The organism is Colwellia sp. SU-HH01172 (genome assembly GCF_057553355.1).
This window is the reverse complement of the sequence record NZ_BAAJMB010000001.1, coordinates 1,153,431-1,211,101: the sequence shown is the minus strand read 5'-3', so window position 1 is coordinate 1,211,101 and position 57,671 is coordinate 1,153,431. Positions and strand designations below refer to the sequence as shown.

The window sequence follows — 57,671 nt, the reverse complement described above, 5'->3', positions numbered from 1 at the left end:
TCAGGGAACGGTGACTATAGACGGCCAAAAGGAACCAGCAGGGGGTTGCCACCACCAAGAGACTTTTCAGCTACTGAAGATAGACTAAAATCAATACCGCCAAAATACAGTTTGCTGAATCAAGATAAAACGCTGTTGATCGGTTTATATGCAGATGGCTTTGTCGAGCAAGCGATTCTCGTCAATGATAACGTTGTTGGTTACGTTGCTTTACCGCCAGCAGAGCAAATAACTGACAAATTTGATTTGCAATTTGTTGATGAAATTAACCAATATCTACTTTGGGTGTTAGCGGGAATTTTTGCTGTTATTGTTACTGTCACTATTCCCCTGTCTAGTCATTTTGTTAGACCAATAACACGGTTAAAAAAAGCCGTTGTTAAGGTTAACTCCGGCAAGCTGACCACACGGCTGCCAATCACGGGTAATGATGAACTTGCTACGCTAGCGCGAAATTTTAATGATTTAGCCGCAACGCTAGAGCAAAATGAAGTATCGAGAAAACGTTGGTTAGCCGATATTGCGCATGAGTTACGTACACCTTTAGCTATCATTAAAGGTGAAGTTGAGGCGATGGAAGACGGCATTAGGCCATTGAGCCTTGTCAATATTAAGAGTATTGCTGATGAAGTCAGTCATTTACAGCGGCTGATTAATGATTTAAATGAGTTAAACCAAGCTGAAATTGGTGCAATGCGTTATCAAAAGTCTGCTATAGATCTTAATCAACTGGTTCATTTGAATGCTGAAAGGCATCGTGGTTTACTGAAAAGCCAAGGCTTAAGTTTAACGGTAGATTTACCTAAGTATAAAATTAAATGTTGGGCAGATGCCACCAGACTCAATCAGCTTATAGATAATTTATTTTCTAATTGCGCTAAATACACCGATGAACCCGGTCAAGTATCTTTGTTATTACAACAAGAAAAAGGACAAGCCTGTTTATATTTTGAAGACAGCGCACCTGGCGTTACAGCAGACGAATTAGATAAGTTATTTGAACATTTATATCGGGTTGATAGTTCGAGGAATCGCAATACCGGCGGTAGTGGTATTGGTTTAGCGCTGTGCAAAAATATTGTCCGTGCTCATCAAGGTGAAATTACTGCCAGTGCTTCTATGTTAGGTGGTTTAATGATAAAAATTACTATTCCGACTTGTTAGGGGTTAAAAAAGCTCTAACAAACATTAATCGTCAAAGGTTAACGGTCTGGGAAGCATAATAATGTATTTGATAATGGGATGTTTATGACCAATATTTTAGTGGTAGAAGATGAAGTTAAAATTGCTCAACTATTGTCTGATTATTTAATACAGGCGCAATTTAGCGCGGAAATGTTACATGATGGCAGCACAGTGGTAGAAGCAGTTAAAAGTGACAGATATGACATGGTTTTGTTGGATTTAATGTTACCGGTCAAAGATGGTTTAACGCTATGTAAAGAGCTTAGGGCATTTTCAAATATCCCAATTATTATGATCACAGCACGTGTTGAAGAGATCGACCGTTTAATTGGTTTAGAGCTCGGGGCCGATGACTATATCTGTAAACCATTTTCACCGCGAGAGGTTGTTGCCAGAGTTAAAACTATTTTACGTAGAAGCACGCAAAGCTTGCTAACACCTAAGCAAGCACAAGAAGTGATTAGTCTCGATGAAAGTAAATATCACGCGACTGTGTATGGCCAGCCGGTAGAACTAACCGCTATAGAATTTAACTTACTCAAGGTGTTGTCAAAAGAGCCGGGGAGAATATTTTCTCGGGCACAATTAATAGAACTTGTTTATCAAGATCATCGAGTGGTTAGCGAGCGAACCATTGATAGTCATGTTAAAAAGTTACGTAAAAAAATAAATGCGCTGAAAGCTGACAGTGAAATAGTGCAGTCTGTTTATAGTGTTGGTTATAAAGTCGAGTTAGTGTAAATTGGCTTGATGAACAAAAATTGCTGTGTTTACAAGGATGAAAAATGCAACTGGCTCAATTGAACATTGCTCAAGCGAAATACCCGCTTGATGCCCCGGAAATAAAAGAATTTGTCGATAACCTTGAGCGAGTCAATGCTATTGCTGAAGCAAGTGATGGCTTTATTTGGCGCTTAATCGGTGACGGAAATAACGCAACCGATATTCAAGCCTTCAGTGATCCGAATATCATCGTTAATATGTCCGTTTGGTCTTCTATCGAGGCTCTGAAAGCCTTTATGTTTAAAACAGATCATCGCAGCTTTATGAGAAAAAAGCAGCAATGGTTTGAACCAATGAATCAAGCTAATTATGCTCTGTGGTGGCTTGATGATGGAGAGCTGCCTACCGTTGATGATGGCATTGTGCGACTAGAGCACTTGCGCTGTTATGGCGAGTCTCCCTATGCATTTTCATTGAAAGTACCATTTTATGTGTAGCACTTAAAGTTTGGGATATTTTATTTATATATTTGTTAATAAGGTAGTCGCATGTTGAAAGTACTGTGGTTAGTTATATTTTGGTTGGTTTTTATATGGTCGGCTATTGCGCCTAAAGATCATTTCACTTGGTTTTTAGAAGTATTACCGGCGTTAATTGGCTTAGTATTGATGGCAGTGACTATACGGCGCTTCCCGTTAACGACTTTACTTTACAACTTTATTCTATTGCATTGTATCGTGCTTATGGTTGGCGGGCACTATACCTACGCTGAAGTTCCCTTGTTTGATACCATAGCTAATTGGATGGGCTCCGAACGTAATAACTACGATAAAGTTGGCCATTTCTTTCAAGGTTTTGTACCGGCATTGCTAGCCCGTGAAATACTCATTCGTAAAGCCATCGTCAATGGCAAAAGCTGGTTGAATGTTATTATCGTATCAATCTGTTTAGCCTTTAGCGCATTTTATGAATTAATCGAATGGTGGGTTGCCTTAGCTAGTGGTGAAGATGCTGAAGCATTTTTAGGAACACAAGGTTATGTCTGGGATACACAATCAGATATGGCTTTGGCGTTATTAGGGGCGATTTTATCATTAGCGGTTTTAGCCAAACTGCATGATCAAGCCCTGAAAAAATTGAAATCACCAACTCACCTTGTTGCGGAGAACATATGACTGCCATGATGAAAGTATTACTAATATTGGTTGCAGCGGGTATGATGTTTACGCTATCCGCTTGTAGTTCTTTTTCAGTGTCGGGCAAAGCTGGAAAAATTAAGGTTGATACCAAAACCGAACAACCTAAAGTTATTGTAAACAGTGATGGTAAGCACACAGAGAAAACCGCTGAAAATCATAGTTGAAGTAAAGGGGAGGCAGTAAAGCGCAGGGCAACGAATTTACCCTGCCTTGCTAGTTTACGACTTTAGCAGAGCATCAATCGCTGCAGTAAGTTGTTGTTGAAATTCTTCATTTTTAAGTCGATTATTTTCGATATCAAAATTGTCATAGAAGCTCGGCACTGATAGCGAGGCTTTCACTTGACCAGCGAAATAGGGCGCAGAGCCAGTTGCCGCGGCTAAAACCGTACCTGCACCGCCAGGTCCGGGTGAAGTTGAAAGTAAAAGCATTGGCTTTTCTTGAAAAACTTTTTGGTTAATGCGTGAAGCCCAGTCAAATAAGTTCTTATAAGTGGCGGTGTAACTGCCGTTGTGCTCTGCGAAGGAAATGATAATCGCATCACTTTCGCCTAGCTTTTTGAAAAAGCGTTTTGCGGCTTCCGGTTGACCCAATTCTTCTTCTTTATCTTGGCTAAATAATGGTAGTTCGAAGTCATTTAAATCGAGTACTTCAATTTCAGCAGCTACTTGTTGGCTAACTAAGCTGGCAGCATGGGCTGCAAATTGTTTGTTGATTGACTTATGACTTGAGCTTGCGCCAAATGCGATTACTTTCATGATAGTACCTCGTTGTTGTTGTCTGTTTGGTAAATAAATATAGCTTGTCCTTGTGTTAACGCTGTAAAGTTAACTCCTTGCTGACAATGCACTAAGCTGCGGGCTGCAATTTTTTCACCATTAATTTTGGCGCTGCCTTTACTCAAATATACTAATACTTCACCAGAAAATTTAATATTTTGCTCTACTTCAGTATTGCTTACCGCGATAGATATTTTGCTGTTAAAGGTTTTGTCTTGGCTTTTATCCCCACCATACACTTTTTCTAGCTGGCCAACATCAGGTTGATAGACTTTATAGCCAGCTTGTTCACCTAAATCGTCAGGTAACACCCAAAGCTGGATCATTTGATTATGTTGAGCATTTGGGTTCACTTCATTATGATTAAAACCTTCAGCGCCAGCACGTTGCACTTGTACTGAGCCTGCGGTTAAACGTTCACCATGACCTAAACTTCCTTGGTGGGCAATTTCACCCTCAACCATCACAGAGATAACATCAACTTCTTGGTGACTATGCATGCGAGTTTCGCCAAAAGGTAAAAAATTGGCATCAGCGAGATAAACAAAGTTTCCTAAGCCAGCAAAAGCATTGGTTTTAGAGCGGCCAAATAATTGTTGATTAATAACAAAACGTCGTTCAAGTAGCCCGGCAAAACCAGTTTGTGGTAATTGCTCAAAAGTGAGTGTTTTCATATCAATTGCCTCGTCATGATTGGTAATGGGTATAGCCAGTTTATGCTGATATTCAACATTGATAAATATGAGCTTAAGTAAATAATTATTACATTATGTGCAACAATGTTCTTTTAAACGGTGTTTTGTTAATAATTAGTTGTTCTCAGCTTAGCATGCTCTACATGTAGGGAAATTTTAGTTAAAATAGCCGTAATTGATTTAGGCAACGCATCGTTGTCATTGTTTTTAGGAATATACGTGTCAACTAACGGAAAGCGTCTTAACAAATATATTAGTGACTCAGGTTATTGTTCTCGTCGGTTTGCCGACAAATTAATAGAAAATAATCGCGTTACCATCAATGGCAAAGTGCCTGAACTGGGTACAAAAGTTATTTCAGGTGATAAGGTTTGCGTTGACGGCAGGGAAATTAAGGCCAGTGAGAGTAACCATACCGACCGTATTTATATTGCGTACAATAAACCCATAGGCATTACTTGTACTACTGAGCGAAATGTTAAAGGTAATATTATTGATGCTATTGGTCATAGTAAGCGTATATTTCCTATAGGTCGTTTAGATAAGCCGTCTGAAGGACTTATTTTCTTGACCAGTGATGGCGATATTGTTAATAAAATTCTGCGTGCTGAAAATGCTCATGATAAAGAATATATCGTGACGGTAGATAAACCGATCAGCGAACGTTTTATTGAAAGAATGTCAAAAGGCGTCCCTATTCTTGGGACCATCACTAAACCTTGTATTGTCACGCCTGAAAGCAAATTTGTTTTTCGTATTATTTTAACCCAAGGCCTAAATCGACAAATTCGCCGGATGTGTGAATATCTTGGTTATGAAGTAACGAAACTTAATCGCTCTCGTATCATGAATGTGGAATTAGGGCAGTTACGTCCAGGACAATGGCGTGACCTAACCGCGAGTGAAATGGCCGAGATAAATGCCGCTGTGGCTGGTTCTCGTAAAACCGCCGCTGATGATGATTATACTGAGACAAAAATTACTGAAGCAGCTAAAAAGGTTGATATTGCTGATATTAAACATGCCAACAAAACGATAACGTCAAAGGCTGATAAGTATTCAGATAAGAAGTTAACCCGTATTGATGTGAAAAAAACAACAACAAGCGCGACAGGAAAGAAAAAGCTAAGTTTAAAAAAGAAAAGTTGACCTGCCACTTTACGTTGAAAACAACGGAATATGTGCAGGTGTAGATAAGATTTTCGTTCAAAGGCAAATGTTTAACAACTACAAGGAAGTTTTGTGCGATGCATGTTCCAGAAAAGTGGCGAATTGAAGAGCAAGAGCAAATCTATTCGTTTATTGAAAGCTACGGTTTTGCAACTTTGCTATCACCTTCGTTGCAAGCGAGTCATCTCCCGATAATTTTAGACCGTGAAAATCAGCGCTTACTCGGCCATTTTGCACGTAGCAATTCACATTGGCGTGATATGTCTGAGAGTAGTGAACAACATCTAGTGATTTTTCATGGCCCACATGGCTATATTTCGCCAAATTACTATCACAGTAAACCTGCGGTACCAACCTGGAATTATGCCACGGTTCATGTCAAAGGTAGTGCTAAAATAATGGCTACCGAAGAAACCAGCCATGCACTGCAATTGCTATTGGCTAAGTATGAACCTGAATTGCTAAAGCCCAACAGTGTGGTTACGCCTGAATATCAAGAAAAGTTAAGTAACGGTATTGTCGGCTTTAGTATTGCAATAGAAACTGTTGAAGCAAAAGCTAAACTAGGCCAGCACCGAAGTGTTGAGGATCAACAAGGTGTCACCCATGCGCTTAGTCAATCAAAGTCTGCTGACCACCAAGCCTTACTTGCCTTGATGCATGAGTTAAGGCTTGGTATTGGCGATTGAGTTAGTTACTTAGGTTTAGTAAGTTGGCTGGCGAGTATTGGTCGGTCAATAATCGGGTGTCGCTTGGCCAATCTTGAATGGTCGCTGTCGAGGTCATTTGACTGGTAATTTCGGCAATGTTGACATCGAAAACGGCTAACTTTTCCTGTAATACTTTCGCGCGCTCAGCAATAAGTTTGCCATCGGGTAAGGGTTGCATACTGGTTAAAATAATGCGGTTGCTGTTTCTATTGTTGCTAACATTAAAAAAGTCACCAAATACGGCTTTGTAAGTGGCTGATTCAAAATTATATAAGTCACTAACGGAAAAGGTATTGGCAGACAGCACGCCATTGTTGCTCAACAGTTGTTTGGTTTCTTGTAAAAATTCTTTGGTCAGCAAGTGCTCGGGAATGTAGTCGCCGTTAAAAGCATCAAGAATGATCCAGTCGTATTGTTGTTTTTTTAACACTGCACGTTTAACAAAAATTCGCCCGTCTTGCACCACTGAGGTTACTCTTTCATTTTCGAAAAAGCCAAAATAACTTCTCGCTACTTTAATAACCGCAGGATCAATTTCAACATTGGTGATTGTTGCTGACGGAAAAATTTGGTGTAGTGAATTCGACATGGTGCCGCCACCTAAACCAACAATGAGGATACGCTCGGGGTTTGGGTTAACCAACAAGCTAGAAAATAACATTTTGGTATAGTTAAAAACTAAGCGTTGAGGGTCATCAACTAACATACAGCTTTGTTGGGTTTTTGCGCTTCTTACATTAAATTTTAAACAGCGTAGCCCTCGTTTTTCCTCCACTAAAATATTCCGATAAAGTGAACGTTCACTGTGAATGGTTTTCGCCTGCACTAGCGCGCTAAAACAAGTGCTACAGATCACGCTTATGATTAAGCTGATAATCATTTTACTCATGTGCTGCTCCTTGCTGTGTTAGCTTGTTTGCTGCGGTATTTTTTTGGCTAAGGCGGTTAAATAGCATGGCGCTGATACCAAGTAGCACCAAAACGCTGCTAAATACGATAATAATGTCGTTAACTTCAAACAGTAAGACTAAATAGAAGGAAGTGATAATTGTGCCTAAGGCGCTACCAAGTGTCGAAACAAAGTATAAAAAGCCTGCTACTTGACCACTTTTATTTTTGTCAGTCACCAATAAGCGCACCGAATAAGGCGAAATCATACCTAGAATAACGGTGGGAATGAAAAACAATGCCATTGAAGCCACGAGCGAGCCATAACGGGTATCTTCAATTGCTAAGAATATGGCTTCCATAATACCTTGTGATGAAAATGCGACCGGTAATACCGTGATACCCGCAAAAATAAAAATTAAACCATAGCGATTTAATGAAGCGGCCTTGGTAGAAAGTTTTCCTCCAACCAAATAACCAATAGATAAACTCAGCATAAACACTGTGATAATGCTGCCCCAAATATGAACACTACTACCAAAAAATGGCGCAAGAATTCGACCACCAAGTAACTCTATACCCATGATGGAAAAGCCACTACTAAAGGCTAATAGATAGATTAAGGGGTTTTGCCACTGCTGAATATTGTTATTTTTATGAGTCATTTAGCATACTTCTTTTGTTAATAGTGATGGGTTGTTGTGGTTGTAATTTATCTTAAACCTTACGTCTAATAGATGCTAGGCAGAAAAAAGGCTTGTTACAAAATAACAAGCCTTTGAAAAAGCATCAACATTGCCACAGAGGTGAAATATTAATGACTACTTATTGGCGTTCGCTAATAACGGTTTTAAGAATCTCGCCGTATGGGAGTTTTTATGCTTAGCCACTTGTTCTGGCGTGCCGGTGACCAGAATTTCACCACCACCAGAGCCACCTTCTGGCCCTAAGTCAACAATCCAATCTGCGGTTTTAACCACATCTAAATTGTGCTCGATTACCACAATGGTATTGCCGTGATCGCGTAGGCGATGGATAACTTGTAGTAATTGCTTGATATCATGAAAATGTAAACCTGTGGTTGGCTCATCAAGAATATAAAGAGTTTTACCGGTATCTCGCTTAGACAGTTCTTTCGATAATTTAACTCGTTGTGCTTCACCACCTGAGAGTGTCGTTGCCGACTGTCCAAGTTTGATATAGCTTAAACCCACATCCATTAAGGTTTGCAGTTTACGTTTTACCGCGGGAATGGGGGCGAAAAACTCAAAGGCGTCTTCAATAGTCATATCCAACACTTCGTGAATACTCTTACCTTTGTATTTTACTTCTAAGGTTTCACGGTTGTAGCGTTTACTTTTACAAACATCACAAGGTACATAAACATCAGGCAAGAAATGCATTTCAACTTTAATGAGGCCGTCACCCTGACAAGCTTCACATCGGCCACCTTTAACATTGAAGCTAAAACGGCCCGGTTTATAACCTCGTGAACGTGACTCTTGCGTAGCGGCAAATATTTCGCGAACGGCGGTAAAAATACCAGTATAAGTTGCCGGGTTTGAACGTGGTGTTCGGCCAATGGGGCTTTGGTCAATATCGATCACTTTATCAAGTTGTTCTAAGCCTATGATCTCTTTATATGGTGCTGGCTCTTGTGTGGTTGCACCATTTAATTCGGTGTGAGCAAGCTTGTACAAGGTGTCATTAATTAAGGTTGATTTACCTGAGCCTGATACCCCGGTGATGCAGGTCATAAGGCCATTTGGAATAATCAAATCAACATTTTTCAAGTTATTACCTGTCGCGCCTTTGAGTTCAACAACATTTTTTTTATCAAATGGGGTTCTAACTTTTGGTATTTCAATGCACTCTCTTCCTGACAAGTACTGTCCGGTAAGTGAGTCTTCACACGCTAGAATGTCATTTACATCACCCTCGGCAATGATATTACCGCCGTGAACACCAGCTCCTGGGCCAATATCAATAACATGGTCGGCAGCTCGTATCGCATCTTCGTCGTGTTCAACTACGATAACTGTGTTGCCCAAATCACGTAAATGGATCAGCGTTTCCAGTAAGCGTTCGTTGTCGCGCTGGTGCAAACCGATGGAAGGTTCGTCTAATACATACATGACACCGACTAAACCGGCGCCAATTTGGCTCGCCAAACGAATACGTTGAGCTTCACCACCAGATAGGGTGTCGGCACTACGTGATAAATTCAAATAGTTCAAACCAACATTGACTAAGAAGCCTAATCGGTCATTAATTTCTTTAAGAATTTTCTCGGCAATTTGGCCTTTTTGGCCAGTCAAATTTAAACCTTGGAAAAATGCTAAAGCATCGGCAATGGCAAATTCGGCAACTTGTGGTAATGGTGTGTCATCAATAAAAACGTTACGTGCTTCTAAACGCAGGCGGCTACCATTACAATCAGGACAATGTTGGCTGTTAAGATATTTTGCTAACTCTTCACGCACCGCGTTAGATTCCGTTTCTCCGTAACGACGATCCATATTATTTAAAATACCTTCAAATGGGTGCTTGCGAATGACAATATCACCGCGATCATTCATGTATTTAAATTCAATTTCTTGTTTACCACTACCGCGTAGAATTAACTGTTGAGTTTTTTCGTCTAATTCACTAAAAGGCAAATCTAGGGCAAATTGATAATGATCTGCTAGTGCTTGTAGCATTTGAAAATAGTAAAAGTTTCTTTTATCCCAACCACGAATAGCACCACCGGCTAAACTCAGCTCTGGGTTCGCAATAACGCGACTTGGGTCAAAGTATTGCTGATTACCTAAGCCATCACAGGTTTGACAAGCACCTGCGGGGTTATTGAAGGAAAATAACCTCGGCTCTAACTCTTGCATGCTATAGCCACATTTAGGACAAGCAAAATTTGCCGAGAAAACTAATTCTTCTTTATTTGGCTCATCCATAAATGCCACTTTCACGGTACCTGAGGTTAAGGAAAGTGCTGTTTCAAAAGATTCAGAAAGGCGTAATTGAATATCTTCACGTACTTTTAGGCGGTCAACAACCACTTCAATAGTGTGTTTTTTATGTAATTCTAAAGTGGGTGGATCGGATAAATCACACACTTCGCCATCGATACGCGCACGAATATATCCTTGTGCGGCTAGGTTATCTAATAACTTTACATGTTCACCTTTACGGTCTTGCAATACCGGCGCAAGCACCATGACCTTGGTGCCTTCCTCAAGTGCTAAAACGCGATCAACCATTTGTGAAATGGTTTGTGCGGCGAGTGGTAAGTGATGATCTGGACAACGAGGTTCACCGACACGGGCGTATAATAAACGCAGGTAATCATAAATTTCGGTAATAGTACCGACGGTTGAACGAGGGTTATGGGAAGTCGATTTTTGTTCTATTGATATCGCTGGCGATAAACCTTCAATGTGATCGACATCGGGCTTTTCCATTAACGATAAAAACTGGCGAGCATAGGCAGAAAGTGACTCAACGTAGCGTCTTTGTCCCTCAGCATACAGGGTATCAAAAGCTAATGAAGATTTACCTGAACCGGAAAGGCCGGTAATAACAATTAACTTATCGCGAGGAATATCTAAATTAATATTTTTTAAGTTATGAGTGCGCGCACCCCTGACTTCAATTTTCTTCATAATGACAATGTGACCAGTTTTACGCCCAACTATTTCTATACGTAAATTCCCGTATGTGAATTGATGGACTGATTGCAAATTACCTTACGCTATATCAATACTTGAAATAACTATTCGCGATAAAATAGCAACCAATAACGGTTGTTTTTAAAGCAAGTTACGCTAAGTATTATCTTCACCTGAACATAAAGTTAGAACCGAATATTATCGCACAGTTTTTAATCCGAATTCATCTTAAATCTCTGTTTTTGTTCATTCGGTGAGCGTGGTAAGATATGCGCGTTTTGCTACCCTATTGGCAGCTAGGTTTAGAGTTTACTATTCAGTTTAAGTAGAGTTTACATTTTCATGAGCGCATCCGGTTTAAATAGTATAGAGAAGAAGGCAGCATTTTCGTTAGCCTCAGTGTTTGGTCTGCGGATGTTAGGCCTGTTTATGATCTTGCCGGTATTTGCTATTTATGGCGAGCAACTCATAGGTTATAGCCCAATATGGATAGGTTTAGCGATAGGCGCTTATGGCCTTACACAAGCCTTGTTGCAAATCCCAATGGGAATTTTGTCTGATAAGTTTGGACGAAAACCGGTGATATTAGTCGGTCTAGTGATATTTTTATTAGGTAGTGTGGTAGCGGCAATGTCTGACACTATCTACGGCGTGGTTCTTGGCCGAGCACTGCAAGGTATGGGGGCTATCGCCAGTGCGATACTTGCCTTAGCCGCCGATTTAAGCCGTGAAGAACAGCGACCAAAAGTGATGGCGACGATTGGTATGTTTATTGGTATTTCATTTACTGTCGCTATGATTATTGGCCCAATTGTCGCACAAGCGTTTGGCTTAAGTGGCTTATTTTGGTTTATTGCCATTTTAACCGTTTTTGCTATGTTCACTATTCAATTTGTCGTGCCAAATTCCGTCAATACTGCGCCTAAAGGCGACAATGTTGCTCTGCCGTCAAAGCTAGTTAGCTTGATTCTTGATAGCCAATTATCGCGCTTGAACTGGGGCGTATTTATTCTTCATATGGCGCTAACCGCTTGTTTTGTCACCTTGCCAAAACAATTTGTCGCCAGTGGTTTAGCACTTGAACAACATTGGCAACTGTACTTACCAACCTTAATTGGTTCTTTTTTCTTGATGGTGCCATTTATGATCATTGCAATGAAGAAGCAAAAAGAGAATCAAATGTTCAGTGCGGCTGTTGCCTTGCTAACTTTAGCTTTATTATTGCTTTGGTATTTGCCAATGACTATCACCACGCTTTTGATATTAGTGATGATGTTTTTTACCGCTTTTAATTATTTAGAAGCAACAATGCCTTCAATTCTTTCACGCATTGCCCCGGCTGGTGTCAAAGGCAGTGTGATGGGAATTTACTCTAGCAGTCAATTTTTAGGGGCTTTTGCCGGCGGTATTATCGGTGGTTTTATTGCCAGTAACTTTGGAGAACAAAGCATATTTTTAGTGATGGCATTATTTGCACTTGTTTGGTTATTGTTAACTTTAGGTATGAAACCATTGAAAAAATCTAAGGCTTATAGCTTTGCAACTAGCATTAATAGCGACGAACAAGCACAGCAAGTGGCGGAACAATTAAGTGAAATGCCTGGTGTTATTGAGGCAACGATTATGCATGATGAAGCGGTTGCTTACTTAAAAGTTGACGATAAAACCGTAGATTTAGTGAACATTAAAGCATTACTTAACCGTTAAATTACTTTAGTGATGAAATCAGCCTGAATATTGCCGGCGATATTAACATTGATTTCATCATTAAGTTCCAAGCCCATTAATGCCGAACCTATCGGTGATTGAGGGGTAATCATCACCACTTCAACCTGAATTTCCTCAGGCTTTAAATGGTAGCGAAAGCCACCGCCAGCAGGGGCGATAAAAAACCATCGCTGCTTAGTGGCATCTTTTTCCAATTGTACCAATGAGCCGATTTTTATGCTTTGGCTTGGCTGCAAATTCTCAACGCTGATGTTTTCTAAACTTTTGATGGCAGCTTTTAGCTCTTCTACTCGTCTTGATTGACCTTCCGCCAAATAACTTTGTTCAATAGCTAAGGTGTCATATTGAGTTTCTGCAATAGACTGGTCATCTGTCGCGGCTTTATGAGCATTTTCTGCCGCAATCAGAGTTGATGCTAATTCTTGCGCTAGCTGTGCGATGGCGTTACTAATAATTATCTGCTTATCAATGTTAATGTTTACTCTCCTCCTGTCTACAGCATCGCATATTGTCATTTATATAGATGTAAACAACAATTCATTTTGCTTTTTCACCATGAAAAAACCAAACAATCTGACAGGTGTCAAAATAAAGCTTGAGTTTTTTTGCCGATGCAGATACTTTATAGCTAACTGGTACGACCAAAAAAAGCTGCTAGATTTAACACTAGCACAGTATCGCAATTTCAATATCGTAAATATAAGTGACATATTATGAGTGACAATACTGCTTTCCCACATTTACTAGCACCGCTCGACCTCGGCTTTACCACATTGGCCAATAGAACATTGATGGGGTCTATGCATACTGGCTTGGAAGAAGAAAAGGGCGGCTTTGACAAACTTGCTGCCTTCTACCAAGCACGCGCAAAAGGTGGGGTGGGACTCATTGTTACGGGGGGAATTAGTCCGAATACGCGAGGACGATTGGCGCCATTTGGTTGTGAGCTTAGTAAGTTTTGGCAAGTGAGCAAACATAAAAAAGTCACTGAAGCGGTACATAAATATCCCACTAAAATTTGTTTGCAGTTATTACATGCCGGGCGATATTCTTACCATCCATTTAGTGTTTCGGCCAGTAAAGTAAAATCTCCCATCAACCCTTTTACCCCAAAAGCTATGTCTGTTCGTCAAATTAAAGGCACGATTAAAGACTTTGCTCATTCTGCCAAACTAGCAAAAAGAGCGGGTTATGACGGTGTTGAAATCATGGGCTCTGAAGGTTATCTCATTAACCAATTTAGCTGTGTCAAAGTGAATAAAAGGACCGATGAATGGGGTGGCAGTATTGAAAATAGAATGCGCTTAGCCATTGAAACTATTCGTGCTGTACGAGCCAGTGCAGGTAATGATTTTATCATTATTTTCCGTTTATCAATGCTAGATTTAGTTGAAGGTGGCAACAGTTGGCAAGATGTAGTCACTATGGCAAAAGGTGTGGAAGCGGCTGGCGCGACGTTAATTAACACCGGAATTGGCTGGCATGAAGCGCGTGTTCCCACGATAGCGACTTCGGTACCGCGTGGTGCTTTTACTTGGATCACCGAACGGATGAAAAAAGAAGTTAGTGTGCCACTTGTGACGACTAACCGGATTAATACGCCGGAAGTGGCAGAAGAAATATTATCCACCGGTCAGGCTGACATGGTGTCGATGGCACGACCATTTTTAGCGGATGAAAATTTTGTTGCTAAAGCGGCAGCCAATAAAAGTGACGAAATTAATACCTGTATTGGTTGTAATCAGGCCTGTTTAGATCATGTTTTTAAGCAACAGCGAGCTTCTTGTTTGGTCAATCCTACTGCGTGTTATGAAACCGAGCTGACCTTTGAAAAAGCGCAAACGAATAAGAAAATCGCCGTAGTTGGCGCTGGCCCAGCGGGTCTTGCATTTAGTGTGTATGCGGCACAACGTGGTCATCAGGTCGAAATATTTGACCGTGGCTCAGAAATTGGTGGTCAGTTTAATTACGCTAAGCAAATTCCGGGTAAAGAAGAGTTTTATGAAACCCTACGTTATTTTAATAAACAAATTTCGTTGCTTAATATTGGCTTGAATTTAAATCAAGAGCAAAGTGCCGAACAGTTAATTGCGGCAGGATTTGATGAAATTGTCTTGGCAACAGGTATCACACCTCGACAACTTGATATTCCAGGTATTGAACATGAAAAAGTGAAATCATATTTACAAGTGCTTCGTGATAAAGAGCCAGTCGGTAAACGGGTTGCGATTATCGGTGCCGGCGGTATCGGCTTTGATGTCGCTGAATTTTTGGTAGAAGAAGAGTCGTTAACCACTAACCCAGAAAAATGGTTGCAAAATTGGGGAGTAGATAAAGATTACCAAGAAAATGGTGGCTTAGCGAAAGCCTCAGCTCAAGAGCATCCGATCCGGGAAATTTACTTATTACAGCGCAAAATGTCGAAAGTAGGGGCTGGTTTAGGTAAAACCACAGGTTGGATTCATCGAGCAACGCTGCAGAAAAATGGTGTGAAAATGCTTGCCGGTGTTAGCTACCAAGCAGTAAATGACGACGGATTAGTGATCAGTATTGATGGTGAGCAGCAAACTTTAGCGGTTGATAACGTGATTATTTGTGCTGGGCAGCAGTCTGAGCGCAGCTTATACCAGCAATTGGATTCGCAAGGAGTGCAAGCACATTTGATCGGTGGCGCTAATGTGGCGGCAGAATTAGATGCAAAAAGAGCGATTCGACAAGCTGCTGAGCTCGCCGCGAAAATTTAAGCTAACAGTGAAAATCGCGTATCTATTTGGCTGTGCAAGTTACTGGCAGCCAAATAAGCCTTACCAACGAAAGCCCTTAAGTCATTGGCAATTTAAATTAAATTGAAATTATCGTTAACTTATCTTGGTCAAATGATATGCTTATTGAACTAATGTATAAGCATATTGTTGATAATAAAAAAGATAAGAGTGACTATGACGCTGATATTTAACCCCGCAATTGCCATTTCCAATTCACTACGATTTAAAGCTAAATTCTCACTATTAGCGTTAATGTTTTATATCCCTCTGGTGGTTAGTTTTGTCTGGATTGTTAAACAACAAATTCATGACTTGAATCAGTATCAGCAAGAGCTAACAGGCCATAGCCAAATTGTTACTGTCATCAAATTAGAGCAATCGGCCGCAGAAACTCGCTTAAACCCGGCCAACGTCAATAATGTCAGTGAAAAAGTAAACGGGCTTGAGTTAACTCCACAAGATCAGCAAGTTCTGCAAGCTGGCTGGCAGGACGTTCAGTCAAGTGAAATGCAGTTTGCTGACTTCTCTATGTTTTATGATAAAACGCTGGCTTTACGGGAAAGTTTATCGGCAGTGAGTGGTTTATCTCGTGAGCCTGATCCGCAAGCATTTTATTTAGCCGAAGCGGCGATTATTAGAATGCCAGCCTTGGTAGAATATTTAGGGCGAATTAGCGACTTAACTTTATCAATCATTAAAAATGACGGCTTTAGTGCCGAGTCATATACTTTACTCGTGGCACTGGACAATCGACTTGATGAGTTACAACTGCAATATGCGAAAACCAATGAACAACTCAAGCGTGTTGCCCCAAATAGCTTTACGGATTACGTTAATCAATATGATGAACTAACCTCTTCATTGGATGAATTTCAAGTGGCGCTACGAGCTGAAGTGATCAATCCGGACAGTATTCAATGGAGTGCAAATCAAGCGCAACGTTTAGGCGATGCGCAATATCAAAAGCTGCTAGCCTTATTGTCGAGCTCCGAGCAATTATTAGTTGAGCGTATTCAAAAATTAAAAAGTAACAGTATGCAAACCTTATGGTGGTTGTCGATTATATTGGTTGTGATCATGCTAGCCATTAGTTATTTATTAGTCGGTATATATTATTCGCTGAGTGCAAACGTAAATAAAATAAATTTGGCTGCTGAACGCTTAGGTAACGGTGATTTTTCTCAAGCAATTAGTACAGAGTCAAAAGACGAACTTGGTGATATTGCGGCACGCTTTAGTCAAATGCAGAGTAAAATTCATAACTTGTTAGTGAATGTCGACAATGATGTCTCGGTGTTGAAATCGGCGGCAGTTAATATTAATGCCTTAACTGAAGCAATGGAGAAAAACATTGCTCAGCAACAGCAAGATACACATCAAGTGGCCAGTTCAATCAATCAAGTAAATGACTCAGTTCAAGTTATCTCGTCAAACACCACAGGAGCGCAACAGTTAACTGAACAAGCTAGCGTTAATGTTAAGCACGGCGAGCAAGTTATCAGTGATACCGCCAATGTCATCACCGCCATTTCGACACAAGTTAATACCTCAGCACAAGTGATTGACGAGTTAGCGGTACATAGTTCTGAAATTGGCACCTTTGTAAATGTTATTCGAGAAATTGCCGATCAAACTAATTTATTAGCATTGAATGCGGCAATTGAAGCGGCGCGAGCGGGCGAGCAAGGGCGAGGCTTTGCGGTTGTTGCCGATGAAGTACGGACACTTGCCAGTAGAACACAAGATTCAACTAGTGAAATACAACGTATTATTGAACAGTTGCAACAAGGCACAACTCGCTCTGTTGAAGCGATGAAAACGGGTGTTGAACAAGCTGAACAAGGGGTTGAGAAAACGGCGCAAGTCGCGGAAACTTTTCAACAAGTAAGTCATAATGTTAACGAAATTGTCTCGTCGACAACGGAAATATCCAGTGCGGTAGAGCAGCAGCGTGATATGGTCGTCGGCATTACCGGCAATACCCAAGATATTGCAGAAAGTACTGACAATTTATTGCAGTCTGCAGAAGATGCAGCCAGTGCGGGTGCGAATATTTCTCAACTCGCGGAAGAACTTGCGGTACAATTGGCACAATTTACTTTGAAAAAATAGTTAAACGCGTTAATGAAGAATAATAAAATGCTTTACGTAGTCTGTTCTTGCAAGGCGGGTCGTTAATATGGCGACCTTAAAATCCTCAACAGGGCTTGCGGCTCAAGATATCGAAATAGCTAAGTCGGCCGCCGATTTTAAGCAGCAACTATTAGCTGAAATATCACAGGCAAAATCACGTATCTACATTTCTGCCCTCTACATCCAAGATGATGAAGCTGGGCGAGAAGTGCTAGCAGCTTTGTATCAGGCGAAAATAAATCAGCCACAGCTAGATATCCATTTATTTGTTGATTTTCATCGTGCCCAACGGGGGTTAATTGGTGAGAAAGAACATGGTGGTAATCGTGATTATTATCTTGAGTTAGAACAACAATATAATGTCTCCATTGATATTTATGGTGTGCCAGTTAAGCGTAAAGAACTGCTAGGCGTTTTACATTTAAAGGGCATGGTTATCGATAATGTGCTGCTTTATTCTGGTGCCAGTATCAATGACGTTTATTTACAGCAGGCTGAGCGTTATCGCCTTGATCGTTATTATCGTATTCAAAGCCAAGCATTAGCCGATAATTTTTGTGAATATTTCCAGCGATGCTTTATCGACTCAAAACTTGCGCCTAAGTTAAACCAGCCAGGCTTGCCAAATAAACAAACACTTAAGCGGAATATTATCCGTTTAACTAAATTGCTGAAAAAGTCTAAATATCGTGATTTTCCGTTTAGTGAATCCGCCGATATTCAAGCCGCTATGTTTGTTGGTTGTGGCCGCAGAGGCAATCAGCTCAATCGAGTGATTCGGGATTTAGTTAAAAGTAGCCAAAACACTATGGTTATTTTTACGCCTTATTTTAATTTGCCTAAGCCCTTGTTACGCGACTTAGATGCCGCTTTAAAACGTGGTGTTAAAGTGACATTGACGGTCGGTGATAAAAAAGCCAATGACTTTTATAACGCCAATGAAGAAACCTTTTCAACTGTTGAAATAGTGCCTTATATTTATGAGCGTTTGCTGGTAGCCTTTTTATCACGACGCCAAAAGTATTTAGATAACGGACAACTAACCTTAAGGCTTTGGCAAGACGGTTCGAATAGCTTTCATTTAAAAGGACTGGTTATTGACGACCGTTATCATATGCTGACCGGCAGCAACTTAAACCCAAGGGCATGGGCGTTAGATATCGAAAATGGTATTTTATTGGATGATCCTCAAGGCCTGTTACGGGAAAAGTTTGCGGAAGAATTTCAACGTATAACCACGCATACACAAGTGATTAGTAGTTCGTCGCAAATAGAGGGGATTAATAGCTATCCTGATAAGCCGCGAAAGCTACTGAAAAAAATAAAGATGACGCAAATAGATAGAATATTAAAACGCTTTCTTTAATATTCTTTAAAAGAAAAGCACAGCTAATTTGCTGTGCTTTTTTCATATGAGAGAAAAATTATTGGGCAGGCGTATATATTTGATTCGCAGGGTTAAAGCTTACCCATGAAGTTAATACATACTTATTCGATGAAATAGGTATATTGCCGCGATGAGTATGTGTAAAACCACACGGTGCCACTATCATAGTGCCTGCTTTAGGTTTAATGCTTTTATCCTGATAATAAAAGTCAGTTTCGCCACCTTCTTCCACATCATTTAAATAAATCAAAAACAACAACACTCGATGCAGTGCTTTGTTTTCACCTAACTGTGGGAATATTTCAGAGTGCCAATAACCATAATTGCCTTTGCCTTGTTCATAGCGTTGCGCATTAATGGGCGCCAGATTAAATAAGTAGCGCACTAAATTAAATAAGTTAGGTTTGCCAACTTCTTCAAAATTATCTGCGGTAAGCACTACCGGCTCTTGGGTTTTTGGATGTTTTACGGTTAGTGAGATACCACTGATCAGACTGAAGAAATACTTGCCAATATAGTCAGTAATATTGTCACCACAAGCACGAAGAATAGTTTGCAAAGCCGGTTGAAAATCAGCATGTTGATTCAAATAAATATCTTGGCTCAATTTTTTAGTGGTATCAACGCCATTACCTGTTCTGCCAGGCACTTTGTGTTTGCTGTTGTCAAAGTCCAAAATAAACTTTTTACAAAACTCTGGACTTAGGGCGTTGGGGTAAACTTCAATAAAATCTGTCATAGCATTAATCTTATTATTACTCTTATTATTAATCTGGCTCAAGCATACATCAAAGCGCCATGAATTTAATTACCTTAAAGCTAAATCTCTGTAGAATGTTGGGCAAAATTTCCATTTATAAAGAGTTTTTATGTTTAGCGAAGTGATAACCACCCGATTTAGTGATACCGACGCACTTGGGCACATCAATAATACTATGGTGCCTGTTTGGTTTGAAGGGGCACGAGATCCTGTTTTTAAATGGTTTATGCCGGAATTAAATTTAAATGAATGGCGGCTTATCTTAGCTAAAATTGATGTTAACTTTCATGCGCAAATTTACTACGGTAAAGAAATAACCTTACGTACCTATATTGGCAGAATAGGTGGCTCGTCGTTCGATGTTTATCAAGAATTATGGCAAAACAATATAAAGTGCGCATCAGGTACGGCGGTAATGGTGCATTTTTGTTATGAAAATCAGCAGTCTTTAAAAATTCCAGCCGATGTGCAAAATGAAATGCAAAAGCACCTATTTATTGCAGAGTAGATGTCGATTTTTATTTGATAAAATATTTTAGAAAAATGGGGTAAATCTCGCGAAATTTTTTAGCTGTAGTGATAGAATCTCTCTATCGTTATTAAAAATAAATATTCTGAGCAAGTTGTCGCTTGGAATAATGTTAAATCGGTAAAGTGCCCCTTTACTGCAATTATAGGATTTTGTTCATGGCTGGTGTCAATAAAGTAATAATTTTAGGTAACTTAGGGAAAGATCCTGAAGTACGTTTTATGCCTAACGGTGGTGGTGTTGCTAACCTCACTATTGCAACTTCTGAAAGTTGGAAAGACAAGCAAACGGGTGAACAAAAAGAAAAAACAGAATGGCACCGTGTAGTTATGTTCGGCAAGTTAGCTGAAATTGCTGGTGAATACTTAAAGAAAGGTTCTAAAGTTTACATTGAAGGTGCTTTACAAACGCGTAAGTGGCAGAACGCACAAGGCCAAGACCAATACACCACTGAAATTGTGGTACAAGGTTTTAACGGCACAATGCAAATGTTAGATTCACGTGGTGGTAGTGGTGCTCAAGCAGGCGGCGGTTTCCAACAACAGTCTGCTCCACAGCAAGGTGGTGGCTTCCAACAACAAGCGGCACCTCAACAGTCAGGTGGCTTTCAGCAACAAGCTGCACCTCAACAAGCGTACAATAAGCCTGCACAACAATCTGGTGGTTTTCAGTCTGCGCCACAACAAGGTGGTGGCTTTCAACAACAGTCTGCTCCACAACAAGGTGTTGGTTTCCAACAACAGTCTGCTCCACAGCAAGGCGGCGGTTTCCAACAAAATGCTCCTAAGGTAAACCCGCAAGAACCAACGATTGATTTTGATGACGATATTCCGTTCTAGGAAATACCTTGTAGAAATATACGTTAAGAAAAGGTGAGCTACGGCTCACCTTTTTTATTGGTCTTATTTACTGTTGCCTAGACTAATAGTATGCGTCAAGCAAGATAGCAAAATTATATTGCTTACCTTTTCACCAAAATTTGATTTATATCACACAAGTTTCTCATCAAATCTGTATGCTAATCATGCAAAATTAAGGGCTTTACCAATGTAATGACGACTTAGTTTTCAGATAGCAATTTACCCGATGAAAATATCATTTCAGCCTGTAATTGTTAGATTATTAACGGCTAGTTGAAACACTATCTTGGGTGACTAGAGATTGGTAAAGCGTCTTTAGTAACCTATATTTCAAGATAGTATTGAATTTGGCGCCAATTGAATAAGGTTGATATGAATAACCAATATCCAAGCAATTCATTAGGGATTTTTCCACGCTCTTGGAGTGAGGAGCATGCCGGAAGGATCCCTGGCAATATTCCGATTTGGGTTGGCATTTTATCTGAGCTAACTGAGTTTGCGATTTTTTTTGTCGCTTACTTCATCGCGAAATACCACTATCCTGAGGTTTTTGCCACAGGGCCACAAGGACTAAGCACCAGTTTAGGTGTTGCCAACACGATAATACTATTATCAAGTAGCTATTTTATGGCAAAAGCCATGATGAATATTCGACTTGATAACCGCATTAAGTGTGAACGCTATTTATGGTTAGCGGTTAGTTGTGGCGCTTTTTATCTGATTATTAAAACCTGGGAATTCTATTGGAATAATCTACAAGGTTTAAGTACCAGTACCAATGAATTCTATACCGTTTATTATTACATGACTTTTAACCACTTTTTGCATGTAGGTTGGGCGTCTTGCGCTATTTTGTGGGTAATTTTTCGTTTGCGTGCGGGACAATATTCAGCCAAAGAGCACAGTGGTTTAGAAGCCCTCGCAGTTTATTGGCACATGATAGATTTAATGTGGATTCTAATCTTTCCATTACTTTACGTGTTACGTTAGAGGCTACTATGAAAGAATTTACTAAATTAGAATGGTTCTGGGCAGCACTGATATTTATCACCCTATTTAATACTTTTTTAGGTGAGCAATTCGAGTCAACCGCCCTAGTTAGTATTATTGTCGCTTTAACGGTAATGTATAAAGGTCTTACCGTTATTGATCATTTCATGGAGTTGAAACATGCCAATAAGAACTTACGCTTATTGATGCGGATGTATTTTATTTTGTTTCCTTCATTGATTATCGCCACGGTATTTTTCTAATATCAGTTGGCGTTTCATTCGAATTTTAAATTTGTGAACTAATTAGAATAATCTAAGCAATCAAAATAAGGTGGCTAAAAGTGAATTTACAATCAAAGATTCAAAGTAAAGAACAAATAAAGCAAGCCTCTAATATTGCCCTATGGTCAATACTAAACGTAACCTTCTTACCAGGAATTGCCTTTATTATACTGCTGATGAAGTTGAATAAATGTGAAAAAAATAGCTTGTCGGGCTATCACTTATCGTTTGCAATTAAGCTGAATTTAATCGCAGCGGCGGCGTTAATATTAGTTAGCATTTTGATGATTTTACTTGGTGGCTTTAATTCTGGCTGGACTTGGGTATTTGTAATTACCTATTTTGTCCTTGTGCATACCATTTTTATTGTACTTGCTGTGTGGGCGCTAATTCGCTCATGGTCAGGCAATAAGGTGTTCAATTCATAAATTTTTTCTCATCACTTAGTGTCTATGCAAATTTGGTAGCTAATTTAACAAATAATTACACTTCGTTTATTTAAGTGCCTGTAATATCTATAGTAACTAGAAATACTTCTAGCTAACACTAGCTAACTAGAGAATAGATTATTTATGAAACATATTGCAGCGAAGTTAAGCAAAAACGGATTTTTATTATTGCTGCTGCTTGTGGCAACGGGTTGCGCACAAGTGAGTAAAGACGTTGATAGAGCCGCTATTGCAAGCAATGTTTCCGATTTAGTTTTAGATACTAGCCATAAACCAACGCTTATTTATAAACGAGCCAATGCACCAACATTAGCGCAGTATAGTCGCTTTATTATTGACCCGATTCTCGTTGATTATAAAGACCCTGGTATGAAAGATATTCCAGTAGAAGATATTGCTGAGATGCAAGATTACTTTCACAAAGTGATGTCTGAAGAATTAACCACTGCAGGGTATAAAGTTGTCACCCGCTCAGCCGAGAATACCTTACGCATCTCATTTATTATTTCTGATTTAAAAGTACCGACAGCGGCAACGAATGTTTCGGTGTTTTTGGTGCCTGGCTTACAAACCAGTGTTGGTGAAGTTACGGTTGAGGCGGTGTTTAAAGACTCGTTAAGCAATACCGTTAATGCCGTTGTTGTCGAAAGTAGCCGTGGCAGCTATATGTTCAATAAAAAGCCTTGGAGTACTTGGGCTGATGTTGAATCGGCATTTGATAATTGGGCGGTAGGCTTTCGTGAAGCGGTTGATAGTGCCCATGGTAAAAATAATTAACGATTGAATATGCTGCACAGCCATGAACACCTTTCATGGCTGTAATTTACTACTCTGTTACTCTTAATATCTCAACTTCTTAAAAACCACCTTTTAGCAATTCACTAATATTGCAATAAAAAGCTAATGACAAATGCGTTAGTCACATCGACAAAAAATGCGGCGACTAGTGGTAAAATAATAAAGGCCATAGGCGCAGGCCCGTGGGCTTTAGTTACCGCAGTCATGTTTGCGATAGCTGTTGGTGTCGCCCCAAGAGCAAAACCTCCGAAACCAGCGCTTAATACCGAGGCTTGATAATTTCTGCCCATTAATGGAAATAAAATCAGTAAAATAAATGCCACAGCGGCTAAGGTTTGTAAGGTTAAAATTATCAACAGGGGGCCAGCAAGGTTAGCGATTGTCCATAGTTGCATACTCATAAGCGACATAGTTAAAAATAAGCTCAGTGAAAAATCTGAAACAATAGCTAAAGAGCGAGTACGGGCAGGCCAAGCTAACTTTGGAAAGCATAACGGAATCGTATTCGACAGGATAATTCCGGTAAGTAAACAAGTGACAAATAGTGGTAATTTAAAACCGAGTTCGGTAATAAAATTATTTGCTAGGTAACCAATAATAATACAAATATGCAGCACCAAAATGACCGACATAAAATTAAGGTGATTAAAGGTTTCTGTATTGACTTTATCGTAAGCGATACCTACTGACGGATCGGATTTTTTATGATTTGACAGTTGGTTTTTAGCTAATAAAAACTTAGCAATAGGGCCGCCAATTAAGCTAGCGACCACTAAGCCTAATGTTGCACTAGCAACGCCAATTTCCAGTGCATTTGCAATGCCTAGGTTTTTAATTTCCGGCGCCCACGCGATTGCGGTGCCGTGGCCGCCAATTAAAGAGGCTGAGCCGGTTAATATCCCGATACCGATAGGTAAACCTAATAATGTCGCGGTACTCATACCGACCAAATTTTGTACGACAATAAAGCTTAGCGTAAGAAAAAGTAAGATTAATAACGGCTTGCCACCTTTAACTAAGTCAGAAAAGCGCGCATTTAAACCGATTGCGGTAAAGAAATAAACTAGGAGTCGGTCACGGGTCGATAAATCAAAACTGATTTCGATGCCGCTAGCTAGGTAAAAGCCATAAATAATGATGGCGGCTAATAAGCCGCCGATAACTGGCTCTGGAATATTGTAATCTTGAAATTTTTTGACGCGTTTTGTTAGTGTTACACCAATGAAAAATACGATAATACCTACGGTGTATGACAAAAAGCTATCAATGGCGATGTTAGACATTTGAAATACCATGTTGAGCGGCTCTAATACGGGCGATTGCTTCTACGAGTACCGCAGTATTTAATCCTACAATAATTAAACCATTAACTGCGGTTAAACTGCCAAGAATTCGCCATTGAGGATCTAATACAATGTCGCCGTAACCTAAAGTAGAAAAGGTAACAATAGAAAAGTACAGCGCCGGTTCAAGGCTATCAAAAATACCAATAAAAATATAAACGCCAGCCCATAGTGCCGCGCTAACGCTAAGACCAGCGACTAACCAAAGTACCATGGCACTGAGCACAAAAATGGTTTTAAATTGAATGGGGGGCTTAGAAAGCCAAGCGGTCATAAGGTGTAAACAGTGCGTTAAAGTGCTAATGAAAGCCACTTGAATAAAGACAGTGCCAATAATGAGTAAAGCGCCGTAAATTAATTGCGTAAAAATCACGATATTGTCCAAGAATTGCAATGTGAAATCGGGAGTTTTAATCATCAAGGCAAATGCCGTTTATGTCAATCATTGCCCTGATTTTTAATGGTTTATTGCTTTTATTGAATAATGCGAACGTAAAAACTCGGTTTATTGTGTTACTTAACTTAGAGCATAGCGGGCATCATAAAGTGCTTGAGAAAGTGAGCTAGTTTAACTGAGTTCTCAACCATGCTTTTGCTTCTGCTGTTGAATTAAAGCTTTGATTAGTCAAGCCTGCTTTGTCATAGACTTTTTTAAAAATACTTTGGGTAATGGCAGTGGCATTGCTTAAAGAAGAGTTGAGTGCCAGCGCCTTAGTTGGTCCTTGTCTGACAAGGTTTAGGTGATAATCTAAGCCATCTTGTGCGGCAAATGAGTCGCCTTTTAAGATCAGCAATATGGCAAAGTTGTGGAAGTCGACATCACGTAAAATTATTTCCGATAATTCGCGGTGCATTTGTTTGAAAAATTCTAAATTCCACGGGCCCGTTGCGTCGATAGTAATGATGTTATCTTCAACGGTATAACTGCATTTTCCGTGTGCGATAAATTCTGCTTTCAAGTGACGACCCAGATAAACTTTTTATTTATTTTATATCTTAATTAATAGTTGTTTTAACGCGATCTGTAAAGAAGGATATTGAAATTTAAAGTGATTATTGAGTAATTTTCTTGGCAGCACATTTTGCCCATATAATAGCAAGTCGGCAGACTCCCCCATAATTAATCTAAGCATAAAAGCTGGGACGCGAAATAAGCAAGGCCGATTAAGTGTTGTGCTTAAGGTTTCTGAAAACTCTTGGTTTGTTACCGGCATAGGTGCCGTAGCATTTATAGCCCCTGATAGTTCTGGTTGATAAATTGCGGCCAAAATTATTGCCACCATATCATCAAGGTGGATCCACGACATATATTGCTGACCATTAGCAATTGGTCCACCCAAACCAAATTTAAAAGCTGGTAACATTTTTTTTAATGCCCCACCTTGCTTGGCTAAAACTATTCCAGTGCGTAACAGACAAACTCGGGTTTTTTCTGAACTTGCTTGTTGTGCAATTTGCTCCCATTGTTGACAGATTTCATGGCTAAATTCTGGGTGAATATTTTGGTAGTTCTCGTCTATAGTCTGGCCATTTTGGCGGCCATAAAAACCAATCGCACTACCGGAAACAAAACACTGTGGTGGCGATGTTGCCGCTTGTATTTTTTCAACTAAATGTTGTGTTGTTTGCCAGCGACTCTGACAAATACGTGCTTTTTGCGCTGGTGTCCATCGCTTGTCTACAATGGCTTCACCGGCCAGGTTCACAACCACATCAAGGCTGTTAAAATCAACGTTGTTAAGTGAGGTGATGAGTTTTATGTTGCTGGGTAATTTTTTTGCTGATTTTTCAGGTTGGCGTGTTAGAACAATAATATTATCGGCTTTTAGTGCCATAATTAGTGATCGTCCGATAAGGCCACTGCCACCAGTAATCAGAATATTCACATAGCCTCCGTTAGCATACTTAAGTATGGCAAGTAGCACGATGAGTCACGAAAAATAAAATGCGCTCAGTTACAATACTGAGCTTTAGCATTTTTGGTTCACTTTTAAGTATAAGTTATGCAGATGAATAGGTGAAAAATTAAATGCTAAACAATAAAAAAGCTCCCGTAGGAGCTCTTCTATATTATATGTTTCGGTAGGATGAAACTTAGTAATATGTGTCTTCTTTGTTGTGCGCTTGAGGATCAACAATGATCTCTTCAAATCCAACTTCAAAACTATTATTGTTATCAGTATTTGCCATGTAAATCGTGCGGGTTGAGCCATCTATCCAAGTAACGGTGCCGCTACCTTTTTTACTACCGCATTTCATACCAATATGAATATCGTTAAATTCCATTATTTCCTCCTCAATTGTCGTCGATGATCGAATGCGTTATTCGATTAAGCAAACCGCATATACTTTGAAAATTAATACTGCAAATAGTTCAAATATTCCGCAAAAAATGTGCTTTTTTTCAACGTGGACGACTTATTATAAAGAGAAAATTATTCAAATCTAGTCCTTTTTAAGGATTAACACTGATACCTAAAACAGCTTGCTTGCTAGCCCCCGTTACTGCTGGAATGTTGCTAAAAATATTTTTATCAAAAGCGAATGCTAACCAAGCGAATGCCATTGCTTCCAATGAATCACTATTTATATTTTTTGTATGAGTATTCACTAATGAATGTGTATTAAGTTTTTGATTTAGCAGTGAAACTAAGTAATTATTTTCAACGCCACCGCCACAAATGTATACGTCAGATTTCGTACTTAATTGGCAAATTTCATTGGCGATTGTTTCTGCCGTTAATGCTGTTAATGTTGCTTGAATATCGGCCGGAGAAAGCGACGATTGAGCGATAAATTGTGCAAGCCAATGGCGATTGAAATACTCTCGTCCGGTACTTTTTGGTGGCGGTTGAGTAAAGTAATTATCGGCTAACATTTGTTGCAATAAAGAGGTCGAAATTTGGCCTGATTTTGCCCAAACACCGTTTTCATCATAGCGAGCATTGTGATGCTGTGAAAACCAATAATCCATGAGTGCATTGCCAGGGCCAGTGTCAAAGCCAGTGGTTTTGTTAGCTGCGTTCTTAGGCAAAAATGTAATGTTTGCGATACCGCCAATGTTAACCACAAAAACATCTTTTTCGGTGGAGGAAAAAATAGCTTGATGAAAGGCAGGCACTAAGGGGGCTCCTTGGCCGCCTAAGGCAATATCTTTGCTGCGAAAGTCACCGACAACCCGAATGCCTGTTAACACGGCGAGTGTCTGTAAACAGCCTATTTGTAAGGTAAAAGGCTCGTTAATTTCGTTATTTTTCACCGGACGATGGCGAATGGTTTGTCCATGGCAACCGATTGCGGTGATATCATTGGCAGTCAATTGTTGTTGTTGCAAGAATTGATTAATTGCTGTTGCAAACTGTTTGGCTAACTCAATACCTAAGCTGCCGGCACGGTCAATTTCGTGATTGCTCGGATTATAAAGGCTAGTGATTTTGTTATGAGTAATATTGTCATAGGCTTGATAATAACTAGCGATTAAATTCGCTTTGTTGGCTTGCTCTGAGTTATCTACATCAAACTCAACAAGTGCAAGGTCAATACCGTCAGCGCTGGTACCCGACATAAGGCCAATATAACGCGCTTTATCGCTCATACTAATCCGCACTCTCAGTTTTATCTTGCATTGAGACTAATGCTTGTCGTGAGCCTGATAACTCAGCAATACGCTGTGATGCCAGTGCCTCGAATTCACCGCGATATTTTTTACTGATCGGTTTAGCATCAGGTAATTTTACCGTTCTAGGGTTACGATGAACGCCATTAAGTAAAAATTCATAGTGTAAATGTGGCGCTTGTGACATTCCTGTTGAGCCCACATAACCAATCACTTGTCCTTGCTTTACTCGTTGACCTTTTTTAACGGCACGCTTCGAAAAGTGTAAGTACTTGGTGACTATGCCATTGCCGTGCTGAATAAAAACATAATGGCCATTGTATTTGTTATAAGTGGCATGTGTGACTTTACCATTGCCGGCCGCGACAACAGGAGTGCCTTTTTTGGCTCGGTAATCGGTGCCGTTATGCGATTTCCAACGCTTTTGTATCGGGTGAAATCGTTTACGTTTAAAGTTTGAGCTAATGTATCTAAAATTTACTGGCGCACGTAAAAATGCCTTACGCATACTTTTGCCATCAGGAGAGTAATATTCATCATCGGTAAAGCGAATGGCTTGAAAAGTATCGCCTTGATTAACGAATTCTGCCGCCAGTATTTTACCTGTGCCGATAAAGTCGCCTTCGATATATTGCTTCTCAAAAATCACATTAAAGCTGTCACCTTCGCGAATATCTAAGGCGAAATCTATATCCCAGCCAAAGACATTGGCCAAACTAATGATTTGTCCATCATTTAGTCCGGCAGAAGAGGCGGCATTCCAAAAGTTAGATTTAATGATACCTTGGGCAAAGGCTTCACGAATTTCAACACTTTTGCTTTCTTTATGGGCATGATATTGCTGCTGTTGCAGATTCACGAATAAGGTGTCTGTTTTTGACAGTGGGTACTCTAACGAGACAAGTTTACCGTCGTTATCTTTACCAATACGCAGCGTATCGCCGACGTTCAATTTTTTTAATAATTTGCTTTCTTGGCCTTTGGCCGTAATCACTTTATGTGTTGTTGTTGCGTTTAAACCATTACGTTTAAATATTTTTGCCAGCGAATCACCGCTTCTTACTTTTACTGTTTGCCAATTTAATTGTGCTGCACCGTCTTCAACATCTTCCATTCGGCTTTTGCTAGCGGAATTTTCATTATCTTGAGTGATGGTCAGTGGTGCCAGCTGTTTGGCCGGTATTTGAATGTTTGCATCCGCAGCTGATTTAGTACCTTGAGCTGGCATCGCGACTTGGTAACGTTGCCCGGCGATAAATTCGCCGTTGATATTTGAATTAAGATGATTAGTACCTTTTAACGGCACCATTAATAAAAACAATACCAATGCAGCACAGGAGACGATAATTACTTGGTGCTGTTTGGGTAAGGCAAAATATAAATTTTTTATATTTTTCAAAAAACTAAGACCTATAGATGAGAATTTAATACGACAACTGTCGTTTACTATAACAAAATAATATCAACTGAAACAATGATAGGGTTTTCACCCTAGTGAAAATTGCAGTAGAATTCGGCAATTAATTATTAATCCCTCTGTTTGGAGCCTAGTAAATGTCAGATGTAAGCCAAGCGTTTGCAGAAATAAAACGTGGTGCGGAAGAAATTCTGCTAGAAGATGAATTGTTAGAGAAACTAAAACAAGGGAAGCCGTTAAAAATTAAAGCGGGTTTTGATCCAACCGCACCAGATTTACATCTTGGCCACACGGTACTGATCAATAAATTACGTCAGTTTCAGCAACAAGGTCATGAAGTTATCTTCTTAATCGGTGATTTCACGGGCATGATCGGCGATCCAACTGGTAAAAATGTTACCCGTAAACCGTTAACTAAAGAAGATGTTTTGTCTAACGCCGAAACGTATAAAGAACAAGTATTCAAAATATTAGATCCGGCAAAAACCACCGTGGCATTTAATTCAACCTGGATGGAAAAATTAGGTGCTGCCGGCATGTTAAAACTTGCCTCTCGTCAAACCGTTGCCCGTATGATGGAGCGTGATGACTTTAAAAAGCGTTATGCTGGCGGGCAAGCGATTGCCATTCATGAGTTTATGTATCCGTTAGTGCAAGGTTGGGATTCTGTTGCTTTAGAAGCCGATGTTGAACTAGGCGGTACCGATCAAAAGTTTAATTTATTGATGGGCCGTGAGCTGCAAAAATCTGAAGGACAACGCCCTCAAACGGTATTAATGATGCCATTGTTAGAAGGTTTAGATGGCGTGCAGAAAATGTCTAAATCATTGAATAACTATATTGGTATTACCGATGCGCCAAATGAAATGTTTGGCAAAATCATGTCGATTTCTGATGATTTAATGTGGCGTTATTACGAGTTATTAAGCTTTAAGCCAATGGCTGTTATTCAAGGCTACAAAGATAAAATTGCTGCAGGTGCTAACCCTCGCGATGTAAAGATTGACTTAGCTAAAGAGTTAATTGAACGTTTTCATGATAATGCAGCAGCTGAAGCAGCGCACCAAGAATTTATCAACCGTTTTCAAAAAGGTGCATTGCCAGACGATATGCCTGAAATGGGTATTGAGACTGAAAATGGTGAAATCGCTATTGCTAACTTGCTAAAAGAAGCTGGTTTAGTGGCAAGTACTTCTGAAGCCATGCGTATGATAAAGCAGGGCGCGGCAAAAATTGATGGCGAGAAAGTTGCCGATAACAAGTTAGTGATTAACGCGGGTTCTAGTGCAGTTTATCAAGTGGGTAAACGTAAATTTGCCAAAATAATCGTTCAATAGTTAACTGAGTTAATTGGTTGCGAGATATCGTAAAACCAATTGACGAGCCAGTACCTTTCCAACAAACAGCCAGTACTTTGTACTGGCTTTTTTTATGAAATTCCAATCCAAATCTTCACTACTCAGGTGAAATTATCCTTATATTAAAGCTAGCCATAGTCAGGTGATTTCTATATTGAAATTAAATATTGGCATGATATTTATTTGGCTTACCTCGACAATATGTTGTTTAAATATCTATTCCTAGTTAGGTAAAAATACAGTGCAGATAGTGTTGTTTTACAAATGATTACGATTGTCATGCAGAGTTAAATTTATGTTCTAGAATTAAATTAGCTTTATTGATCTAAGTCAGTATGGTGAATTTCAAAGGGCGTAATATGTGCGACATATTGTCGCAGTTGTATTATTTGTGAGTAGCCCATTTTTCTCAGCTTATAACGACTAACTTATGCACTAAGGTATTACACAACAATGCTACATTTTTTGTTGCACAGTAAAAAACAGTTAATGCTGTTTACGTTGTTACTTCTTTCACTTGCTCAGTTTTCTGCGCATGCCTTGTTTGTGAGTGAAGCACGAGATCCCTTGCCTCTTATCCATGAAATTTTCCCACAAGCTACGAAAGTAGCAGACAAAGCTGGCGACCCGCTGACATGGACTATCTATAACCAAGATGAAATTATTGGTTATGCATTTGAAACCAATGATATTGCCAGAATTCCAGCCTACTCCGGCGAACCCGTGAACATGCTAGTGGCAATTGATCCTAACGGTGTTTATCTTGGCGCAAAAGTTTTAGAGCACCATGAACCTATTATTCTTGCCGGTATTCCTGAGAGTAAATTATGGGCGTTCTCTGATCAGTACCCGGGCCTGAATGTTAGGGACCGTTTGAAAGTTGGTGGTAATGCTAAAGGTGACATGATCCACTTAGATGGCCTGTCAGGCGCTACTGTTACTGTCATGGTGATGAATGTTGCGATTACTAAAGCGGCGACTAAAGTTGCCCGTTCATTAGGCATTATCGAAGCAGCCGACGAAATCAAACAACCGTTGGCAACCGTGTTCCCTGATGTTTATCAAAAAGCGGATTGGCAAACGTTAGTGGGTGACGGTTCTATTCGCAAGCTGTATTTAGACCGCAATACCGTAGATGAAGCCTTTGTCGGAACTGAGGCGGAAAATATTGAACAAGCTTCGCCTGAGCAAAAATCAGATATGTTTGCTGAGGTTTACTTTGCTCAAGCTGATATCCCAACCATAGGTCGTAATATTTTGGGTGACAGTGAATACGAATGGCTAATGAAAACATTGCAACCGGGCGAGCATGCCATGGTGGTACTGGGTAATGGTTATTCGTTTAAAGGCTCAGGTTATGTGCGTGGCGCTATTTTTGACCGTATTCAGATTTTACAAAATGATGCCGCTTTTGCTTTTCGCGATTTAGATCATAACCGTGTTACTGATTTATTTATTGAAGGTGCGCCGCATTTTCAAGAAATGTCATTGTTTATTGTGCGTGAGCATCAAGAGTTTAATCCTGGTGTTGATTGGCAGTTTGAGTTACTGGTTCGTCGTCAAATAGGCGCGATTGATAGTGTATTTACCAGCTTTAAAGGCAGTTACCATGGTTTAGACAAGTACATGAACCGCCCGCCAATTATTTTGCCTGAGCCGGAATTAACCCTGACTCAGCAAGTATGGCAAGAGAAAAACACCGAAGTGGTTATTTTAGCGATATTGATGGTGCTGTTGCTTGCAACATTATTTTTCCAAGATATTTTAGTTAGACACCCCACCTTTATGCATAACTTCCGTCACGGTTTCTTAGTGATAACTGTGGTCTTTATTGGCTGGGTTTGGGGCGGACAATTATCAGTGGTGAATGTTTTTACTTTCCTACAAGCCTTTATGTCTGACTTTTCTTGGGATTTATTCTTACTCGACCCAGTAATATTCATGTTATGGGGGGCTGCCGCTGTCACTATGTTGCTTTGGGGCCGTGCGGTTTATTGTGGTTGGTTATGTCCATTTGGTGCCTTGCAAGAACTGATTAATGTTTTTGCACGCTACATAAAAATACCTCAATATGAATTACCTTGGGCCGTACATGAGCGCCTATGGGCAATTAAATATTTAGTGCTGTTAGGGTTATTTGCTTTATCACTTGATTCATTAGCATTAGCTGAGCAATTTGCAGAGATCGAACCTTTTAAAACCACGTTCTTATTGAAATTTGACCGTGAATGGCCGTTTATACTTTATGCACTAATATTATTAACTATTAACATTTTTAATCGTAAGTTTTTCTGTCGTTACTTATGCCCGCTAGGTGCCGCACTTTCAACCAGTAATAGTGTGCGTTTATTCAGCTGGTTACGTCGCCGTCCTGAGTGTGGCCAGCCTTGCAAAACCTGTGCAAAAGAGTGTGAAATTCAAGCGATTAATCCTGATGGTGAAATCAACATGCGTGAGTGTCACTACTGTTTAGATTGTCAGGTAACCTATTTTAATGATGACAAATGTCCACCATTGAAAAAGCAAAAATATAAAAAAAATAAGTACAAAGAACAAGAAATAGCGGCAGTAAATGTCGGATAAAAATTTTCTATTAACACCAAAACGAACAAATCAACGGAGAACGTTAATGAGTAACAACGAAGATAATGCAAAACAAAATGAGTTGGAGAATGCCGACAGACGTAAGTTTTTCGGTAAAACAGCCTTAGTTGGTGCAGGCGCTGTTGCTGCTCCTATGACCGCAGCTATGTTTGCATCTATGGCGAAAGCTAATGCAGCTGAAGCGGCTAATAGTCCTTTCGTCCACCCAGGCGATCTAGATGAATACTATGGTTTCTGGTCAGGTGGTCACTCAGGTGAAGTACGTATTCTAGGTATTCCGTCAATGCGTGAATTGATGCGTATTCCAGTATTCAACATTGACTCAGCAACAGGCTGGGGTTTAACTGACGAAAGTAAGCGTATCAAAGGTGATAGTGCGCATTTATTAGCTGGTGACTCGCATCACCCGCATATGAGTATGCAAGACGGTAGTTATGACGGTAAGTACGTTTTTATCAATGATAAAGCTAATTCACGTGTCGCACGTATTCGCTGTGACGTAATGAAGTGTGACAAAATGCTTACCGTACCAAATATCCAAGCTGTTCATGGTTTACGTGTACAAAAAGCACCTTATACTAAGTACGTTGTTTGTAATGGTGAATTTGAAATTCCAATGAACAACGATGGTAAAGCGGGCATGGAAGATGTTAGCACTTACCGTTCACTTTATAATGTTATTAATGCTGAAACCATGGAAATGGCTTTCCAAGTTATGGTTGACGGTAACTTAGATAATACTGATGCGGATTACGACGGTAAATACTTCGCTTCAACCTGTTACAACTCAGAAATGGGTATGAACTTAGGTGAAATGATCACCGCAGAACGTGACCATGTTGTAATTTTCAGCTTAGCAGCTTGTGAAGCAGCATTAAAAGCCGGTAAATTCAAAACTTACAATGGTAATAATGTGCCAGTATTAGACGGTCGTAAAGGCTCTGACTTAACACGTTATATTCCAGTACCAAAATCACCACATGGCTTGAACACATCACCAAATGGTGAATACTTTGTTGCTAACGGTAAGTTATCACCAACTGTTTCAATCATCTCTATCAAGAAATTAGATGATTTATTTGCCGATAAAATTAAGCCGCGTGATGCTATTGTTGCAGAACCAGAGCTAGGTTTAGGTCCACTACATACTGCTTTTGATAACAAAGGTAATGCATTTACTACCTTGTTCTTAGATAGCCAAATTGCTAAGTGGAACGTACAAGATGCGATCGATGCGCATAACGGTAAAAAAGTTAACTACATTCGTCAAAAACTTGATGTACATTACCAACCAGGTCATAACCACACCTCACAAGGTGAAACACGTGACGCCGATGGTAAATGGTTAATTTCACTTTGTAAGTTCTCGAAAGACCGTTTCTTACCTGTGGGTCCATTACGCCCTGAAAATGATCAATTAATTGATATTTCTGGTGACGAAATGAAACTTGTTCATGATGGCCCAACATACGCTGAACCGCATGATTGTATGATGGTTCACCGCAGTAAAATGAAGCCATTAAAATTGTGGCCTCGCACTGATCCAATGTTTGCTGAAACGATTGCTCAAGCAAAACGTGATGGTGTTGATGTTTACATGGACAACAAAGTGATCCGTGACGGTAAGAAAGTACGTGTTTACATGACGTCTATTGCACCAAACTACGGCATGAATGAGTTTAAAGTTAAGTTAGGTGATGAAGTTACTGTTATCGTAACTAACCTTGACCAAGTTGAAGATGTAACACATGGTTTCTGTATTACTAACCATGGTGTACAAATGGAAATTGGTCCACAAGCGACAGCGTCTATTACTTTCACTGCCAACCAACCAGGCGTACAATGGTATTACTGTAATTGGTTCTGTCATGCGTTACACATGGAAATGCGCGGCCGTATGTTGGTTGAAGCCTAATAATAGGTGAGCTGCTGTTGATAGAACCTAAAATGGTTCTGTCACGCAGCGTGGTCAAATAAGCATGGAAATGCGTGGCCGTATGTTGGTTGAAGCCTAATAGTAGGTGAACTGCTGTTGATAGAACCTAAAATGGTTCTGTCACGCAGCGTGGTCAAATAAGCATGGAAATGCGCGGCCGTATGTTGGTTGAAGCCTAATAATAGGTGAACTGCTGTTGATAGAACCTAAAATGGTTCTGTCACGCAGCGTGGTCAAATAAGCATGAAAATGCGTGGCCGTATGTTAGTAGAAGCTTAGGCATTTGTATTTGCATAAGTGATTTGATTTATCTTGCTAACTATATGTTAGTGTTAGAATAATCAAACTAACCAGCGTAAAATAAGCGGCAATAGCAATTTTTGTTATTGCCGCATTTTTAATTCTAAAAGGTTGAGTTTTTGAAATTTCCTTTACTTAAAATATTGTCGATACTTGTTTTGGTTTTCAGTATTGAAGGCCGTGCCTTAGCTGCAACTATTCAAGTTTCTCCTGATGATAATTTGCAACAAATGCTAGATGCGAGTGTTGATGGCGACATCGTTAAGCTTGCGCCAGGGCGTTATTTAGGTAATTTTGTCGTCAATCACCAGATTAGTTTGGGCAGTAGTGAAGTTGATAATGCTGCGATTATAGATGCTCAGGGTCAAGGTAATGCCTTGGTTTTAAAAGAAAGTGATATTACGATTGAGAACTTAACAATTGTAAATTGGGGAGATGATTTAACTGCGCAAGATACCGGTATTTATGCCGATACCAATGCCAGCAATATCACCATTAAAAACAATCGCCTAAAAGGTGACGGTTTTGGAATCTGGTTGCAAAAAGGTAAAAATATAAAAGTTTTGGGTAATGTTATTGAAGGCAACACGGCACTGCGTTCAGCTGACCGTGGCAACGGTATTCAATTATCCATTGTTCAACAAGTGGAAGTTAGAAATAACGAAGTATTTAATACCCGCGATGGTCTGTATATTATCTCAAGCCAAAATAATGTTTTAGAAAATAATACCATGCACGATTTACGCTATGGCGTGCATTATATGTACTCTCATAGCAACAAGGTGCTAAATAACTACGCTTATAACACACGTGCCGGATATGCTTTGATGAGTTCACGTAATTTAGTGGTTGATGGCAACCGCAGTCTTGATAGTGAAGATTATGGTTTTTTAATGAACTTTATTACCTCGTCAACCATTAGTAATAATCAAATTAAAAACGTTTGGACTAAGACTGAAAATAAGGTGTTAGGTCGAGACGGTAAAGGCTTGTTTGTCTATAACTCTGCCTATAACACGATTAAGAATAATCACATTGATACCGCTGAAATTGGCATTCATTTAACCGCAGGTTCGGAAAATACTAAGGTCTATGGCAATAGTTTTATTAACAACCCAATACAAGTGAAATATGTTTCCAATAAAAAACAAGAATGGAGCCATGAAGGCAAAGGCAATTATTGGAGCAATTATTTAGGCTGGGACATGAATGGCGATAATATTGGTGATGTTATTTTTGAACCCAATGACGGTATTGATCAATTGATTTGGCAATACCCAGAAATGAAAATGATCATGGACAGTCCCGTGGTACTGATTTTGCGTTGGATTCAAAAAGAGTTTCCCGTGTTGAAACCACCAGGCGTTAAAGACAGTTTTCCACTGATGCAATCGTCAGTGCAACCGAGAACTGCAAGTCATATCGCTTCATCACTGAAAAACAGTGATGATCAGTTAGCCGTAAATGCGAATAAGGCCAATTAATTACAATGAAAACACCAGTCGTTTCTCTTGAAAATGTCAGCAAAAATTATAACCGTTTACAGGCACTTTCAGCTATAAACCTGCAATTAGCAAAGGGCGAAGTATTGGGCTTGTTTGGCCATAATGGCGCCGGCAAAACCACCATGATGAAGCTTATTTTAGGCGTTATTTCTGCTGATGCTGGCGATGTTACTGTCATGGGCATGAAACCTGACAACAAAGCCGCTTGGCATATGCGCGCGAAAATGGGCTATTTGCCAGAAAATGTCATGTTTTATGAGCAGTTAACTGGCTTGGAAGTGCTCACCTATTTTGCCCGTTTAAAGGGGCAATCAAAGACTCATGCTAAAGCTTTATTAGAGCAAGTGGGTATTGCTCACGCCATGGGCCGACAAGTTAAAACTTATTCAAAAGGTATGCGTCAGCGCTTAGGTCTAGCGCAAGCATTTATTGGCGAGCCAAAACTTTTGTTATTAGATGAACCTACCGTCGGCTTAGATCCAAGTGCCACGGCTGAGTTTTATCAAAGTGTTGACCAATTAAAAACTCAAGGAACCAGTGTTGTACTGTGTTCTCACGTATTACCGGGTGTTGAACAGCATATTGACCGAGCGATGATTATTTCCGGTGGTAACACGTTAGCGCTTGGCACAATAGCTGAATTAAGAGCACAGGCGAGTTTACCAACACAGATCAAACCAAAAGGCTTAAATGGCACATTGCAACAAGACCCGTTATTAACGTCTTATGTCAATTCTACCGGTGACTTGACCGTTCCCGAGCAAGATAAGCTTAAGGTGTTACGTCATTTAGTGGCAGATGAAAGCCTTAGCGACATTACTGTTGAGTCAGCCAATTTAGAGCAAGTTTATCAATACTATTTAGCACAAGCAGAGCAAATGCAGACAAATAACAATAAGGCAGGTGCGTAATGAGAGAAATAATTACCGTCGCCAATAAAGAATTTCAAGATGGTTTACGTAATCGTTGGTTATTGTCGATTACGCTTATTTTCGCCGTGCTTTCCGTTGGTTTAACCTACTTTGGTGCCGCAGCGTCTGGCACGGTTGGTATAACGTCGTTATCAACTACCATTGCCAGCTTGGCAAGTTTAGCGGTGTTTTTGATCCCACTTATTGCCTTATTATTAAGTTACGATAGTTTTGTCGGTGAGCAAGAAGGTGGAACATTATTGTTGTTATTGACTTACCCACTAAGTAAAAATCAGTTATTGCTAGGAAAATTTCTCGGTCAAGGCGGCATTATTACCTTGGCAACAGTATTAGGCTTTGGTAGTTCAGCGTTACTGCTTTTTATTCAAAATAACGATGTGGCAATTTTACAAACCTTCGCTTATTTCATTTTAAGCGCAACTTTATTGGGCTTAAGTTTCACGGCGATAGCTTATATGATCAGCCTAGTTGCTAGTGAAAAGTCTAAAGCGGCGGGCGTGGCTTTGATCACTTGGTTCTTTTTTGCATTGGTGTTTGACCTTGCGCTATTAGCACTATTGGTTGGCGCTGAAACGGGTCTAAGTCAATCGGCGTTAACCCAATTAATGATGTTAAATCCGGCAGATATTTTTCGCCTAGTTAACTTGGCAGGATTAGACAGTTCTGACGTTAACGGTGCTCTGGCTGTTGCAATTAAAGCGAACTTAACCCAAGGGCAATTATTCACAATACTGCTTTGCTGGGTTGCTGCGCCACTGGCACTAGCATCCATTATTTTCAAAAACAAAAAACTGTAAAGGTAACCGCAATGTTTCGTAAATTTATTCTATCTCTTGTTTTGATTGCTGTGGCAAGTTGCTCTGATCAGTCTCAACAACAGCAAATTATTCATCAGGCGGTTGCCATTGAAAGTGCTGATGAATGTCATTTATGTGGCATGTTAATCACTAACTTTTCTGGCCCTAAAGGGCAGTTATTTCGCAAGGGGATTACTGAAGCCGATGGTAATGCGGTGAAAAAATTCTGTTCGACTCGAGACATGTTTAGCTTCTACTTAGATCCTGAAAATAAACGTAACGTTACCACGATTCTTGTTCATGATATGAGCAAAGCGCCTTGGGATGCGCCGAAAGATGAGTTTTTTATTGATGCTCGCCAAGCTTGGTTTGTTGTCGGCTCCAGTAAAACCGGAGCTATGGGGAAAACCTTAGCAAGCTTTTCTGCTAAAGGTGACGCTGATGCCTTTGCCACTGAATTTGGTGGTCGTGTTATCGACTTTGAACATGTCAGTTATGACGTTCTATAACCCACATTTACCCCGTCAGTTAATTGCAACAGAGTATGAGACAATGTTGTAATTTTTAGGCAGATAGGTAATCTAGTCTTATTATTCTTTGTTTGAAAGCTACATGATAAATACTCGATTACTTAGCTGCCTAGCGTTAATAGCCATCCTTAGTGCTTGTTCATCATCGAAGGTAGCAACAACCTCCTTTCGTGGCGGCTTTGATTTTTCTATGGTAGAAAGCTACAGCACTTATGGCCGTAACTCTGCTTTTAGTGATTTACAAAACCTTAGTGATAGCACGCGAAATACCATCGAACTGGCAATTGAGCAAGGTTTTGATGACAATGGCTTTAACTATAAAACCTTAAAGAAAGCCGATATTCTGATTGCGTACCATGTTATTAATCGGAACTTCAATGAATTGAAACTTTATAATCGTGAAGTGAAATATTGTGGTTATTGTTTAAAGGCAGGGCAAGCTTCCCGTAGCGACTTAGAAGCCAAAATGGCGCCTGGTAGTTTGATACTTGATATTATTGACCCCGCTAGTCAGCGCTCAGTCTGGCGCAGTGTTTATCCCTTAGGCTTTAAAGAAAAAGATAATAGTCGAGAGATGCAGGAGAAAATCAATAATGCCATAGCGCAAATGTTGCAAGATTATCCTAAAGGCAACAATCTGACTCGAGTGAATAAACTAACCGAACGTTTGTCTGATGCTTAAATGGCTGACGATTACCCTAATTGTGCTAGCCGGTTTTATGGTGATACTGTTGGGCCTAGGTTATTTGTTAAACGAAAACGAGAAAACGACTACAGCATTAAAAGCACAGCTCGAACAAGCAAGCCTAGCTGAAAAAGCAAAACAGCAAAGAAGGCGACAACGGGCGATGTTAGCTGAATATCCTCAAGCTGAGTCACAAGCCCAAAAACAGCAAAAAGTCATAACCGATGCCGAAAATAAATATGTGATTGAGCAATTTGAAAACATTGTTATAAGTAATCTCACTTGTATTTCTGTGCAACAATGCCAAGTAGCAAAGGTAAACTTTAAAAATACTAAGTGCACTGTCGCAATTAATAATATTGGCGCTTCATTACTGAAAAAGCTCAATACCCAGAATAGCGATATTTTTTCCTGTCCGCCTGTTAGCCCACAATTGAAATTAAGCTGCCAACAAAATATTTGTAGTGTTGAGAATTGACTTACTTGTAAGTGAAATAATTTGCTAGAAATATTCTCTTTGAGATAAACATATTGTTTAAGTTTAAGGGTATAATAGCGACAACATTCTTATAAATACTATTTACCTATGACATTTCCAAATGACGAAACTGGTCAAGTTCTTGCTGAAATGCAAGCAGCGGGTGTTGATTTAACTGTGATACACAAGGTGGTATTTTTTCAGTTATTTGAACAAGAGCAACAGGCTAAAGACATGGTTGCTCATTTGGCAACACAAGCACCAGAAATGGTTGTAGAGATAGTGCCAGATGAAATGCCAAATGTGTGGGATGTTAATTGCACGGTTAATATGACACCAAGTTATGAGGCCATAGTTGCTCAAGAAGCTGAGTTTGAACAATTAGCGGCTAAATTTAAGGGCTATAATGATGGCTGGGGAATAGAGGCTTAATTCACACTATTCAGCCAATAACATTATCCGTAGTAGTGCTTTATCCTCAAGCACTACCTTGCAATAAATAGCATTTATCTCTCACTTTCTTACACAATTCTACATCTTCAAAACACTTGTAAAACAGATCTCTCTGAACTTCTCTTTCACAATAGCATCATCTTAAACATAAGGACTTAGCAGATGAAACTATTAACCATTTTTACACCACTATTACTCGTCGCTGCGGTGAGCTTTTCAGCAAGTGCAGAGGTAGAAAGCCCTCATAGCGTCGGCTTGGCATTTTCAGGTGGTGGTATCGACTATAAAGGAAAAGATACCGATGGTACTGGTGTTGGCCAATCATATCTTTACTATAACTACCAATTTTCGCCGCATTATTACCTAGAAGTAGGTTTAGCTCGTGCTGAAGATGTTGATGATTGGAAATGTGATAACGACGGGGAAAACAGCTGGGATTGTCGAGCGGATGGTAATAACCACTTCTCACTTGACGTTGATAATTATAGTCAAGATAGTCTTATTGTCGCCTTTAAAACCGATTTAAGTCTATCAAAACGCAATAGTTTATATGCAAAGCTAGGCGCAGAGTTTTACGAGTATGAATTAAGTGTCGACCACATCAAAATAGCAGATGAGTCAGGTGTTGGTTTATATCTTGAAGCAGGCTGGCAATATCGTTGGGACAACGGTATGGGCATGAATGTAGGTGTACAACATCATGACCTTGGTGACCTAGAAAGAACTAATGCGAGTGTTGGTGTTAGTTATTCATTTTAGGCCTGTTAGCGGTTTGTAGTGACGGTTCAGGGAGGCAAAGACCGATAATGGTTGTATTAACGATTATTGGTCTTTTTTTATAGTTTCAGACTCTAATATTTGAAAGGCGGGTAAAGTGACTCGCCAATAAATCGCGGCTAAGCGTAGGGCTAGTGCCCCTATGATGGCAACGATAATGGCAATATATTCAGGAAACGCCAGATATCGCATTAAGGTATATAAGGCGCCACCTAAAATTGCTGCCGTGGCATAAATTTCTTGCCGTAATATCATCGGAATTACATTACACAGGACATCTCGTATCATGCCACCAGCAACACCAGTCATAGTGCCCATAACAATGGCGACAGGAATTGCCGCCCCTAAGCTTAAGGCCTTTTCTGTGCCTAAAACCGCAAACAAGGCCAAACCAAAAGCATCAGAGATAAGGAGAAAGCGTTTTGGGATGCGTTTTGGGCAACGAATGAAGATGATAGTTAATACTGCGGTGGCCAAAATCACATACAGGTAAATAGGGTTTTGTACCCAAAAAACCGGTGTTTGTAAAATCACATCACGAATGGTGCCGCCACCAATTGCGGTAACGGCTGACAATACCACAACTCCAAAGGGATCAAGCTTATAACGTCCCGCCATCAAAGCCCCGGAAAAGGCAAAAACAACGACACCAAATAGATCAAGCCAATAGAGTAGTTCAGACACTTATTTTATCGCTACTTTACCAGTGGTAAATCGGCAGCTTGCCAACCTTTCATGTCGCCATCAAGATGGCGAAGGTCGCTGAAACCAGCGGCACGCAAGGCATTTTCTGCACTCACCGCGCGGCGCCCTGAACGGCAATGCACAACTACCGTTTGATCTTTATAGGCAAGAATTTTATTAAGATTTTTCTCTATTTGATCATGGCTGATATTAATCGCGCCTTTGATATGACCTTGAGCAAATTCTTCTGCCGTACGTACGTCTAATACCACAGTTTCACTTGCCGGCTTTGCCATTAAGGCGAGTAAATCTTGTTGTGAAATTGTTGCTGTTTGCTCGGCAAAACTAATAAAAGCGCAAAGGCTCAGTACCAGCAGTAACGTCGATTTAATAAATTTCATTACAGATCCTTATGATTGGCTATATTGCCAGTTGATTATGCGACTAAAAATAATTGTCTACTGTTTTCATTGCAATATCAAAGCTTTTGACTGCTTAACTTCGCCCTGAGCTCGCATATGAAACAATGGCTATCATCATTACTAACAGAATGCAGATATACAGCGCGTAATGAATACGTTTGCTAGCATGTATGATGTCAGTGACTTGCGGTTGTCTTGCTTGGTCATTAAAGCTAGCTTTACGTAGTTTACTACCTTGATACATAGCCACACCACCCAGTCGAATCTCCAAACTTAAAGCGAGAATATGCAAGAGTAAACTGTTGCCTATTTGTAAGAACTTACCTTTAGTGAGTCGCCAACACAGTAAGGTATTTTGCCCAACCGTGCCTAAAAGTAAAATTATCGCAAATAGTCGCGACGGTAACCATTGTAATAATTTTACAATATGATTAACCGCGGCGCCAAAATGTAGAAAGCGAAATGATTTAATATTCCATGCATAGTGCATTTCTAACAGTAAGCGAAATGAAAGGGCGACAAGCGGCCCAAACATTAGATAATAAAAGCCAACACCAACCAACAACTGTGAGCTTCGTAATAGCTGCATTTCAATGCAAGCCTTACTGATCCCTAGTGCTGATAATTGCTTGGTTTCTCTTAATAAATAAGGCTCAGCCAGCTGTTTTGCTTGATAGTTATTATTGGCAACGAGCTCGCGAGCAATATTTTTATTTACTCGGTTCAAGCCGATATTTCCTAAAGCAAAATACAATAGTAAACCGTGCCATAGCCATTCCACTTCGATAAAAATCTCAAACAGCCATAAAATAACCAGTAAAGGCGTTAACGTTACTAATATGGCAATTAAACCTGAGATATTTTGCTGTCGAGCACTGTTGTTGGCGTTATTAACTTTGTCGGCTAAGCGCTGACAATAAAAGCTAAAAAATGATAACGGCTGATGAGTAATAAATAGGCCAAGTATTGCTTTTAGCGCGATCATTAATAACAACATGACCGCAGCAGAATACAAATGAGGACTGGCTATAATATGACTCAAACTCTCCATTAGCTTAATGATTTTCCTTTTAAGGCGTCCAACATACTCGTAACTAACTGAGAAGAATTTACCGATGCGGTTTCTAAGTATGCTTCAAAAGAACTTGGCGATTCTTTACCAGCAATATCAGACATAGAGCGAATGACGACAAAAGGAGTATTAAACTGATGACAAGTGTGGGCAATAGCGGCACCTTCCATTTCTACCGCAGCCATCGTTGGAAAGTTTGCTCTGGCTTTAGCAATGTCGTCATCTTTAGTCATAAAGGTGTCACCTGTGGTGATCAAGCCAACTAAAGTTTGAATATTTTCAAGTGAGCTAATACCTATTTTCGCCGCTGAAACTAGTTCTGGGTGTGGAATATAGGCCGGTGGATTGGCCGGCAATTGGCCAATTTCGTAACCAAAAGCGGTAACATCGACATCGTGATAACGAACTTCTGAACTAATGACGATATCACCAACTTTTAATGATTGCTCGAAACCGCCGGCAGAGCCGGTATTTACCACGTAGTCGGGCTGAAACTTATCAATAAGAATTGCAGTGGCTAATGCCGCAGGAACTTTACCTATGCCCGATTGCACAATAACAACCTCGGTTCCGTTTAATTGCCCCTGATAAAAGGTGTAGCCAGCGTGCGTAGAGGTTGTGCAATTAAGTAATTTACCTTTTAAAATTGCAACTTCTGGTTCCATTGCACCAATAATACCTGCTTTCATTAACTTTAATCCTGTCAAATTTATTGCGAAAACGCTTCGCCCTTGTTTATGCGCGGATTATAGCGCGACTTACGAGGAAAATCTTTTATCAGTGTCAACAAAAAAGCAGACATTAAGGTCTGCTTTTTTTATTTGTTAGTTGCTAAGCAATGAAAGTATGCCTAGTGCGGTAACGCAGCTACTTGCGGAGACGATAACTGCCTCGCCATCGCAGGGCTGTCTTTTTGTAATTGAAGCTGGGCAGCTGCAGGAGATAAAGCGCCAACATTTTTCGGACGAGCCTTAACCAAAGGAGCAGGAATAATTCGGCCTTTCACCTGAGGTGTCGGGGCACTATTCCCTAATATGCGACTGTTAATGCAAGCGCGGATCTCATCTATGGTATAATTTGCTTTTACCTTAATACGAATATGTGGAATTGCCGCCGCTTCTAAAGCGCCACTTACAAACCAATCTTTTTTTACTTTATAGCCTTTGCCTTTGGTATCAACTAAATCAATAACACCTAGAAGTTTCATGGTATCTCGATCGCAGATAACAAAATCTAAATATTTACTATTGGCATTATTGGCTGCAGTTTGGCCAGCACGATTAGAAACGCCATTGCGAATAGTAACAATATCAGCAAGTTTGACACGATTTATAATACGATATCGACCACCCATTGCCTGTTCGACCAAGTTCTGAAAGTTTTTTTCAGCTGGGGTGAAAATGGCAGTTTTACGATCAAAAGGAAATGGAAAGCTATTGTCGTTCAAGCGACTCGCTAGCATAGCAACAATAACAATAAGGCTGATCATGGCAAATAAAATAAGTTCCATATACATCTCCGGCTGTTCAAATTCTTGACGTTTATCTTAAGTACTTAGATAAAGCAAAAACTGCGCCAGAGATGTGATTATGGCTTATGTATAAATCAACCAGTAAAAAACCGTCGAGGATACAGACTTAACTGATTGATTTATATAGACACTATCGTTTTGATATTATGCTTATCTTGGGTACTTCGCTTCAAGTGCCGCGTAAAGTTGTTGTTGGAAGTCTGACGCGCTGGCGTCTAACGTGTTGACCAAGTTTGCTAACACTTCATTGTCTTCTTCGCCGTGCCACATTTTTATGTAGCTACCTTCTTTATAGCCGTGATCTTGGCGGAAAAAGTTTAAGGTGTTTTTACCAACGTATTGGCGGAATAATTCATTCAAATCCATCGACATTAAACGCATACAATCCGCAAGTGCTACAGCGTCAAATGCTTTGTTGCTAACAGCAGCAGAAGCAAGGTTTTCTAAGGCAATTTTAAAGTCTTCTTCGCCGCTATTTTGTGTCAGTTCTGTTGATAACGTTGCGGTAATTTCTTCAATTGTGCCACCCGCCATTAAACGCAAGCTGAGGCCAAAATGAAAAATATCTACTAACTCTAATTGTACTTGTGCAACGTCAATTTCTTGATGTTTCCACCACTTCCAACCGTGATGATCTAGCATTTCAGCACACTCAACCCAAATGGCACGATACCACTCATAGTTGTTATCACGCCAAGTTTCACTCACGCGTGAATTCATCGCGTCTTGCATCGATAACATTTGTATTATTTGGTTTTTGGCTGTGCTCAGTGAATCGCTCATTTTTCTCTCTATTTTATTGGAAGTAACTATCAATAAGGTGACTTATGATTAGTTTGCCGCAGCCTGTGTAAACTAACAAGCTTTGTACTTAAAATTATGTATTAATAATGGCATTATACCCATATATTCGATTGAGAGAAGAGTATTACTTTTGACAACTAAAGTTTCAACTGAAGTACAAAATGAAGCATTAAAAATCGCTAAAGGCACCCAAAAAAAAGCACAAACCAAAGAGCAAACTAAACTGATCGCTCAAGGTATTGAAAAGGGCATTAGTGAGTACAAAAAACAACAAAAAGCGAAAGCCCGCGAACGGGACAAGCAACGAAAGAAAAGTTTACAAGCCAAAGCTGCGACAACCCCAAGTGCTAACGAGCAGGCAGCAATTAGTAAAGCTAACCCTACGTGGAGGAAAGCACTACTAGTACTACCTTGGTTATTGTTATTAGCTAGCTGGTGTTATTTTCTTATAGTAAGTTAGATAGGTTTAACCGAAGCAGATATTAAGTGTGCTTTCGGGCATTAATACTCACTTAAACTCGACACTTACTCGGCTCCATAGATACATCTAACGCCTAAATAAGAGGCGTTAGATGTATTTATGATGCGAAACTAATTGGAACCCAGCCAACTGTTACGTGTTCGGTTTGAATGCCTTATTAGTTTTTTCATGTAACCCCAACTCTTTGCAAGAGTTAAGTACAAATATAAAGAAAACTGCTACCAAATCTACACCAACTGTAAATTGCCCTAGAGCTTCTCCAACATACAATCTAAAGTCAGCATTTAAAATGCTGAAATTAAAAAACACTGTGCTACTTTCAATACCCACTAAAAAGCTACCCAATCCAGTATATGTAAAAAATAAAGTGCCGGTATTAAACGTTACAATTTGAAGTATCTGATTAATATAAGATAACTCAAAACCATAGCTTGCTCGTTTTAAAAGTCGATAGCCTGCCACACCATTAAAAGAAGCAATAATACTGTAGATAATGAGATCAGTAGACTCCATGGAACCCAACAAAACATTGATAAAAGCAATCAAAAAACCAATAGAGGTCGCTATTTGTAACCAGCTTAATAACCTAATTTTATTTTCAGTAGAAAAGGAGAATTCTTCATGCTGCTTATTTTTGAAAGCTTCAATATCTGGTTTTCTTTTATCTATTTCAGTAATTAACTTTTTGTAGTTTTCAGGATTTGTATCTTTATCGATATTATTAACACAATCGATTAGTTCATTGATGGTATATTTTGAGTAATCCATATTTCTCCGAAAAGCTAATACCCCACTAATGGGCTTAATATTGTTGGCTATAATGGATGAACAAAGTGAACAAAAAGCCAACTATATTTTGTCCCTGTTTAATGGCTTATTAGCTTTACATTTGCTTCAATGTTGACAAATTGGTAGTGAAAATATGTCGCTCTAAAAGCATAGGATAATTATCTTTTAAATCATTCATTATCTGTTCTGATTCATTGGTAACTCTAGACGTTCCCGACATACTAAACAAATTAAGATCTAAGTGAGAATATATATCTCCAATATACGTTACTTGACCTGGTTCTATTGTAAACCCGCCTTCTAAATCCATATAATAATTACCAAATCGAATGCGGAGCCACTGGTAGTTGCCAGCTGCTAAAGCTACAACTTTTAAATCATTTTCCTTTGAAAGCACAAATTTTGAACTTTTCTTGTTACTTTCTTCATGAGTAAATAAAAACTCTAAATCAGTTGCTAAAGGATTATTATAGCCAGTCCAGTTTGAATTGATTTTAGTTACTACTATTCCTTGATTCGATTCTAGTTTTTGGTTCTTTTTGATATTTTTTGTGGAACTAGCACAAGCAGTTAAAATTAAAAGTATAAAACTTAAAATTAATTTTTTATTGAACGCCATTTTTAGTTACGACTCCTGTAAAGCTAATGCCCTGCTAAGGGGGAAATTGTAGTTGGGCTAAAATGTGTAGCGAAGCGGAAATAGCTAACTACAATTTATCCCGCTTGAAAGCCTTGTGTGGCCTTCAAATCCGTACTTAATTGTTCCTTCTTTTAGACATAGCAATCTTTGCAGAAAAGGCTAAAACCACACCGGCAACAAGAGCAAGCATAGCAACTCCAAACATTGCATTATCTTGAGCTTCAAAAGCTAAAAGGTACACACTTACCAACATAAAAAACAGACCAATTAAAAGAAAAGCTTTAGGGTGTGAAGATATAAGCCCTGGTGGTTTCACTGGTTTAGATATAGAGTGAGCTGAAGCTTTTCGTTTGTGCTTTTTGGTCGGCATCGATAATTCCTCTGGTTTTATAACGCCCGTTACAGGGTAAATTGTAGTTGGCTAAAATTAGCTACGCAGGAGTAAAAGCCAACCGCTTTTGTTCTTTTTGAGTGCTTTGTTACAAATGCTTATTCATTGATTTTATTTAGCTTTGATTTAAATTTGTCTAAATATTGTTTATGCTTATTTTGATGCCAGACAATCATTGCTTTGGATTTTTCAACCGCTTGAGTTTGGTATATAACCGCCTTATTAATTTCTCCAATATCCGAATGCGCCTTCGCGAGTGATGATAGTGCGTATGCAGACTCAGGATAAAGCTCGACTGTTTTTTGGTATATAGACAATGCTTTCTGAGGATCGCTTGTCATTAATGATTTAGCAAGTGCCTTTAAAGATCCTTCAGCTGATACTTCAAAGCCATATTTCTTATCAGAAATTCTTTCGTAATAATTGATTATAGCCTGAACTCCATTCTTGGAAACTTCAGAATCAACTTCAAGGTCTGTATGAATGTCACTAAAAAGAGCTTCAATGCCATTTACAATGGAAACGACTGGTTGTGACATATAATTATTGTTATTGTTACGATGAACTTGCCAATCAAGAGTTTTTGGTGCTGAGGCTTGCAAAGCTTTTTCTAATAATTCGAAAGACGGTAAATTTCCTTGTTCATAGCGATGATTACCTGTGGCAAGGTACAAAAATCGCATTTGTTCGTCATTTGAGCTTAGCTTTTTCTTTGCTTCTGACGTTATTAAACCAAAATCATCAGCCAATGAAGGGCTAGAAATAATATAAGCGTTAAATAATTTAGGGCGATTGAGTAGAGAAAACAACCCTAATGCCCCATTTCCCATAAAGCCACTGTAAATTTTAAACCCATTAGTTCTATATTTTTCATCTATGCTGCTTAGTAGATCATATTCAAAATAATCAAGCATTGTTTGATTTGTTGGTTCACTAACTATTTGCTCGAACAACTTAGCAAATTCTGGGTTGTAACTGGCGGGAGTAACGACTATTGATTCAAGCCAAGGCCAATCACCGTTATGGCTTAGCCAATCATGTAAGCCACTAAGGTAAGGTTGACTGCGAGGATGTAAATCAAAAATAACAAAGTATTTTTTATCTTTTCCTTTAGCCTCATTATAACTTTTAGGCAACGTAACATTATACTCTATTGCTTCTTTAAAATGCTTAGATTTTACTTTAAGTGACTGTATTGGATTAAGGTTTGCAATATCGGTTGCTTTCGCAAACGAAGAATGTAACTCGATGATAAAAACTAAACTAGCAACAAGTATTTTGAACATTATAAATCCTTTTGTAATACACCTAGTTTGTGGTGCTCTTCTAACACCCGCATTAAGCGGACTAAAATTAGCGACACAGGAGCAAAAGCCAACTGTTTTTTGTCTTTTTAAACGACTTGTTATGTAAATTTACAAACAAGCCCATAAACAGGACCGATACACGTTACAATGAATAATAAGACACAAATCCAACTTACCCATGTAAAAAGTTGCTGATCTATAACTCTTCTTGTATGTCCAATTCCTTTACCTATTAATGTATCAATGTCGTTCTCGGTAAGGTTTCCACTTGACTGTAAAAACAACTGTTCTAGATGAAGGAAGTCATGTCTCCTGGCCTGTTGATGCACTTTAAATTTGGTAAAAAACCTTTCGTCGGATGGGCTACTATGCTCAACTTTTAACAGTTCTTTATGCCACCAGTTTATGTCATTACCACGAGCTTTCACGACGCCAGAGAATTTGGATGTACTAAACCTTTGCAATATTAAAATAGCTAAGTGAATAACAACACAGACACATGATACTATCGTTAAAGATGGGAAATCATTCAAATTTAGAGCGGTAACGGCTAGGGCAACACTAATCGCAAGTAAAATGGATTGTATAGTTATATGCAATGAACGATAGGATTGAAGCAAGGTATCTTGCCAAGCGACAGCATCCATAATGTAGCTTTTATTTTCTTGATAACTCATCCAAAAACCTCGTATTTACATAATGGCCCAATAAGGGGCTGATAATTATTGGCTACAATATGTAGTGAAACGAAACTGAGCCAACTGTTAGCAATCCCGACTTTAGTGGCTTGTTATATATTCCTTTGACTCAGTAAGCTTATAAAAAAGCAGATAAATTATACTGCCGACAATAATATATAAAAGAGCGTTGGATAAAACAGCCATTGATCAAATATGTTACACCTGATATTTGGTTTTCTCTAGCGCCCAACGACATAAGAAAAATTGAGCTAGGCCAAAAGAATAATATTATCTTTTGAAGTGACATACCAATACCAAGAGTAGTAGCGATTATTGTTACGATAGGCATAACAAATGAAGCTAATATCCATTTCCCTATGAATTTACACCCAAACTCCTCGCAAAATATAATGTCCCGTTTGAACAGTTTGTTAAGTATTAGGTGTGAAATCTAACCTAGTTATTTTGGTTTTAGTATTCCCCCAAACGTCATAGCAACCATTTACCCAACCATTTACTTTAGCGCCTGAATGCATTGAAGCCAATAAACCCGAATACATTTCTTTAAAAAACACATTATCTTTAGGTAATACGTATGTCGATTTTGAATCACAGTTTTCACTATGGATTGTGTCTCCAGAAAAATATACATATATATTACCTGAATCATGGACGATGATTTTTACAACATTTTTGTTTCCAAAACTTGAGTTAGCACTAGCTCCTATCGATATAAAAAATAGTAGCAAAAATACTTTAATTAATTTGTTCTTTTTCATGAGTACACTCCATTGTTTATTTAATACATAACGCCTCACTAAGAGGCAAATAATAGTTGGTTAAAATAAGCGACGAAGGAGTAAAAACCAACTGTTATTTGTCCTTTTGAGTGATTTGTTATACGTATATTTAATATGATGGGTTTTTTAGCATTATGTAAGTTGGTTTAGGAGACTGATTATATGTTGGTAGAGTAGCGCAGGTTTCTCCATTGGATACATTATAGTTAACAATTACATCTAAATTGCTTTTGACAGCGGTCGCAACGTATGAAGTCCATAATGAACAATTTACAGGCTCTGATGTATTACATATTTTTGTCCAGCTATTGCGCCAAGTGCCTTTGATAACCACGTCACCATTATCTTGAATATAAGTGTTCTCTATTTTTCCACTACAATAAATACTTATCGCATTAACGTGTGAAGACAATAAACATAAAAGTAAAGCAATTGTTCTTTCCATTAGTTTTCCATAAAGTTGAGGTAAGTGCGTATATAGATACGTATAACAGCTTACTATATAGACGTCTCAGTAATAACGTCTACTTCAATATTCAATAAGTTATCAGAAATCATAATAAATTCAATCTGTTAAATTAACATTGAAATAATTTCATGGGAAAAAGCCGGTAATTAGTGAGAATTTTCACTAGTTACGCGTCACCCTGTTGAAACTTATTTCTTTATTTTTAGTGACTTACCGTATCTCTAACCTATAGGTTTGCGAATTACTGATACTTCTTAGTAATAACTGAATGCAATTCGTTGAAGCTGTCTTTCACTTGCGTCATCATAGTGTACGTAGCGGTTATTTATGACAATTTAATACTGGTAACGAAGTCTTAACCAAGCATTACTATTGTCTTGATGTTGACCAAAAAACGAATAATCATCTTTGCCGAAAAATACGTTAGCGCCGGCGCTAAACTGCCATTGATCGTTGTAACGGTAGTCGATGCTCGGCTTCAAGTAGGCATCGTTATCAGTTGGCGAATAAAAACTAAATAATGAGTAAGTTAGTGTTTGTTGCTTAGTGCTATAGGTTAAACGTAGGGTGAGTAATTGGCGATTTTCATCAACAAGTTGCTCAGGATAATTGCTATTTGCTACTAGCGCTTGGTAATGCTTAGTTCGTTCAAGGTAATATTGCACACTGGCAGTGAGGTTTTTTATGACCTCCCGTTCGTAACCGACTAACAAGCGATGTTGGCCATTGGCAATGGCATTGTTACTGCCTTGTGAGTTTTCAATGCTATTGTAACTACTATATTCCATATTAACTATTCCCCCTAAATATGCCGTTAAGGCGCTGAAGCCCCACGAATTCAATTTGGGAAAATAGCCATGTCTTTGGTCTTCAAGGTTATTGATGAATGCTTTTTCTGCAGGTAATTTACTGCCCACAGGTGTCGGCCAAAAACCTTGATAACCATAAAGTGATAGCTCAATGTCATTAACGCGAGTATTCAGCCGAGCTGCCCATTGGGATTTGTTGGTTTTGATGACCGGAAAGGCTTGGCTTGGCGCGATAATTTGTTGCATTTGCGGTGAGTAGAATGAGAAACGCTCGCCAGTGATATAGTGATCTGGGGTAAAATCAGGCGTCCAAACTAAAGTGAAGTTTACATGGTCGAAATACCAATTAGTTCTTACACTATCCGATGGCGCTTTTAAATATTCATCAGCACGACCTGAAAAAAACGATTGCCAGTCTTTAGCAAATAAATCATTAAGAAACAGGTAATCGCCTGTACCCCAAGTAAGCACTTGTCGGCCAATTTTAACATCAACAAAGTTGAGCGGGCTCACGGCGAAGTTTAATTCGCGGGTGTGCCATATTGCCTTATTTAAAACCGCGTCATAAGTGTTATCAACTTTGCCATTAAATTCAAAAAAGCGATGGCTATAATCAATATTTACTCGCGCTCTAAATTCATTTAACGCCGCCGAGTTCTCGACAACATTACTTTGTAAGAACTGGCCATATGCAGCTTCAACAAAGCCAGTTACTTGCCACGGTGAACTCTCTTCTTCCTCGGCCCATTCATCTGCCCAGTCGTCATCTTCGGTTTGCTGTATCGATTTACTATTTGATAATACGTCAGCATCTTGCATGTTTGCCGAGGTAGAATTGAAACTCACCAACAGCAAGCTCACAATAACGAAGCTTGCTAATTTTCCTTGCAACAATGAATAAACCATATTTAATTTTTACTTCAACCAAGCTTTCGGAGGCGTGCGCATGCTGCGTTCACTGAAAATACTTTTGGGTAGTCCAATATCATACTTTACCTTGCGAAATTGCATTTCGGTATAACTGTTATTGCTCAGGTCTGTGATGCGCGACTTGATAACCGTCGAGTTACCGGCAATGTTTTTGACATCAAGTACGGTCATTTTACGAACCGCTTGTTTATTTTGATTAAAATAAATGCTTTCTACCGGCAAGAAATTGTTTTTACTAATGGAAACGGTATAAGAACTAAACTCGACAGATTGTTTGTTTTTGGGTACCGCATTAAGAACATAATTGTCTTTATTTTCACTTATTAATGTAAAAGTGTCCTCATTGGGGTTACGGCCTGAAACATCTTCATAAAAGAAATGTGAACCGACAAATGAGGTGCGTTTATCGCCAGCAGAAATGCGCTTAACTAAATCGAGTGCGGGCAAATATAGCCAACGATTGTCGTCTTGTTGGATATGTTTTTCAACACGAAAAACCGTGCCTTTTACATTGCTGGGGCGAGAGAAAAACACCAACATATTTTGATCACCTAAGTCTTTTTCATCTTGACGTAATATGGTGAATTGTCGCATTTGCTTTTGGCCGTTTTCATCAACAATGATCATCCGTGCTTGGGCACTACCATCATCGCCTGCGTAGTAGGCAGCTAAGTTAGCCTTATCAATGATTTGCTTAACATTCAATTGCCTTGAAGGTTGCTCTGCTTGTGCCGAAACTTGAAACGCTAAAGTCGTTAACAGAGTTAACGCGACAAATTTGCTGTTTTGAACAAAACTTGAAAATTGACTTTTGGTAAAGATATTCATCGTTTTTTCCTAATCAAATAGCGGCATATTAAGCCGTTGTTGTTTTGTGCGTTGTTTCACTTTTAGTCTTTAATAGTGTTAAAAGTGCGGGTAATAAAACCAAAGTGACTAAGGCCGATAGCAGCATAATACTTGCTAAGAAAAAGCCAACTGTGATGTAAGGCATTAACGGCGACAGTAACAAGGGCGTAAACCCGATGGCAATAACGATTGCGTTGCGCGTGATGGCACGGCTTGGCTCTTCAAACATCGCCAAAAGTGCCTGACTTAGGCTGTTATATTCATTTTCAAGTTCGCGAACTCTTTGGATAAAATGAATGGCGAAATCAATCGACAGCCCTAAAGTTAGTGCCGACAAAACTGCGATAGGCATATCGTAAGCCTTGCCAAACCAGCCAATGAGGCCATAAATCATGGTGATGGTGAATGTTAGCGGTAGCATAGCTAGCACACCGTATTTTATCGATCTGAAAAGTATCATCATCATTAAAAACACCACGATAAATGATGATAATAAGCTATCAATCATGCCACTGACCATGGCATCTTGCCACACGACATTAAGATACGACTTACCTGCCCATTGATACTGAACATTTGTCGGAGGCGGGTTGCTGCTAATGTAGTCTTCAACCCAACTCACCACGTTAGTCATATGCTGGTTATCACCACTGGTCATTTGCAACCAAAGTAAGGTTTTTTGATAGTCAGGGCTAACAAAATGCCACAAATCTTGTGGTCGATGTGAAGATTGAAATTGTAGTAATGTTTGTGCCACCCCGTTAGTGCTGTTTGGAACGGCAAAGTCTATATCGTCACCAGATTTAAGTTCGCGGTTCACGGTGCGAACAATATCAACTAAGCTGTTAACTTTACCGACATCACCCTGTTCAACTAATGCCTGTTGTAAATTCGCTAACCAATTCAACATTGCCGGCTCAGTAAATACTTGTTTTGCTGTTAATGCTTGCTCGCTGATATCGTATAACTGCTCAAGCCAAGCTTGCTCATCGTCGGATGCTTGAAAGCGCAGATCATCCAGTGCAATTAATAAATTTTCAGTGAAGAAGGGCTGTGCTTGTGCAGAATTTTTTGTATCAGCAGCGGCTTTATTTATGGTTTGCTGCCAATCTTTTAATAAGCTTGTGACTGCTGACTTTGTTGCACTGGCATTTACTGTTGATAACTGCTGTTTAAAGTTATTTACTGCCTCGGCTTCGCTGTTGGCATTATTGTTAAATACTAACCACGCGTCGTAAGTGCCGGCAAAATGTTGATTAAGCGCTTTGTCGGCAATGCGAATTTCATGATCCGCTTTAAACCAGTTAACCGGGTTATCGTTAATTTCAATGCGGCTAATGCCTTCGACGCTTAAGACAAATAGTGCAATAAACATCAGTAAGATGAGTTTGACTCGCTTAACCGAAAAAGCTCCAAGTTGCTGTAAGCTGTTTGCTAATCGCCCTTTTTGCTCCATTTTCGCTATGGCCCGCTGCAAGTTTGCTAACGTTTCAGGTTTCATGCGTGCGATATAAGCTGGAATATAGGTAATGGTGAGAACGAAGGCCAATAGTATGCCTGTGCCGATAAAAGCGCCAAATACTTTCACTGGTGGAATTGGCGTCAACATTAGTGAATAAAACCCGATGGCGGAGGTAATTGAGGTAAACAGCATAGGCTTATACAAATGCCCCATGACTTGTTTTACTGTCGCAGACGCTTTGTCTCCAGCTTTGTAGCGATCAGCAAATTCAGACAGAATATGCACCGAGTCAACAACAGCAATTGGCATTAAAAAGATTGCGATCATTGAAGACATGATATGTACGGTAAAGCCTAAGCCAATTAAACTGCCCATAATGATCAAGACTGTCGCCATAGCAACCACCATAGGGGCTATGATGAGAGGAATATTACGAAAGAAATACCACAACAAAAGAAATATGGCCAAGCCCGCTAAGGGAGCGGCAACGCCCATTTGAACAAACATTTCAAAACCAAATTGGTCTTCTGCAACCGGTAAACCTGTGATGTGAAATGCTAAATTGTTTGCGTTAGCGCTAATGTAGTTAAGGCTTAATGCTCTGATTTGTTCAGCGATAATGTAACTTTGATCTTTATTAACGATAGGCACATAAATGGCAATGGCTTTGTTGTCACCTGAAACTAAGGTGTTGTTGAGCATAGGTAAGCGCTTTACTGCTTTTTGGATAGCGTCACTACCTTGTGAACCTGTCGGCGCATTTTTCATTAAGTATTCAAAAACAATGCCTTGGCTTGCACCGTTTTCGTCAGTGAGCTGGCGAATGTTATCGACAACATTTAATGATAATAAGTCTTGCTTGATCACGCCATCAAGCTGAAGAATATCATTAGTTAAGTGCTCAACAGTGGCCAAGGTGTCGGGAGTGAAAATGTTCTTTTCACTGACTAAGCCAACGACAATCATATCGCGCATTAAAAAGTCAGTTTTTATTTGATTGTGAAATACTCTTGCGGGGGCATCTTGGCTGAGCATGTTTTCGGGATCAGTATCGATTTCTATCAAGGGCAACATCGCTAAACTTAACAAGGTCACTAACAGCACTATCGTGTAAATGACTTTA

59 protein-coding genes (2 of these 59 cut by a window edge) are annotated in these 57,671 nt (G+C 39.5%); 29 read left to right on the top strand and 30 right to left on the bottom strand.

The annotated features are described in order from the left end of the window. From AC27JP_RS05365 to AC27JP_RS05345, 5 genes are all read left to right on the top strand, one after another. Positions 1-1,164: the 3' portion of an ATP-binding protein gene (locus tag AC27JP_RS05365; RefSeq protein ID WP_487112769.1), read on the top strand. The gene continues 372 nt to the left of window position 1, outside the view; the window shows 1,164 of its 1,536 coding nt (coding positions 373-1,536); the start codon falls outside the window, past its left edge; its stop codon occupies positions 1,162-1,164. An 84-nt stretch (positions 1,165-1,248) separates the two neighbouring features. After that, positions 1,249-1,926 (top strand): response regulator, encoded by a 678-nt coding sequence (locus tag AC27JP_RS05360; RefSeq protein ID WP_487112767.1) that lies wholly within the window; start codon positions 1,249-1,251, stop codon positions 1,924-1,926. Positions 1,927-1,970: 44 nt separating this feature from the next. Further along, positions 1,971-2,405: a DUF3291 domain-containing protein gene (locus AC27JP_RS05355; RefSeq protein WP_487112765.1), complete on the top strand. Its 435-nt coding sequence runs from the start codon at positions 1,971-1,973 to the stop codon at positions 2,403-2,405. A 54-nt stretch (positions 2,406-2,459) separates the two neighbouring features. Further along, positions 2,460-3,083 (top strand): DUF2238 domain-containing protein, encoded by a 624-nt coding sequence (locus AC27JP_RS05350; RefSeq protein WP_487113478.1) that lies wholly within the window; start codon positions 2,460-2,462, stop codon positions 3,081-3,083. After that, positions 3,080-3,271 carry a hypothetical protein gene (locus AC27JP_RS05345; protein WP_487112764.1) on the top strand — a complete coding sequence of 64 codons (192 nt, stop codon included), beginning with the start codon at positions 3,080-3,082 and terminating at the stop codon, positions 3,269-3,271. Before AC27JP_RS05350 ends, AC27JP_RS05345 begins: the two co-directional genes overlap by 4 nt. Positions 3,272-3,325: 54 nt before the next feature. Here AC27JP_RS05345 and AC27JP_RS05340 read toward each other — a convergent pair whose 3' ends face one another. Then, positions 3,326-3,865 (bottom strand): NADPH-dependent FMN reductase, encoded by a 540-nt coding sequence (locus AC27JP_RS05340; RefSeq protein ID WP_487112762.1) that lies wholly within the window; start codon positions 3,863-3,865, stop codon positions 3,326-3,328. After that, positions 3,862-4,560 carry a pirin family protein gene (locus AC27JP_RS05335; protein ID WP_487112760.1) on the bottom strand — a complete coding sequence of 233 codons (699 nt, stop codon included), beginning with the start codon at positions 4,558-4,560 and terminating at the stop codon, positions 3,862-3,864. The genes AC27JP_RS05340 and AC27JP_RS05335 overlap by 4 nt, the downstream gene beginning before the upstream one ends. 234 nt (positions 4,561-4,794) lie before the next feature. Between AC27JP_RS05335 and rluF the strand changes: the two genes are divergently transcribed. Next, complete coding sequence (gene rluF, locus AC27JP_RS05330) at positions 4,795-5,730, top strand: 23S rRNA pseudouridine(2604) synthase RluF (protein WP_487113477.1); 936 nt, start codon at positions 4,795-4,797, stop codon at positions 5,728-5,730. Positions 5,731-5,828: 98 nt separating this feature from the next. Next, on the top strand, positions 5,829-6,440 hold the full coding sequence (locus AC27JP_RS05325) for an FMN-binding negative transcriptional regulator (protein WP_487112758.1): 612 nt from the start codon (positions 5,829-5,831) through the stop codon (positions 6,438-6,440). A 1-nt stretch (position 6,441) separates the two neighbouring features. Here AC27JP_RS05325 and AC27JP_RS05320 read toward each other — a convergent pair whose 3' ends face one another. The 3 genes from AC27JP_RS05320 to uvrA form a co-directional block, all read right to left on the bottom strand. Then, positions 6,442-7,341 (bottom strand): spermidine synthase, encoded by a 900-nt coding sequence (locus AC27JP_RS05320; protein WP_487113475.1) that lies wholly within the window; start codon positions 7,339-7,341, stop codon positions 6,442-6,444. 1 nt (position 7,342) lies between these two features. Beyond that, the gene (locus tag AC27JP_RS05315; protein ID WP_487112757.1) at positions 7,343-8,014 is read right to left on the bottom strand and encodes a fused MFS/spermidine synthase; all 672 of its coding nucleotides are present in this window, start codon (positions 8,012-8,014) and stop codon (positions 7,343-7,345) included. A 156-nt stretch (positions 8,015-8,170) separates the two neighbouring features. After that, positions 8,171-11,008, bottom strand: a complete 2,838-nt coding sequence (gene uvrA, locus AC27JP_RS05310) for an excinuclease ABC subunit UvrA (protein ID WP_487112755.1) — start codon at positions 11,006-11,008, stop codon at positions 8,171-8,173. A gap of 348 nt (positions 11,009-11,356) precedes the next feature. Here uvrA and AC27JP_RS05305 point away from each other — a divergent pair, with 348 nt between their 5' ends. After that, positions 11,357-12,721, top strand: coding sequence for an MFS transporter (locus AC27JP_RS05305; protein WP_487112753.1), 1,365 nt, complete (start codon positions 11,357-11,359; stop codon positions 12,719-12,721). Here the strand turns inward: AC27JP_RS05305 and AC27JP_RS05300 are convergent. Beyond that, on the bottom strand, positions 12,718-13,257 hold the full coding sequence (locus tag AC27JP_RS05300) for a hypothetical protein (protein WP_487112751.1): 540 nt from the start codon (positions 13,255-13,257) through the stop codon (positions 12,718-12,720). The two genes, AC27JP_RS05305 and AC27JP_RS05300, sit on opposite strands and share 4 nt — an antisense overlap. 198 nt (positions 13,258-13,455) lie before the next feature. Here AC27JP_RS05300 and AC27JP_RS05295 point away from each other — a divergent pair, with 198 nt between their 5' ends. The 3 genes from AC27JP_RS05295 (at position 13,456) to pssA (ending at position 19,006) form a co-directional block, all read left to right on the top strand. After that, the gene (locus AC27JP_RS05295; RefSeq protein WP_487112749.1) at positions 13,456-15,486 is read left to right on the top strand and encodes a 2,4-dienoyl-CoA reductase FMN-binding domain-containing protein; all 2,031 of its coding nucleotides are present in this window, start codon (positions 13,456-13,458) and stop codon (positions 15,484-15,486) included. A gap of 195 nt (positions 15,487-15,681) precedes the next feature. Beyond that, the gene (locus AC27JP_RS05290; RefSeq protein WP_487112748.1) at positions 15,682-17,619 is read left to right on the top strand and encodes a methyl-accepting chemotaxis protein; all 1,938 of its coding nucleotides are present in this window, start codon (positions 15,682-15,684) and stop codon (positions 17,617-17,619) included. 67 nt (positions 17,620-17,686) lie between these two features. Beyond that, the gene (pssA, locus tag AC27JP_RS05285) at positions 17,687-19,006 is read left to right on the top strand and encodes a CDP-diacylglycerol--serine O-phosphatidyltransferase (RefSeq protein ID WP_487112746.1); all 1,320 of its coding nucleotides are present in this window, start codon (positions 17,687-17,689) and stop codon (positions 19,004-19,006) included. A 58-nt stretch (positions 19,007-19,064) separates the two neighbouring features. On the opposite strand, the gene AC27JP_RS05280 is transcribed toward pssA, so the two are convergent. Then, entirely contained in the window at positions 19,065-19,766 is a 702-nt protein-coding gene (locus AC27JP_RS05280; protein ID WP_487112744.1) for a 2OG-Fe(II) oxygenase, read from the bottom strand. Between the two features lie 130 nt (positions 19,767-19,896). On the opposite strand from AC27JP_RS05280, the gene AC27JP_RS05275 reads away from it, so the two are divergent. The 6 genes from AC27JP_RS05275 (at position 19,897) to AC27JP_RS05250 (ending at position 23,676) form a co-directional block, all read left to right on the top strand. Continuing rightward, positions 19,897-20,295: an acyl-CoA thioesterase gene (locus tag AC27JP_RS05275; RefSeq protein ID WP_487112742.1), complete on the top strand. Its 399-nt coding sequence runs from the start codon at positions 19,897-19,899 to the stop codon at positions 20,293-20,295. Between the two features lie 179 nt (positions 20,296-20,474). After that, positions 20,475-21,155 (top strand): single-stranded DNA-binding protein, encoded by a 681-nt coding sequence (gene ssb, locus AC27JP_RS05270; RefSeq protein ID WP_487112740.1) that lies wholly within the window; start codon positions 20,475-20,477, stop codon positions 21,153-21,155. 393 nt (positions 21,156-21,548) lie between these two features. Next, on the top strand, positions 21,549-22,166 hold the full coding sequence (locus tag AC27JP_RS05265; protein ID WP_487112738.1) for a cytochrome c oxidase subunit 3 family protein: 618 nt from the start codon (positions 21,549-21,551) through the stop codon (positions 22,164-22,166). Positions 22,167-22,174: 8 nt separating this feature from the next. After that, positions 22,175-22,429 carry a cytochrome C oxidase subunit IV family protein gene (locus tag AC27JP_RS05260; protein ID WP_487112736.1) on the top strand — a complete coding sequence of 85 codons (255 nt, stop codon included), beginning with the start codon at positions 22,175-22,177 and terminating at the stop codon, positions 22,427-22,429. A gap of 80 nt (positions 22,430-22,509) precedes the next feature. Further along, positions 22,510-22,878, top strand: a complete 369-nt coding sequence (locus tag AC27JP_RS05255; RefSeq protein WP_487112734.1) for a hypothetical protein — start codon at positions 22,510-22,512, stop codon at positions 22,876-22,878. Between the two features lie 144 nt (positions 22,879-23,022). Next, on the top strand, positions 23,023-23,676 hold the full coding sequence (locus AC27JP_RS05250) for a DUF3313 family protein (RefSeq protein ID WP_487112732.1): 654 nt from the start codon (positions 23,023-23,025) through the stop codon (positions 23,674-23,676). A 104-nt stretch (positions 23,677-23,780) separates the two neighbouring features. On the opposite strand, the gene gltS is transcribed toward AC27JP_RS05250, so the two are convergent. The 7 genes from gltS to AC27JP_RS05215 form a co-directional block, all read right to left on the bottom strand. Then, complete coding sequence (gene gltS / locus AC27JP_RS05245; protein ID WP_487112730.1) at positions 23,781-24,980, bottom strand: sodium/glutamate symporter; 1,200 nt, start codon at positions 24,978-24,980, stop codon at positions 23,781-23,783. Beyond that, positions 24,973-25,458 carry an ion channel gene (locus AC27JP_RS05240; RefSeq protein WP_487113473.1) on the bottom strand — a complete coding sequence of 162 codons (486 nt, stop codon included), beginning with the start codon at positions 25,456-25,458 and terminating at the stop codon, positions 24,973-24,975. Before AC27JP_RS05240 ends, gltS begins: the two co-directional genes overlap by 8 nt. A gap of 145 nt (positions 25,459-25,603) precedes the next feature. Further along, positions 25,604-25,999 carry a hypothetical protein gene (locus AC27JP_RS05235; protein ID WP_487112728.1) on the bottom strand — a complete coding sequence of 132 codons (396 nt, stop codon included), beginning with the start codon at positions 25,997-25,999 and terminating at the stop codon, positions 25,604-25,606. A gap of 30 nt (positions 26,000-26,029) precedes the next feature. Then, complete coding sequence (locus AC27JP_RS05230; RefSeq protein WP_487112726.1) at positions 26,030-26,926, bottom strand: TIGR01777 family oxidoreductase; 897 nt, start codon at positions 26,924-26,926, stop codon at positions 26,030-26,032. A 208-nt stretch (positions 26,927-27,134) separates the two neighbouring features. Continuing rightward, positions 27,135-27,326 carry a hypothetical protein gene (locus AC27JP_RS05225; protein ID WP_487112724.1) on the bottom strand — a complete coding sequence of 64 codons (192 nt, stop codon included), beginning with the start codon at positions 27,324-27,326 and terminating at the stop codon, positions 27,135-27,137. 169 nt (positions 27,327-27,495) lie between these two features. After that, complete coding sequence (locus AC27JP_RS05220) at positions 27,496-28,635, bottom strand: anhydro-N-acetylmuramic acid kinase (RefSeq protein WP_487112722.1); 1,140 nt, start codon at positions 28,633-28,635, stop codon at positions 27,496-27,498. Between the two features lies 1 nt (position 28,636). Then, entirely contained in the window at positions 28,637-30,055 is a 1,419-nt protein-coding gene (locus tag AC27JP_RS05215; RefSeq protein ID WP_487112720.1) for an OapA family protein, read from the bottom strand. Between the two features lie 155 nt (positions 30,056-30,210). Between AC27JP_RS05215 and tyrS the strand changes: the two genes are divergently transcribed. The 11 genes from tyrS to AC27JP_RS05160 all read left to right on the top strand — a co-directional run bounded on the left by tyrS (position 30,211) and on the right by AC27JP_RS05160 (position 42,410). Further along, entirely contained in the window at positions 30,211-31,410 is a 1,200-nt protein-coding gene (tyrS, locus tag AC27JP_RS05210) for a tyrosine--tRNA ligase (RefSeq protein ID WP_487112718.1), read from the top strand. 474 nt (positions 31,411-31,884) lie between these two features. Beyond that, positions 31,885-34,014: a transcriptional regulator NosR gene (nosR, locus tag AC27JP_RS05205; protein WP_487112716.1), complete on the top strand. Its 2,130-nt coding sequence runs from the start codon at positions 31,885-31,887 to the stop codon at positions 34,012-34,014. Positions 34,015-34,060: 46 nt separating this feature from the next. Further along, positions 34,061-35,950 (top strand): TAT-dependent nitrous-oxide reductase, encoded by a 1,890-nt coding sequence (gene nosZ / locus AC27JP_RS05200; RefSeq protein WP_487112714.1) that lies wholly within the window; start codon positions 34,061-34,063, stop codon positions 35,948-35,950. Between the two features lie 440 nt (positions 35,951-36,390). Continuing rightward, positions 36,391-37,755, top strand: a complete 1,365-nt coding sequence (locus AC27JP_RS05195) for a nitrous oxide reductase family maturation protein NosD (RefSeq protein ID WP_487112712.1) — start codon at positions 36,391-36,393, stop codon at positions 37,753-37,755. Positions 37,756-37,760: 5 nt separating this feature from the next. Then, on the top strand, positions 37,761-38,687 hold the full coding sequence (locus AC27JP_RS05190; RefSeq protein ID WP_487112710.1) for an ABC transporter ATP-binding protein: 927 nt from the start codon (positions 37,761-37,763) through the stop codon (positions 38,685-38,687). Next, positions 38,687-39,505: an ABC transporter permease gene (locus AC27JP_RS05185; RefSeq protein WP_487112708.1), complete on the top strand. Its 819-nt coding sequence runs from the start codon at positions 38,687-38,689 to the stop codon at positions 39,503-39,505. Before AC27JP_RS05190 ends, AC27JP_RS05185 begins: the two co-directional genes overlap by 1 nt. Positions 39,506-39,516: 11 nt before the next feature. After that, positions 39,517-40,014, top strand: coding sequence for a nitrous oxide reductase accessory protein NosL (locus AC27JP_RS05180; protein ID WP_487112706.1), 498 nt, complete (start codon positions 39,517-39,519; stop codon positions 40,012-40,014). A 103-nt stretch (positions 40,015-40,117) separates the two neighbouring features. Then, a complete protein-coding gene (locus tag AC27JP_RS05175) occupies positions 40,118-40,717 on the top strand; it encodes a DUF4136 domain-containing protein (RefSeq protein WP_487112704.1) in 600 nt (199 codons plus the stop codon). Next, entirely contained in the window at positions 40,710-41,198 is a 489-nt protein-coding gene (locus tag AC27JP_RS05170; protein ID WP_487112702.1) for a hypothetical protein, read from the top strand. The genes AC27JP_RS05175 and AC27JP_RS05170 overlap by 8 nt, the downstream gene beginning before the upstream one ends. Before the next feature lie 108 nt (positions 41,199-41,306). Next, the gene (locus AC27JP_RS05165) at positions 41,307-41,630 is read left to right on the top strand and encodes a ribonuclease E inhibitor RraB (RefSeq protein ID WP_487112700.1); all 324 of its coding nucleotides are present in this window, start codon (positions 41,307-41,309) and stop codon (positions 41,628-41,630) included. Between the two features lie 183 nt (positions 41,631-41,813). Continuing rightward, positions 41,814-42,410: an outer membrane beta-barrel protein gene (locus tag AC27JP_RS05160; protein WP_487112698.1), complete on the top strand. Its 597-nt coding sequence runs from the start codon at positions 41,814-41,816 to the stop codon at positions 42,408-42,410. 63 nt (positions 42,411-42,473) lie between these two features. Here AC27JP_RS05160 and AC27JP_RS05155 read toward each other — a convergent pair whose 3' ends face one another. From AC27JP_RS05155 to AC27JP_RS05130, 6 genes are all read right to left on the bottom strand, one after another. After that, entirely contained in the window at positions 42,474-43,112 is a 639-nt protein-coding gene (locus AC27JP_RS05155; protein WP_487112696.1) for a trimeric intracellular cation channel family protein, read from the bottom strand. Between the two features lie 11 nt (positions 43,113-43,123). After that, complete coding sequence (locus tag AC27JP_RS05150) at positions 43,124-43,513, bottom strand: rhodanese-like domain-containing protein (protein ID WP_487112694.1); 390 nt, start codon at positions 43,511-43,513, stop codon at positions 43,124-43,126. Positions 43,514-43,607: 94 nt separating this feature from the next. Continuing rightward, a complete protein-coding gene (locus tag AC27JP_RS05145; RefSeq protein ID WP_487112692.1) occupies positions 43,608-44,576 on the bottom strand; it encodes a cobalamin biosynthesis protein CobD/CbiB in 969 nt (322 codons plus the stop codon). 8 nt (positions 44,577-44,584) lie between these two features. Beyond that, positions 44,585-45,295 (bottom strand): 5'-methylthioadenosine/S-adenosylhomocysteine nucleosidase, encoded by a 711-nt coding sequence (gene mtnN / locus AC27JP_RS05140; RefSeq protein ID WP_487112690.1) that lies wholly within the window; start codon positions 45,293-45,295, stop codon positions 44,585-44,587. 161 nt (positions 45,296-45,456) lie between these two features. Continuing rightward, positions 45,457-46,116 carry a DUF2726 domain-containing protein gene (locus AC27JP_RS05135; RefSeq protein ID WP_487112688.1) on the bottom strand — a complete coding sequence of 220 codons (660 nt, stop codon included), beginning with the start codon at positions 46,114-46,116 and terminating at the stop codon, positions 45,457-45,459. Positions 46,117-46,287: 171 nt separating this feature from the next. Further along, complete coding sequence (locus AC27JP_RS05130) at positions 46,288-46,908, bottom strand: dUTP diphosphatase (RefSeq protein WP_487113471.1); 621 nt, start codon at positions 46,906-46,908, stop codon at positions 46,288-46,290. A gap of 163 nt (positions 46,909-47,071) precedes the next feature. Here AC27JP_RS05130 and AC27JP_RS05125 point away from each other — a divergent pair, with 163 nt between their 5' ends. Then, positions 47,072-47,401 carry a DUF2956 family protein gene (locus AC27JP_RS05125; RefSeq protein WP_487112686.1) on the top strand — a complete coding sequence of 110 codons (330 nt, stop codon included), beginning with the start codon at positions 47,072-47,074 and terminating at the stop codon, positions 47,399-47,401. 153 nt (positions 47,402-47,554) lie between these two features. Here AC27JP_RS05125 and AC27JP_RS05120 read toward each other — a convergent pair whose 3' ends face one another. The 10 genes from AC27JP_RS05120 to AC27JP_RS05075 form a co-directional block, all read right to left on the bottom strand. Then, on the bottom strand, positions 47,555-48,190 hold the full coding sequence (locus AC27JP_RS05120) for a hypothetical protein (protein WP_487112684.1): 636 nt from the start codon (positions 48,188-48,190) through the stop codon (positions 47,555-47,557). 115 nt (positions 48,191-48,305) lie between these two features. After that, positions 48,306-48,830 carry a hypothetical protein gene (locus tag AC27JP_RS05115; protein ID WP_487112682.1) on the bottom strand — a complete coding sequence of 175 codons (525 nt, stop codon included), beginning with the start codon at positions 48,828-48,830 and terminating at the stop codon, positions 48,306-48,308. Positions 48,831-48,966: 136 nt separating this feature from the next. Next, a complete protein-coding gene (locus tag AC27JP_RS05110) occupies positions 48,967-49,221 on the bottom strand; it encodes a hypothetical protein (RefSeq protein WP_487112680.1) in 255 nt (84 codons plus the stop codon). A 119-nt stretch (positions 49,222-49,340) separates the two neighbouring features. Next, positions 49,341-50,528 carry an esterase gene (locus tag AC27JP_RS05105; RefSeq protein ID WP_487112678.1) on the bottom strand — a complete coding sequence of 396 codons (1,188 nt, stop codon included), beginning with the start codon at positions 50,526-50,528 and terminating at the stop codon, positions 49,341-49,343. Positions 50,529-50,647: 119 nt separating this feature from the next. Continuing rightward, on the bottom strand, positions 50,648-51,226 hold the full coding sequence (locus AC27JP_RS05100; protein WP_487112676.1) for a hypothetical protein: 579 nt from the start codon (positions 51,224-51,226) through the stop codon (positions 50,648-50,650). Between the two features lie 434 nt (positions 51,227-51,660). After that, positions 51,661-52,008 (bottom strand): hypothetical protein, encoded by a 348-nt coding sequence (locus tag AC27JP_RS05095; RefSeq protein WP_487112674.1) that lies wholly within the window; start codon positions 52,006-52,008, stop codon positions 51,661-51,663. A 130-nt stretch (positions 52,009-52,138) separates the two neighbouring features. Continuing rightward, positions 52,139-52,474: a hypothetical protein gene (locus AC27JP_RS05090; protein WP_487112673.1), complete on the bottom strand. Its 336-nt coding sequence runs from the start codon at positions 52,472-52,474 to the stop codon at positions 52,139-52,141. Positions 52,475-52,833: 359 nt separating this feature from the next. Continuing rightward, positions 52,834-54,213, bottom strand: coding sequence for a hypothetical protein (locus tag AC27JP_RS05085; RefSeq protein WP_487112671.1), 1,380 nt, complete (start codon positions 54,211-54,213; stop codon positions 52,834-52,836). 9 nt (positions 54,214-54,222) lie between these two features. After that, positions 54,223-55,065, bottom strand: a complete 843-nt coding sequence (locus AC27JP_RS05080; RefSeq protein ID WP_487112669.1) for an outer membrane lipoprotein-sorting protein — start codon at positions 55,063-55,065, stop codon at positions 54,223-54,225. Between the two features lie 28 nt (positions 55,066-55,093). Continuing rightward, positions 55,094-57,671: the 3' portion of an efflux RND transporter permease subunit gene (locus AC27JP_RS05075; protein ID WP_487112667.1), read on the bottom strand. The gene runs 86 nt beyond the window's last position; 2,578 of the gene's 2,664 nt are visible here — the last part of the coding sequence; the start codon falls outside the window, past its right edge; it ends in the stop codon at positions 55,094-55,096.

Coding starts and splice junctions, on each gene's coding strand:
- pssA (WP_487112746.1), top strand. CDS start 17,687: ATGGCGACCTTAAAATCCTCAACAGGGCTTGCGGCTCAAGATATCGAA.
- AC27JP_RS05360 (WP_487112767.1), top strand. CDS start 1,249: ATGACCAATATTTTAGTGGTAGAAGATGAAGTTAAAATTGCTCAACTA.
- AC27JP_RS05225 (WP_487112724.1), bottom strand. CDS start 27,326: ATGGAATTTAACGATATTCATATTGGTATGAAATGCGGTAGTAAAAAA.
- AC27JP_RS05120 (WP_487112684.1), bottom strand. CDS start 48,190: ATGGATTACTCAAAATATACCATCAATGAACTAATCGATTGTGTTAAT.
- AC27JP_RS05345 (WP_487112764.1), top strand. CDS start 3,080: ATGACTGCCATGATGAAAGTATTACTAATATTGGTTGCAGCGGGTATG.
- AC27JP_RS05095 (WP_487112674.1), bottom strand. CDS start 52,008: ATGAAAAAGAACAAATTAATTAAAGTATTTTTGCTACTATTTTTTATA.
- AC27JP_RS05305 (WP_487112753.1), top strand. CDS start 11,357: ATGAGCGCATCCGGTTTAAATAGTATAGAGAAGAAGGCAGCATTTTCG.
- AC27JP_RS05315 (WP_487112757.1), bottom strand. CDS start 8,014: ATGACTCATAAAAATAACAATATTCAGCAGTGGCAAAACCCCTTAATC.
- AC27JP_RS05260 (WP_487112736.1), top strand. CDS start 22,175: ATGAAAGAATTTACTAAATTAGAATGGTTCTGGGCAGCACTGATATTT.
- AC27JP_RS05275 (WP_487112742.1), top strand. CDS start 19,897: ATGTTTAGCGAAGTGATAACCACCCGATTTAGTGATACCGACGCACTT.
- AC27JP_RS05170 (WP_487112702.1), top strand. CDS start 40,710: ATGCTTAAATGGCTGACGATTACCCTAATTGTGCTAGCCGGTTTTATG.
- AC27JP_RS05320 (WP_487113475.1), bottom strand. CDS start 7,341: ATGATTATCAGCTTAATCATAAGCGTGATCTGTAGCACTTGTTTTAGC.
- AC27JP_RS05185 (WP_487112708.1), top strand. CDS start 38,687: ATGAGAGAAATAATTACCGTCGCCAATAAAGAATTTCAAGATGGTTTA.
- ssb (WP_487112740.1), top strand. CDS start 20,475: ATGGCTGGTGTCAATAAAGTAATAATTTTAGGTAACTTAGGGAAAGAT.
- AC27JP_RS05105 (WP_487112678.1), bottom strand. CDS start 50,528: ATGTTCAAAATACTTGTTGCTAGTTTAGTTTTTATCATCGAGTTACAT.
- AC27JP_RS05165 (WP_487112700.1), top strand. CDS start 41,307: ATGACATTTCCAAATGACGAAACTGGTCAAGTTCTTGCTGAAATGCAA.
- AC27JP_RS05300 (WP_487112751.1), bottom strand. CDS start 13,257: ATGACAATATGCGATGCTGTAGACAGGAGGAGAGTAAACATTAACATT.
- mtnN (WP_487112690.1), bottom strand. CDS start 45,295: ATGAAAGCAGGTATTATTGGTGCAATGGAACCAGAAGTTGCAATTTTA.
- AC27JP_RS05180 (WP_487112706.1), top strand. CDS start 39,517: ATGTTTCGTAAATTTATTCTATCTCTTGTTTTGATTGCTGTGGCAAGT.
- AC27JP_RS05290 (WP_487112748.1), top strand. CDS start 15,682: ATGACGCTGATATTTAACCCCGCAATTGCCATTTCCAATTCACTACGA.
- AC27JP_RS05080 (WP_487112669.1), bottom strand. CDS start 55,065: ATGAATATCTTTACCAAAAGTCAATTTTCAAGTTTTGTTCAAAACAGC.
- AC27JP_RS05090 (WP_487112673.1), bottom strand. CDS start 52,474: ATGGAAAGAACAATTGCTTTACTTTTATGTTTATTGTCTTCACACGTT.
- tyrS (WP_487112718.1), top strand. CDS start 30,211: ATGTCAGATGTAAGCCAAGCGTTTGCAGAAATAAAACGTGGTGCGGAA.
- AC27JP_RS05100 (WP_487112676.1), bottom strand. CDS start 51,226: ATGAGTTATCAAGAAAATAAAAGCTACATTATGGATGCTGTCGCTTGG.
- AC27JP_RS05280 (WP_487112744.1), bottom strand. CDS start 19,766: ATGACAGATTTTATTGAAGTTTACCCCAACGCCCTAAGTCCAGAGTTT.
- AC27JP_RS05335 (WP_487112760.1), bottom strand. CDS start 4,560: ATGAAAACACTCACTTTTGAGCAATTACCACAAACTGGTTTTGCCGGG.
- AC27JP_RS05355 (WP_487112765.1), top strand. CDS start 1,971: ATGCAACTGGCTCAATTGAACATTGCTCAAGCGAAATACCCGCTTGAT.
- AC27JP_RS05220 (WP_487112722.1), bottom strand. CDS start 28,635: ATGAGCGATAAAGCGCGTTATATTGGCCTTATGTCGGGTACCAGCGCT.
- AC27JP_RS05250 (WP_487112732.1), top strand. CDS start 23,023: ATGAAACATATTGCAGCGAAGTTAAGCAAAAACGGATTTTTATTATTG.
- AC27JP_RS05265 (WP_487112738.1), top strand. CDS start 21,549: ATGAATAACCAATATCCAAGCAATTCATTAGGGATTTTTCCACGCTCT.
- nosR (WP_487112716.1), top strand. CDS start 31,885: ATGCTACATTTTTTGTTGCACAGTAAAAAACAGTTAATGCTGTTTACG.
- AC27JP_RS05325 (WP_487112758.1), top strand. CDS start 5,829: ATGCATGTTCCAGAAAAGTGGCGAATTGAAGAGCAAGAGCAAATCTAT.
- AC27JP_RS05240 (WP_487113473.1), bottom strand. CDS start 25,458: ATGATTAAAACTCCCGATTTCACATTGCAATTCTTGGACAATATCGTG.
- AC27JP_RS05295 (WP_487112749.1), top strand. CDS start 13,456: ATGAGTGACAATACTGCTTTCCCACATTTACTAGCACCGCTCGACCTC.
- nosZ (WP_487112714.1), top strand. CDS start 34,061: ATGAGTAACAACGAAGATAATGCAAAACAAAATGAGTTGGAGAATGCC.
- gltS (WP_487112730.1), bottom strand. CDS start 24,980: ATGTCTAACATCGCCATTGATAGCTTTTTGTCATACACCGTAGGTATT.
- AC27JP_RS05085 (WP_487112671.1), bottom strand. CDS start 54,213: ATGGTTTATTCATTGTTGCAAGGAAAATTAGCAAGCTTCGTTATTGTG.
- uvrA (WP_487112755.1), bottom strand. CDS start 11,008: ATGAAGAAAATTGAAGTCAGGGGTGCGCGCACTCATAACTTAAAAAAT.
- AC27JP_RS05340 (WP_487112762.1), bottom strand. CDS start 3,865: ATGAAAGTAATCGCATTTGGCGCAAGCTCAAGTCATAAGTCAATCAAC.
- AC27JP_RS05175 (WP_487112704.1), top strand. CDS start 40,118: ATGATAAATACTCGATTACTTAGCTGCCTAGCGTTAATAGCCATCCTT.
- AC27JP_RS05115 (WP_487112682.1), bottom strand. CDS start 48,830: ATGGCGTTCAATAAAAAATTAATTTTAAGTTTTATACTTTTAATTTTA.
- AC27JP_RS05160 (WP_487112698.1), top strand. CDS start 41,814: ATGAAACTATTAACCATTTTTACACCACTATTACTCGTCGCTGCGGTG.
- AC27JP_RS05190 (WP_487112710.1), top strand. CDS start 37,761: ATGAAAACACCAGTCGTTTCTCTTGAAAATGTCAGCAAAAATTATAAC.
- AC27JP_RS05110 (WP_487112680.1), bottom strand. CDS start 49,221: ATGCCGACCAAAAAGCACAAACGAAAAGCTTCAGCTCACTCTATATCT.
- AC27JP_RS05150 (WP_487112694.1), bottom strand. CDS start 43,513: ATGAAATTTATTAAATCGACGTTACTGCTGGTACTGAGCCTTTGCGCT.
- AC27JP_RS05135 (WP_487112688.1), bottom strand. CDS start 46,116: ATGGAACTTATTTTATTTGCCATGATCAGCCTTATTGTTATTGTTGCT.